We start from the raw sequence: 56771 nt of genomic DNA on the forward strand, positions 1-56771 counted from the left end.
CTTGGTGCCGACATGGGTCGCCTGCTTCTCCATCTGCTCCATCAGCCAAGGACCCTGGATCACGTCGGCGAAGCCCGGGTAGTTTTCCACGTCGGTGGTGATGGTGAGCTGGCCGCCCGGCTGAATGCCCTGGATCAGCACCGGCTCGAGCATTGCGCGCGCCGCGTAGATCGCTGCGGTGTAGCCGGCAGGGCCGGACCCGATAATGACGATCTTGGCATGGACAGGCGCAGGCATTAGCTGATCCCTCTCGTTTGGGGACTTTGATGAGGACTTGTGCGGGAAGCGCCCGGAAACGCGTCGCGCCGGCGCCAAAAGTGTCAAATCCAAGTCTAGGATATCTGGCGAGCTATGCAAGAATTGCAATCCATGACCGCGATTTTTCCCCGGAACTGAAGTCACATTCGCGAAATCTTGCGCTGCACGCGCAATAAAATTGCGCAATGGCGGCGGTGTGCGCTATGAGAGTTGCCGGCAGGTCTGCCGAGCCTTGCAAAGCTTTAGGGAACCCCAGTCGCGTGTCGAAGAACCTTGACGAGATCGACCTCAAAATCCTCGCCGAGATCCAGGCCGATGGCCGAATCACCAATGTGGAACTGGCCAAACGTGTCGGCATCTCGCCGCCGCCCTGCCTGCGCAGGGTGAGGGCGCTGGAGGAGGAAGGCTACATCCAGGGCTACCGCGGCCTGCTCGACCCGCGCCGTCTCGGCTTCGACGTCACGGTGTTCGCAGCGGTGCATCTGTCGAGCCAGGCCGACGCCGACCTGCGTGCCTTCGAGAATTTCGTTCGCGCCGAGCCGCTGGTGCGGGAATGCTGGATGCTGTCGGGCGAGGTCGACTTCATCCTCAAATGCGTCGCCCCCGACATGGCGACGTTCCAGGATTTCGTCACCCACCTGACCGCGGCGCCGCATGTCCGCAACGTCAGGACGTCGCTGGTGCTGCACAATTCGAAATACGAGGCGGCGGTGCCGCTGGGGCTGAAGGCCGCGGGCTGACATCTTCTCCCTCCCCCTGAAAGGGAGAGGGCGGGGTGGGGGGTATGCCGCGGGCGAGCGCGCCCGTGTTGAGAGAGAGCCCCACCCGCTTTGCTCTGCCGAGCAAAGCGACCTCCCCTTTTCAAGGGGAGGTGGAATACCGAGCGCTATTTCTTCCGCATCATCTCGTCGACGCTGTAGGGGCCGGGGCCCGAGGTCGCGAGATAGAGACAGGTGAAGCAGAACGCGATCGCCAGAGTGCCGCCGTTGAGCAGCGGATAAAAGCCCTTGGGGAAGTGGTAGAGGAAATAAGCGAAAGCCATTTCTCCCGACAGGACGAAGGCCACGATCCGCGAACACAGGCCGATCATCAGCAGCGCGCCGAGGACCAATTCAAGCGCGCCGGCCGTTCCGACCAACGAGAACAATTCGACTTTGTCGAACATTGTGCCGGCCGGGAATTTGAGCAGCTTGGCGACGCCGAACTGAAACAGCAGCAGTCCGGTGATGAACCGCAACAGGCTGAGCGCCACCGGCTGGAATTTCGAGAACGTCTGGTCCATTGTCATTTACCCCCTGTTTGACATGTGGAACGCGGCATGACGCCGGATGCACGGTGTTCGCCACCAGCGTGTGATGTCAACACCTTGCGTCCGGAATCATTCCTCGGTGCACTTTGGTAGAAGCGGCGAGAGAACGCGACAGTGTGCTGTCGCGGTCCCGGCCCAATATGGTTATGATGCATAATCATATTGATGTCTCCCCATAGTATGGGCCGCAGCGCCTCTCCACTCACATTGCTGTCAGGCGAGGGGAAAACTGCGGGCACAAAAAAACCGCGTGCGAGACGCGGCTTTTCTGCATCAGTCACATCGAGGTAACTAGCGCCACTCGACCTTGGTGATCTCGTAGGCCTTGGCGCCGCCCGGCGCCATCACCTCGACGGTGGCGCCCTTGGTCTTGCCGATCAACGCGCGCGCGAGCGGCGAGGTGATCGAGATGCGGCCTTTCTTGGCGTCGGCCTCGACCTCGCCGACCAGTTGCCACACCGTCTTCTTCTCGGTGTCCTCGTCGACCAGCGTCACAGTGGCGCCGAACTTGATGGTGTCGCCGGAGAGTTTCGAGATGTCGATGATGTCGGCGCGCGCGAGCTTGTCCTCGAGCTCGGCGATGCGGCCCTCATTGTGCGACTGCTCTTCCTTGGCGGCGTGATACTCGGCATTCTCGGAGAGGTCGCCGTGCGAGCGCGCCTCCGCGATATGTTCGATGATGCGCGGACGATCCTCCGACTGCCGCTTCTTCAGCTCGTTCGTCAGCGCGGCGTATCCACCCGCAGTCATCGGAACCTTATCCATCATCTTCGTCCTTCAATCGTGCACGCCTCGGCGTGCACGAGCATTTGGTTCAGCTAACGCAGGAATCAGGGCCTGAAGAGTGCCCGGAAGCCCAGTGATTTTCGGCCCCGTTAAGGGCCGTGACAACATCCAATCGCGCGGTGAGTTCCAGCCATTCGGCTAATTGCCGACCGTTTCGGGATTTTGGCCCAGGCAGCGGTCAGCTCTCGGAAAAGTAACTCTGAAGCGTGCGGACCTCAAGGTCCCCGTCCCGGTAGGCGCGGATCCCCTGTGCGGCCGCCACCGCACCGGAAAGAGTGGTGTAATACGGCACTTTATGCAAGAGGGCAGCCCGCCGCAGCGAGCGGCTGTCGGCCAGCGCCTGCGGGCCTTCGGTGGTATTGAAGACCAGCTGGACGTCGCCATTGGTGATGGCGTCGACGATATGCGGACGACCCTCCAGCACCTTGTTTACCTTTTCCGTCGGCACGCCATGGTCGCTGAGATAGCGCTGCGTGCCTGAGGTCGCCATCACCTTGAAGTCGAGCGAGTGCAAGAGCCGCACCGCGTCCGCGATCCGCATCTTGTCGTCACCGCGCACCGAGACGAACACCGTGCCCTGGCGCGGCACCCGCGTGCCGCCGCCGAGCTGGCTCTTGGCGAACGCGACTTCGAATGAACGGTCGAGGCCCATCACCTCGCCGGTGGAGCGCATCTCCGGGCCGAGCACGGTGTCAACGCCGGGGAAGCGCGCGAACGGGAATACCGATTCCTTCACGCCGACATGGCCGAGCTTCTTCTTCTTCAGCTTGAAATCGGCGAGCTTCTCGCCGGCCATGATCCGTGCCGCGATCTTGGCGACCGGCGTCCCGACCACCTTGGCGACGAACGGCACCGTACGCGAGGCGCGCGGGTTGACTTCGAGCACGTAGATGTCGCCGTCCTTGATGGCGTATTGCACGTTCATCAGGCCGACCACGTCGAGACCGAGCGCCAGCTCGCGGGTCTGCCGCTCCAGCTCTTCGATCATGCTCTGGTCGAGCGAATGCGGCGGCAGCGAGCAGGCACTGTCGCCGGAGTGGATGCCGGCTTCCTCGATGTGCTCCATGATGCCGACGATGAAGGTATCCTTGCCGTCGGAGAGGCAGTCGACGTCGATCTCGGTCGCGTCGGACAGATAGCGGTCGAACAGCAGCGGGTTCTTGCCGAGCACGGTGTTGATCTGCCCGGTCTTGTCGTTCGGGTAGCGCGCCTTGACGTCGGCGGGCACCAGCTCAGGCAGCGTGCCGAGCAGGTAATCGTTGAGCTGGTTCTCCTCGCGGATGATCTGCATCGCGCGGCCGCCGAGCACGTAGGACGGGCGCACCACCAGCGGCAGGCCGAGGTCGCCGGCCACCAAGCGGGCCTGCTCGACCGAATAGGCGATGCCGTTCTTCGGCTGCTTGAGGCGGAGCTTGTCGAGCACGCGCTTGAAGCGGTCGCGGTCCTCGGCGAGGTCGATCGCGTCGGGCGAGGTGCCGAGGATCGGCACTTCGGCGGCTTCCAGCGCGCGCGCGAGCTTCAGCGGCGTCTGGCCGCCGAACTGCACGATCACGCCATGCAGCGTGCCGTTCTTGCGCTCGGTCGCGATGATCTCCAGCACGTCCTCGGCGGTGAGCGGTTCGAAATACAGCCGGTCGGCGGTGTCGTAGTCGGTCGACACCGTCTCCGGATTGCAGTTGACCATGATGGTCTCGTAGCCGGCATCGGCGAGCGCGAAGCAGGCGTGGCAGCAGCAATAGTCGAATTCGATGCCCTGGCCGATGCGGTTCGGTCCGCCGCCGAGGATGATCACCTTTTTGCGGTCGGACGGGTCGCTTTCGTCGGCGAAACTGCCGGCGAACGGCGCTTCATAGCTCGAATACATGTAGGCCGTGGGCGAAGCGAATTCCGCCGCGCAGGTATCGATCCGCTTGTACACCGGCCGCACATCGAGTGCGTGACGTTTCGCGGTGATCTCGGCCTCGGTGGCATTGGCGAGCACGGCGAGCCGGGCATCGGAGAAGCCCATCGCCTTCAGCGTCCGCATCCCGAACGCGTTCTGCGGCAGGCCGTTGTTGCGGACCTTGTCCTCCATCTCGACGATGCCGCGCAGTTCGGCGAGGAACCAGGGATCGATCTTGCAGGAGTTGAAGATCTCCTCGTTGGTCCAGCCGAGCCGCATCGCCTGCGCGACCTGCAACAGGCGGTTCGGCGTCGGCGTGCCGAGCGCGGCGCGGATCGCGTTCTTGTCGTCGCCGCGGCCGAGCCCTTCGATGTCGATCTCGTCGAGGCCGGTCAGCCCGGTCTCGAGCCCGCGCAGCGCCTTCTGCAGGCTCTCCTGGAAGGTGCGGCCGATCGCCATCACCTCGCCGACCGACTTCATAGAGGTCGTCAGCGTGGTCGAGGCGCCGGGGAATTTCTCGAACGCGAAGCGCGGCACCTTGGTGACGACGTAGTCGATCGTCGGCTCGAACGAGGCCGGCGTGGCGCCGCCGGTAATGTCGTTGGCGATCTCGTCCAGCGTGTAGCCGATCGCGAGCTTGGCGGCGACCTTGGCGATAGGGAAGCCGGTGGCCTTCGAGGCCAGTGCCGAAGAACGAGAGACCCGCGGGTTCATCTCGATCACCACCATCCGGCCGTCTTCCGGATTGACGCCGAACTGCACGTTGGAGCCGCCGGTCTCGACGCCGATCTCGCGCAGCACCGCCAGCGAGGCGTCGCGCATGATCTGGTATTCCTTGTCGGTCAGGGTCAGCGCCGGCGCCACCGTGATGGAATCGCCGGTGTGCACGCCCATCGGATCGAGGTTCTCGATCGAGCAGACGATGATGCAATTGTCCTTCTTGTCGCGCACCACCTCCATCTCGAACTCTTTCCAGCCGAGCACGGATTCTTCGATCAGCACTTCGTTGGTCGGCGAGGCGTCGAGGCCGCGCTCGATGATGTCGAGGAATTCTTCCTTGTTGTAGGCGATGCCGCCGCCGGTGCCACCCATCGTGAAGGAGGGGCGGATGATCGCGGGCAGGCCGATCTCCGACAGCGCCATCAAGGCCTGGCCGAGTGCATATTCCTGATAGCGTTTGCGGCGGTCGCTCTCGCCGAGCGTCCACTGCCGATCGAGCTCCTCCAGCGCAGCACCGGACAGCTTCGCGCGCTCGGCGTGGTGCTTGTCGCGAAATGACTTCTTCAGGGCCGACGCGTTCGCCAGCCGCGACTTCGGCGTTTCCAGCCCGATCTTGGTCATGGCCTCGCGGAACAGCTGCCGGTCCTCGGCCTTGTCGATGGCGTCGGCGGTCGCGCCGATCATCTCGACGTTGAATTTTTCCAGCGTGCCCTCGCGGCGCAGGCTCAGCGCGCAGTTCAGCGCGGTCTGGCCGCCCATGGTCGGCAGCAGCGCAAAGCCGCCTGATATGACGTGGCGTTCCTTTTTGATGATCTTGGCGACGATTTCGGGCGTGATCGGCTCGATATAGGTGGCGTCCGCCAGCTCCGGGTCGGTCATGATGGTCGCCGGATTGGAATTGACCAGGACGATCCGGTAGCCCTCTTCCTTCAACGTCTTCACCGCCTGCGTGCCGGAATAGTCGAATTCGCAGGCCTGGCCGATCACGATGGGACCGGCGCCGATGATCAGGATGGTGGAGATGTCGGTTCTTTTGGGCATCAGCTCTCGCGGACTGGAATCTGGGCACAAAAAAAGGGCGCGCTGGTCGCGCGTCCCTCGGGCCATGCGCTACAGCTTGTAGCGCCGGAAGCGCGATCCCTCGCGCGCGGGTGGTCTTTAGACCAGTTTCCGCACCCGCGAAACCCCCAAAAAGGCCGAATCAGCCCTGAATTCTGGGGGAAATTCCGGATGGGGTGCGTGCTCGGGAGCAAAGGGAACGGGAGGGTCGGCTTCGCCCTGCGGGCTACGCCGAGGCAGCCTTCGCCACGAGAGGGCTTGCCAAGCCGAAGCTGCGTCAGCAGCGAAGGCTGGAGGCCCGGCCTGGATTTGAACCAGGATAAACAGTGATGCACCACTGCCGCGTCGACGCTTCCGCCACCGGGCCAAAGCGATCATTGCTGGTTATTTCAGCGGCGGCCATGTTTACCGTTCATTAACCTTAACGTCCCGGCGAGCGATCAGTGCTGCGCGACAAAGGTCATCCGCCACGGATTGTGCCCGATGTTGCGCGGCGCGCGGGCGGCGCGGAAGCCGGCGGCGCCGAGCTTTGCGATCATCTCATCCTCGCGGTAGCGCTGCAGGCCGATCCTGGTGCGCAGCTCGCGGTAATCGGACAGCGCCGTCGAGACCAGCCCGATGGCGGCGTGGCGCAGGAAGCCGTGGGTTGCGGCGAAGCGCAACAGCGCCGTTACGTCCCTGATCATCCCGACCTCGGGGCGCAGGATGTCGCCAAGCACGAAGCGACCCGCTGGCTTCAGCAGGCGGTGGATCACCTCGAACGCGGAATCGAGCTCCTGCGGTGTCATGTATTGCGCGACCGAGTTCATCACGACGAGGTCGATGGACGCGGCGTCCATCTGTTTCAGCTCGTCGAGCGAGCGCACGCCAATCTTGCTGTTCGATGCAAAGCGCGCCGCCAGCCTGCCGCGCACGCCGGGCGCGGGCTCGGCCAGATAGAGCCGCGCGCAGGCGTCCGTTACCTTCGCCGCCGACAGCGCCTCGCCGCAGGCATAGTCCAGCACGACTGCGTCGGGTGAATCGATGTAGCCGATGATGTCCCGCGCGATGACGTCAAAATGCAGGTCGCGGTGCAACCGGCTTGCATAGATCGTATGCGTGGAATCGTAATAATCGATCCATTCATCCATTGCAGGGAATTCCAGTAAGAATCGGGGTTCCTGACACAGGAACAGGCAGGTGCGTGATGCGTTAGCGGTCCGGCGGCCAATGTTCAATGGGCCGAAAGTCCCGGGTTCCTAACAGGAAGGTTTATCGTGAGCAAAGCCAAGAGTGACAAAATCTCGCCCAATCTCGACACGCCGAGCGACCTGCCGCAGGCTGCGGTCGACAAGATTTCGGCCTCGCTCAATACGCTGCTGGCGGATGCCTTTGCACTGTATCTGAAGACCAAGAATTTCCATTGGCATGTCAGCGGCCGTCACTTCCACGATTACCACCTGATGCTGGATGAGCAGTCGGACGCGATCTTCGCCACTACCGATCAGCTTGCCGAACGGGTTCGCAAGCTCGGCGGCGCGACGCTGAAATCGATCGGCCAGATCGCCAAGCATCAGACCATCCAGGACAATGACGAGGACTATGTCCCGCCCGTCGAAATGCTGCGCGAATTGATGGAAGACAACAAGCAGATGGCTGCCGCGATGCGCAAGGCGCACAAGCTCGCCGACGATCACGAAGATTCCGGCACCGCGGGCTTGCTGGAAACCTTCATTGACGAAACCGAGCGCCGCACCTGGTTCCTGTTCGAAGCCAGCCGCCAGGAAGGCAGCAACGCGGCATAGCTACGCGCCGCTCTCGTAGGGTGGGCAAAGGCGCGCATGCGCCGTGCCCACCTTTCTTGCACTGTGCGTGTGAAGGTGGGCACGCTTCGCTTTGCCCACCCTACGATCTCTTCGTTCGCGCCACCTTCTCCCAGAAGGGGAGAAGGGGAGAAGGGGAGAAGGGGAGATGGAGCGCTTGCAGCGGCTACTTCCTCCACAGCCGCACCAGCGGGCCGTCCTTGCCCATCACCGGATCGGTCGCCGGCTTCGCAACCAGCGGAATCGTCTTCAGCGCCTTCGCATGGTTTTCCGGCGTCGGCCGTTGCAGATCCATCGGCGGACCCGGCGGGTAGGCGCCGACCACGGAGAAATCGTCGCTTGCCGACAGGCATTGATGCCCGGTGCCCGCGGGCAGGATCGCGACGTCGCCGGCCGCAACCTCCAGCGCACGTCCATGCGCGCCGCCGAATTGCACGCGCGCGCTGCCGCGGGCGATGCCGAGCACTTCGTGCAGGGTGGCGTGGTAATGCGCAAAGTCGTAGACGCCGTTGCGCCACATCGCACCCCAGCCGTTGCCGCCGAACAATTGCTCGATCGCGGCTTCAGGGTCCTTGCCGACATCGACGGCGCCCTTGTAGACCAGGAACGGCATCGGGTTGTTCGGGATCAGGCCGTCATCCTCGAAGACGATCGCCAGCGGTTCGGCTCCGGCTTTCACTACGGACATGGCAATCCTCCGAAATTGCTGCGCTTTGCCCACCCTACGGTCTCTGGGCAAACCGCTTCCCTGAAGACCGTTCCTACGAAATCCTGAACTTCAGCACCTCGTCCTTGAATCTGAGCCCGTGCCCCGGTTGCTCCGGTGCCGTGATCATGCCGTCAGCGATCTCGGGCGGATCGACCCAGAGATCGTCGATCAGCGCCATGTTCTCGCACCAGATGCCGTTCGGGATCGAGGCCAGCAGATGCACATTCAGCTCGGGAAACAGATGCGGCGCGATGGTCACGCCCCAGGTGTCCGCAAGCGCTGCGATCTTGCGCAGGTCGGTCATGCCGCCGCGCATCGGATCGGGCTGCAGGATCGGCAGGCAGGGATTGAGGAAGAACGGCCGCAGATCGTAACGCGTGAAATGGGTCTCGCCGTCGACCACGCGCATGTCGAGCGCGGCCGCGATGCGCTGATAGCCGGCGAAATCATCGGCCGGCACCGGCTCCTCCAGCCAGTAGATGTCGTATTTCTCGAACTTGCGTCCCATCTCGATCGCGATATCGGCGCTCCATCCCATGTTGACGTCGATCATGATGTCGATGTCGGGACCGAGCGCCTCGCGCATGCGGCGCACATTATCGAGGTCCTGCGCCGGCGTGTGGACGTGAGCGACCTGCATTTTGATCGCCTTGTAGCCCTGCTTCACGAAATGCAGCGCCTTCTCGATCATTCCGTCGCCGCCGGCGCCGCGAAAGCAGCCGGAGCCGTAGACCGGGATCTGCGGGCGATAATGCCCCCACAGCCGGTGCAGCGGCAGGCCGGCGCGCTTGCCGACTGCGTCCCACAGCGCGATGTCGAGCGCCGACATCGCCATCGCGGCGATGCCGCCGCGGCCGTAGGTCATCGTCGCGGTCCACAGATCGCGCCAGATCGCCTCGATCGCGGTGGCGTCCTTGCCCTTGACGAGCGGGATGATGCACTCCTCGAGACAGGCCGCGATCGATTTCATCGCCGGGCGGAACACGAACAGATAGCCCATGCCGGTGATGCCGCTTGCGGTCTCGACATCGCAGATCAGGATGTCGCGGGTCTCGCCCAGCGCCGCGCCTTTCAACCAGGGATCGTCGGCCCAGGGCAGCCGCAGCATCGTCACGCGGATGTCGCGGATCGCCATGTCCGGGGCAGCTGATGTCATCGGGCGTTTCCTTGCTCGTTGCCGGATCATGTTGGCCTGATCTCGGACAGGCAAAGTCAATCACAGAACGGCGGCGCTGATCCAGCGTGCTCCGTCATGGCTCCAATGCGTGGACTTGTCGTCAGGTCGCGTTGGAAAGCCGCGTAGGGTGGGCAAAGCGTAGGCGTGCCCACCATCACGAGCACGCCGAGAATGGTGGGCACGTCGCTTCGCTTCTTTGCCCACCCTACTTTTTTTCAGGCGGTTTTAGGCAACTCGAACACCAGGCAGGTCGTGGTCGCGTGTGCGATCAGCTTGCCTTTGTCGTCGGTGATGCGCGCCTCCGCGGTCGCCACGCGCCGGCCGGCATTGAGCACTTTTCCCTCGGTGCGGATCGTGCCGGTGTCCTCGCTCATGCCGCGGACGAAGGAGATCTTGAACTCTAGCGTGGTGTAGCCGGAGCCTTTTGGTAGCGTGGTCTGCACCGCGAGCCCCATCGCGGAATCCAAGAGGATCGCGGCATAGCCGCCATGCACCGAGCCGATCGGGTTGTAATGGCGCCGGCCCGGCACGCTGTGGATCACGACATGGCCGGGGTCGGCGCTGCAATCGAACGGCTCGACCGTCTGCATGATCGGCGGCTCGGGCAGCGTGCGCGCGAAGATGCCGCGCACGAAATCGAGCCCCGGCATTGACGCCATCACCTCCATCGAGGAGACGCCGTATTCCGGTTGCGGGGTGGGGCTGTCGGTCACGTCGGTAATTCCGAGATTTAGCGGCGAACACATCGCGTCATGCCCGGACTTGATCCGGCATCCATCTTTCTTCAAGAGGATGGATTGCCGGGTCAAGCCCGGCAATGACAGGTCGCGTGTTTACGCCGCGCTCTTCTTCTGCCGCATCAGGTCGGCAAAGCGCTGGAACAGATAATGCGAGTCGCGCGGGCCGGGCGAGGCTTCGGGGTGGTACTGCACCGAGAACACCGGCTTGCCGTCGAGCGCGATACCGCAATTGGAGCCGTCGAACAGCGAGATGTGCGTCTGTGTGGCGCCATCGGGCAGCGTCGCCTGGTCGACCGCAAAGCCGTGGTTCATCGAGGTGATCTCGACCTTGCCGGTGGTCTCGTCCTTGACCGGATGATTGGCGCCGTGGTGGCCCTGATGCATCTTCATGGTCCTGGCGCCGACGGCGAGGCCCAGCATTTGGTGGCCGAGGCAGATGCCGAAGGTCGGCGTGCCCGAAGAGATCACCTTCTGGATCACCGGCACGGCGTATTTGCCGGTCGCGGCCGGATCGCCGGGTCCGTTCGACAGGAAGATGCCGTCCGGCTTCATCGCCAGGATGTCCTCGGCCGAGGTCGTCGCCGGCACCACGGTGACCTTGGCGCCGACGCCGGCGAGCAGGCGCAGGATGTTGCGCTTGATACCGTAGTCGATCGCGACGACGTTGAATTCGGGTGCGGTCTGCCGGCCAAAGCCTTCGCCCCACGCCCAGGGTGTCTCGTCCCAGGTGAAGCGCTGGCCGGAGGTGACCATCGGCACCAGGTCCATGCCCTCGAGGCCGGGCCATTCGCGGGCTTCTTCCTTCAGCCCGTGCAGGTCGAACTCGCTGTTCCTGGCGTGCGCGATCACGGCATTCGGCATGCCCTTGGAGCGGATCAGCGCGGTCAGCGCGCGGGTGTCGATGCCGGAGAGGCCGATGATGCCGCGCGCCTTCAGCCATTGGTCGAGATGGCGGGTGGCGCGATAGTTCGAGGGATCGGTGATTGCGGTGCGCAGGATCACGCCGCGCGCGCCGGGTGTCGCGGCCATGTTCACCGTCTCGATGTCTTCCTCGTTGGTGCCGACATTGCCGATATGCGGGAAGGTGAAGGTGATGAGCTGGCCGGCATAGGAGGGATCGGTGAGGATCTCCTCATAGCCGGTCATCGCGGTGTTGAAGCAGACCTCGCCGACGGCGTGGCCTTCGGCGCCGAGGCCAAAACCTTCCAGCACCGTGCCATCGGCGAGCACGAGGAGCGCGGTCGGTTTGTGGTCCGGCCAGGCGGGAGCGTTTTCGGATGTTGTCATGAGCCCTTTAAATAGACGCCGCACCTTGCGGCGTCAAAGCGAAAGGGCGCGGATTCACACCGCCGTACCGGCCGAATTGACAGGCCCAAGGGGCCTTTTAATCTAAAAGTTCCCGCAAGCGGCCGTTTGCTTGCCGAAAATGACCGAGGCCGGAGCCCCGCATGGACAACACAATGCCGATCCTGCTCGTCCCGGGCGTCATCTGCTCGCCGCGGATCTTCGCGCCGGTGATCCCGGCGCTGTGGCGGTTCGGGCCGGTCACCGTCGCCAACCACGTCAGGGACGACAATATGGGCGCGATTGCCCGCCGGATCCTGGCCGAGGCGCCACCGCGCTTTGCGCTGGCCGGCCACTCGATGGGGGGCTACATCGCCTTCGAGATCATGCGCCAGGCGCCGGAGCGGGTGGCAAGGCTGGCGCTGATGAGCACCCAGGCGCGCGCCGACACGCCGGAGGCATCGGTACGCCGCCGCGGCATGATCGAGCGCGCGAAGGGCGGGCAGTATCGGAGCGTTGTCGACGAACTCTATCCCGGCTTCGTGCATCCGTCGCGGCAGGGCGATGCAAGCCTGCGCCGGATCGTCGACGACATGAGCGCGGATGTCGGCGCGGAGGCCTTCGTCCGCCAGCAGAGCGCGGTCATGAGCCGACCGGATTCGCGGCCGACCATGGCCTGGATCAAGTGCCCGACCTTGGTGCTGACATCGGATACCGACAACACCGTGCCGAACGCGCTGTCGGACGAGATGGCCAACGGTATTCCCGGCGCCAAGCTCGTGGTGCTCGCCGATTGCGGGCATCTGCCCCAGCTCGAACGGCCGCAGGCCTGCGCCGATGCGCTGGTCGAATGGCTGCGGAACTAGGTTGTTCTGCCGCTGCGGAACACTTACATGAAGGGATTGCTGGCTTTAGGGACATCACGATGCTGCGCGACGACATCAATACTGCGGTCAAGGAGGCGATGAAGGCGAAGGATGAGCGCAAGCTCTCCACGCTGCGCATGGTCAATTCGACCATCAAGAACGCCGACATCGACGCGCGCGGGCAGGGCAAGCCGCCGCTCTCGGATGCCGATCTGCTCGGCCTGCTGCAGAAGATGATCAAGCAGCGCCAGGAATCCGTCGAGCTCTACGACAAGGGCGGCCGCGCCGAACTCGCCAACCAGGAGCGCGAGGAGATCGCTGTCATCACGGCCTATCTGCCGAAGCAGATGTCCGACGACGAGGTCAACGCCGCGATCGCTGCCGCCGTCGTCGAGACCGGCGCCGCCGGCATGAAGGACATGGGCAAGGTCATCGGCGTGCTGCGCGCGAAATACGCCGGCCAGATGGATTTCGGCAAGGCCAGCGGTTTGGTGAAGGCGGCGCTGTCTGGATAGTTGCCGGAGGCCTGCCGATGTTTCGTGTCACCGCGGACAGTCTGGAGGCCTATCTCGCTTTCGACCCCGCACGCACCGCCGATCTCGAGCAGCTGCATGCCGTGATGCGCAAGGCGGCGCCGTCGCTGAAGCGGCATTTCCATGCCGGAACACCGGCGGGCGACGCCGGCATGCGGATGAAGTTGATCGGTTACGGCCAGTTTCGCTACGCGATCAAGTCCGGCAAGACAACGCCATGGCCGGTGATCGGCGTGGCCCTGCAGAAGAACTACATCAGCGTCTATGTCGCGGTGACGCGCGCCGGCAAGCCGCTGGTCTCCTGCCATGCCGGCAAGCTCGGCGCGTTGCGGTCCGGCGCCAACAATTTCAGCTTCGAGACGTTCGACGACCTGAACGCTCAGACCGTGTCGGCGCTGTTTGCCGAAGCCGCCGACATCTTCAAAGCCGACAAGGAAAATCCGGTCCGCTACATGCAGGGTAGTTGATCGGCAGGTAGCCCCCTCCACCGTCGTCCCGGGCAAGCGAAGCGCGACCCGGGACCCATAACCACCGCTGTGCGCGGTGAAAGCTCGCTGGGGCCAACGGCGTCGCGCCGCAACTCTTTCCTGTGGTTATGGATCCCTGCTTTCGCAGGGACGACGGCGGAGTGCGTTCACGCAGGGAAGCTCGGTCTACAGCTCCAGCAAGTCGTGGCCGACGACGAGATTTCCCGAGTAATACGGCCGCACCGCATCGAACCAGACCTCATCCTTGAGGAACGGATAACCGCCAGGGACGAAATGCGACAGCACCAGCGTCTTGACCCCGGCTTCGGTGGCGATGCGGCCGACCTGCTCGGTCGTGGTGTGGCTCGCCAGCAAATGCTCGCGCAACGTCTTGGCATTCGGCTCGGTCGCGATCAATTGCTCGAGCGACGGCAAATGCATGACCTCGTGGACCAGGACGTCGGCGCCTTGCGCGAGCTTGACCAGGTTCTGCGAGGGCCGGGTATCGCCCGAGATCACGATCGAGCGGTCTGGGCAATCGAAACGGTAGGCGAACGCCGGCTCGACCGGCGGATGCTCGACCAGCGCCGCGGTGACCTTGACATTGTCGTCCTGCATCACGAGGGCACCGGCGCTGATCTCATGCGGAACGATCAGGTCCTTCAACGGCGGCCGCCCTTCGTCGGCGATGCGGGTGCGGATGTCGTAGTCGTTCAGCGCGAGGAACTGCCGGGTCATCTCCGCGAGCGGCGGCGGCCCGTAGGTATCGACGCGCTTGGCGAGATCGGTCGCCCAGGCCAGCAGCAGCAGATTGCCGTAGTCGGCGTTGTGATCGGAATGGTGGTGGGTCAGGAACACGCTGCGGATCGAGGCCAGCTTGAGCTTGGCCAGGATCATCTGGCGCGCGACCCCGTTGCCGCAGTCGATCACATAGGACGTATTGTTGACGACGATGACCTGGGCGGGCGCCGCCCGGTTGGGTTTCGGGGTAGGCCCGCCAGCGGTGCCGAGCAGGATCAGGCGCGATTTCGGCTTGCCATCGGCGGCCGGTTTGGCGGCTTCCTCGGCCGACACGCGCAAAAACGGCGCGGCCGCGGCCAGTGCGACACCGCCGCGAAGCATGTTGCGGCGCGTCATTCGCGGCGTCGGACGATCGATCCCCATCATGTCTTGTTTCCCCCGCATTCGTGCAGCGATTGGCTTGCTCTGGGATAGCTGAAGCCGAGACGCGCGCAAAGCCTCTCGAAAAATCCTCCGTTCGGGTAAGCTCGCAGTCCCCACGTCCAACCTCGCGGGTCACCATGCTGACTGAAGCCGCCACCTACGACGAGCTCTATCGCAACTTTCGCTGGGACATCCCCGCGCGCTTCAATATCGCGACCGCCTGCTGCGATCGCCATGCCGACGGCACCGGGCGGCTCGCGTTGGTCTATGTCGACGAGGACGGCGGCACCACGCGCACCTCGTTCGATGCGGTCGCGGACGCGTCGCGGCGCTTCGCCAACGTGCTCGTGGCCGACGGCATTGCCCGCGGCGATCGCGTCGCGGTGTTCCTGTCGCAGTCGCTCGAATTGCCGGTCGCCCATCTCGCGGCGTATCGCGCGGCCATGATCTCACTCCCGCTGTTTGCGCTGTTCGGCGAGGACGCGCTCGAATTCCGCCTCTCGAACTCCGCCGCCAGGGCGATCGTCACCGACGAGGCCGGCTGGGAGAAGATCGCAAAGATCCGCGATCGGCTTCCCGATCTCAAGACCATCTATGCCGTCGGCGAGCGCGCACCGTCCGGAACGACATCCTTCTGGGATGCGATCGGGTCGGCGTCACCGGAATTCGCAACGGTCGACACCGCGGCCGACGATCCCGCTCTGATCATCTACACCTCAGGCACCACGGGCAATCCGAAAGGCGCGCTGCATGCGCATCGCGTCGTGCTCGGCCATCTGCCCAATGTCGAGATGTGCCACAATTTCCTGCCCCGGCCCGGCGACCTGATGTGGACGCCGGCCGACTGGGCCTGGATCGGCGGGCTGATCAACGGCCTGTTCGCGTTCTGGTACCACGGCATCCCGATGGTCGGTCACCGCGCCCGCAAATTCGAGCCGCAGGCGGCGATGCAGATGATGGCCGAGCTCGGCATCCGCAACGTATTCCTGCCGCCGACCGCGCTGAAGCTGATGCGGCAGGCGGACGTCAGGAATTCCGGCGTCAGGCTGCGCAGCATCTTCACCGGCGGCGAATCGCTCGGCGGCGAATTGCTGAGCTGGGTGCGCGACACGTTCGGCGTCGATGCCCACGAGGTGTTCGGCCAGACCGAATGCAATCTCGTGATCGGCTCCAACGCCAATCTGTTTTCGATCCGCCCGGGCTCGATGGGCCGCGCCACGCCGGGCTTCGACGTCCGCATCGTCAACGACCAGGGCGAGGAGTTGCCGCGTGGCCAGCGCGGCATCATCGGCGTGCGCCAGCCATGTCCCTGCACCATGATCGAGTATTGGCGCAATCCGGACGCGACCGCGAAGAAATACGCCGGCGAGTTCCTGCTGACCGGCGATCTCGGCGTCCAGGATGACGACGGCTATTTCTGGTACGTCAGCCGCGAGGACGACGTCATCACCACGGCCGGCTATCGGGTCGGCCCGTCCGAGATCGAGCACACGCTGATGAAGCACCCGGCAGTGGCGATGTCCGCCGTGGTCGGCATCCCCGATCCGATCCGCACCGAGTCGATCAAGGCCTGGATCGTGCTGCGTCCGGGCCACACGCCGAGCGACGCCTTGGCGCGCGAGATCCAGGAATTCGTCAAGGTGCAACTCGCCGCCCACGAATATCCACGCTTCGTGCAGTTCGCCGAAAGCCTGCCGATGACGGCGACCGGCAAGGTGCTGCGGCGGGAGCTAAGGGCGCTGGGGTAGCTCTCTCCACCGTCGTCCCGGCGAAGGCCGGGACCCATAACCGCAGGGTTTAATTGTTGCGCGACGCTGTGGCTCCAGCGAGCTCCACCACATAAAGCGGTGGTAATGGGTCCCGGCCTTCGCCGGGACGACGGCGGAGTTTGTTCACGGCATCGGAATCCCCAATTCCTTCAGTGCGGCCAGCATGCGCGCCGGGGGCTGCATCGGGATCACCATGGCCTGGCCGGTTTCCAGGAGGCTCTTCAGGCTGGAGAGGATCGCCGGCCAGCCGGTGCGACCGCCGGACAGGATGTCGTCGCTGATCGGGCGGTCGTGCGACTGCAACAGCGTCAGCTTGACACCGTCGCCGGCGGCTTCGATCTCCCAGGTGACGAGCGTGGGCCCGAGTTTTTCGACCAGCTGCGGCCAGTTGACGTTGAAGGTGACGGTCAACCGTTTCGAGGGATCGCATTCGATCACCTCGCCCGAGATGTGCACCGCGCCGTCGGGCGTGCGCACGATGTAGGCGCCGCCGATCCGAAGATCGACCTCGACCGCATTGCCGGAAAAATACTTCCGGCTGAACTCGGTATTGGTCAGCGCCTGCCACACCTCTTGCGGCGTGGATGCGATGTAGATGGTGTAGACGATCGCCGGCTTGAACTTGTCGATATTCATGTCCGCGTGCACCCTTCGATAGATCTTCATGGTTATTCGACGCCCTCGATCCCGAGCGCAGCGAGCGGAATCGCCGCGACCTTGCCGGTTTCGAGCAGGCTCTTGAGCCCGGACAGGATCGCGGGCCATCCCCTGGAGATGCCGTCGAGCAGCTTGCTGCCGACGCGGAAGCCCTCATGCGTGACGGTCAGCTTGACGATCTTGCCAAAGGGCTCGGTCGTGAAGCCGACCTTGGTCGCCCCTTCCTCGCGCATTTCATCGTCGAGCTCGTGCCTGAAGGTGTAGGCGAGGCGCCGCGGCCGGTCTGCCTCGAGGATCTCGCCGGTATCGGTTGTCTTGCCGCTCATCACGAGCGCGATCGGTGCGCCGACCTTCCAGTCGGACCTGAGCTCGGTGTCGAACCAGTATTGCCGCGTGAACTCGCTTGAGGTCAGCGCCTCCCAAAGCTTCTCGGGCGTGGTCTCGATGTAGGTGACATAGACGAATTCAGGCTTACTCATCACGCTTCTCCAATTGTCGTTTCAATTCGCTGAGCGCGGCGAGCTTTCCGCGCTCGAATTTCCTGATCCAGCGCTCGCCGATCTGATGGATCGGAACCGGGTTGAGGTAGTGCAGCTTCTCGCGGCCGTGCCTGATCGTGGTGACGAGGTTGGCCTCCTCGAGAATCACAACGTGCTTGGTGACGGCCTGACGCGTCATGTCGAGACCGTCGCAGAGCTCGCCGAGCGTCTGCCCGTTCTGATCGTGAAGCCGGTCCAGCAACGTCCGCCGTGAGGCATCCGCCAGCGCTTTGAAGACTTCATCCATGGGTCGGATAATAGGCAACCAAATAGTTGCATGTCAAGAGCGTGTGTTTGGGCACCGACATCAGCGTGCTATCGTGGTGAGCAGCCAACGCAGATTGGCGGGGAACTCGGGGTGAGGCGCATGGGCGGTCGCGTTACGGCAGGTTGCTGCACGTTGTTCGTTATCCTGCTCGCAAGCGGCGCGAGCGCCCAGCAGCCGAAGATCGGAGACCCTCCGGAAGCTTCGAACATGAAGCTGGCCGGATATAACGATTTGCAGGCGCGCAGCGCCTATCAGCCGACCATCCATCATCAGGGTAACCGGTGGATCGCCTATATCGGCCACCACGGCGGCACCGACGACGTTCCCGACCCCGTCAATCCGATGACCGGCAAGCCTGAACCGAACGGCACCTCGATCGTCGACGTCACCGATCCCGCGCACCCGAAATATCTGCGGCACATTCCGGGCCAGGAAGGCAAATATGAATCCGGCGGCGCGCAGATGGTTCGGATCTGCGACGGCAAGGATTTGCCGAAGGGCGATCGCAACGCGGTCTATATGCTGCGCACCTTCGGCAGCGAGGCGCATGAGATCTGGAACGTGGCCGATCCCGCCAATCCCGTGCTGGTCACCCGGATTGGCGAGGGGCTGAAGGACACGCACAAGAATTTCTGGGAATGCGACACCGGCATCGCCTATCTGGTGTCGGGCGCGCCGGACTGGCGCACGCGGCGCATGACGCAGGTCTATGATCTTTCCGATCCCGCGCATCCCATCAAGATCAGGGACTTTGGCTTGCCCGGACAGGAGCCGGGCGCGACCGGTGCGGTGCCGACCGAACTGCACGGGCCGATCTCGACCGGGCCGAAGGGCAACCGCGTCTATTTCGGTTACGGCACCGACAAGGGCGGCTTCCTGCAGATCGTCGATCGCGACAAACTGCTGAACGGACCGAAGGAGCCGACGCCGGACAATCTGAAACTCCCTGAGATCGCGCGGATGCCGATGTCGGCGATGAACGGCGCGCACACGGTGTTTCCGATGCCCGGCATGCCGATCGCGGAGTTCGCCCATGACAAGGACGGCAGCACCCGCGACATCGTGATGATCGTCGACGAGGCGATCCAGAACGAATGCGGCGAGGGCAGGCAGATGGTCTGGTTCGCCGACGTCACCACCGAGGCGCGGCCGATGATGATCTCGAGCTATACCGTGCCGGAGGCGAGTGGAAACTTCTGCCAGCGCGGCGGCCGGTTCGGCTCGCATTCGTCGAACGAGAGCATGGCACCGGTCTATTACAAGAAGCTCGCCTTCATCGCCTTCTTCAATGCCGGCGTCCGCGCGCTCGACATCCGCGATCCCTATCACCCCAGGGAAGTCGGCTACTTCATCCCGTCGATCACGGAGGCGACCGACAAGCGCTGTGTGACGGTTGACGGCAAGCCGCGCTGCAAGGTCGCGATCCAGACCAACAATGTCGAGACCGACGATCGCGGCTACATCTACGCCGTCGATCGCGCCAACACCGGGTTGCACATTCTGCAATTGGCCGGCGAAGCACGCAGCATCGCAGGCCTGCCATGAGGGCGAGATGACGCGCCGATGGCCGACCCTCGCCGTGATGTTGCTGGCGCTCGGTGGCCTCTCGGCCGTCGCCGCTTACGAGTTGGCGCCGCCACGGACTTCCGGATGGCAAGAGATCGCCTGGCCGTTCCCGCGCGACGGCTGGCCCGCCGGCCGCGCCTTCCGCTGCGGCGCGGCGACGTGCGGCGCGGATGTCGAGGTTTATCTCCGGCCAAAGCTCGGCTTCTGCAACTGCGATAGCGGCGTCGCCGATGACGACGAGGTCGACCGCGTCGCCGACGTCGACATGATCAGCGAACGCTTCGTGCCGCTGAAGGCGGGAGATGTCGTCGATGTCGCCGATATGCGCGGCCGCATCCGGCCCTATGAGCTCGAGATGCCGGGCGGCAAGCACACCGCAATCGGCATCGCGGTCTCGCACCGCTGCGACCTCATGGTGGCTGCCGCGCAGGGCGGGGGCGATGCGGCGCAGGTGCAGCGGGCCGCGCTGGCGTTGCTGGGATCGCAACAGATCCGGACATGGATGATCGCGGCGATGGGAGGCGGGTGAGAAGCCTATCTCTCACCTATCAAACGGTGCCGTCACCCGCGAAAGCGGGTGACCCAGTATTCCAGTGACGCCGGTGCTTGACCGTAAAGCCGCGGCGTACTGGATACCCCGCATTCGCGGGGTATGACAGCCATCAGCAGGGACCCCTTTCTCTTCCGCGTTGAACGTGCATTAATTCCGGCTCACCTCAGTGAGTTTCGCCATGTCCCTGCAAGCCTATTTTGCCTTCGTCGCCGCCTGCATTGCGCTGGCGCTGCTGCCGGGTCCGATCGTCACCATGGTGATCGCCAACGGCTTGCGCTACGGCACCCGTGCCGCGCTGATCAATGTGCTGGGCGCGCAGGTCGGGCTCGCGATCGTGATCGGTATCGTCGCGGTCGGCCTGACCTCGCTGATGGCAACCATGGGTTACTGGTTCAACTGGGTCCGCTTCGCTGGCGCGGCCTATCTGGTCTGGCTCGGCATCAAGCTGATCCGCTCGCCGGTCGAGGGTGTCGGCACCGATGCTGCGCCACCGCCGCCGCGCGGCGGCTTCTTCCTGCAGGGTTTTCTGGTGCTGCTCTCGAACCCGAAGGTGCTGGTGTTCTTCGGCGCCTTCATTCCGCAGTTCATGGATATGGACAAGCCGCACGTCCCGCAGGTCGTGGTGCTTGGCCTCACCTTCATGGCAACCGCCGCCATGACGGACGGAATTTACGCGTTGGCGGCAGGCCGCGCCCGAAAATTCTTCTCCAAGCAGCGTACGCGACTGATGTCGCGCATCTCCGGCGGCTTCATGATCGGCGGCGGCATCTGGCTGGCGCTGACCCGGGCGCGCTGAGGCCGCCGCACCTATTCTACGATCCGCTCGACCGCGTCGCGCACGAGACCTTTGAGCAAGTCGAGCTTGTATCCGGTCATCGGCAGCGGCTTTGCGCCCGATATCGCAAGCTCGGCGGCGTGCGCGATCGTCGCCGGATCGGCGGTCTTGCCTTGCAGCGCCGCCGCAGATGCCGTGAGCCTTAACGGGACCGGGGCGATCCCGCCGGCCGCGATATGGACCTCGCGAAGAATGCCGGCGGACACCACTGCGCGCACGCAGATTTCCACCAGCGGCCATTCCGCATGGGTGCGGCTGATGGCGCGCTTGTAGAGCGCGCGCTCGCCGGCGAGCGGCGCGGGGAGCTCGATGCTTTCGATCCGTTCACCTGGCGCCAGCAGATTGTCGGCCGCACCATTGCTGCCGTCGCCGAGCAGATCGGTGATCGACAATCTGCTGCGCCGATCGGTCGTGACCGTCGCATCGTAGGCCAGCAGCGCCATCGCCATCGTCGAGGGATGCGGCGCAACGCAAGGACCGAGATCGAAAGCCGCGTGATAGAGATGGTTGCCGGATCGTGCCGGGCAGTCGGTCCCGCCCTTCTTCAGGCAGCCGATCTGCGGATTGCGGAAGTACCAGCAGCGCGAGCGCTGGGCGAGGTTGCCGCCGAGCGTCGCCAGGTGACGGATCTGCGGTGTGGCAAGGCCGTGCGCGGCGGCGGCGATGCCGGGATAGGCCGCCGCGATCCGCGCATCCGACGCAATCGTCGCGATTGCGGTCAGGGCGCCGATCCGGGCCGCACCCTCCGTGCCCCACGCGATACCGATCGTATCGGGACTGGCGGTGAGATCGACGATCGGCCCGCGCGAGACGCCGCTGCGGCGGCGTTCCGACAGATCGGTGCCGGCAGCGCGGAATTCCGGTGCGGTCATTGCGGCTGCGGTGTTCATGCGGCGGTCCTCCCTTTCAGCGCGGCGACGATGCGGTCGGGCCGGATCGGAAGCTCGGTCAGGCGGATGCCGATCGCGTCGTGGATCGCGTTGGCGACCGCGGGCGATGTCGGCACCGTCGCCACCTCGCCGATGCCGACGCTGTTGCCGAGCACGTGATCGAAGCCGGCCTCGTCGAAGTGTACGTCGATCGCGGGCGTGTCGGCGATTCCCGGAATGCGATAATCCTCCATGCCGGCGGTCAGGACGTCACCGTTGTTGGGGTCGAGCTCGCGCGCCTCGTAGAGCGCGTAGCCGAGGCCCTGGATCACGGCGCCGCAAGCCTGGCTATGCGCCAGCACCGGAGCCGCGACCTTGCCCACGGCAATGCCGGTGTGCACGTTGAGCACCCGCACATGGCCGAGCCAGGTGTCGACCTCGACCTCGATCACCTGCACCGAGCTCGGCACGCCGGCGCCGACCACGATGTTGGAGAGGCGGCGCATCATGAAGCCGAACACGATGCCCATGAAGCCGACGTCGCGCAGCGGCGAGCGGATGCTGGGCGCGGTGGTCTTGCCGTCCTCGCCGCGGGTCTCCGTGACGGCGATATCGGGCGAGCGCGCGATCAGCTCGCGCCATGGTGCGTTCGAGCCCGGCGCCGGCTTCCGCGTCGCCTGGTCGAGCATCGTGGCCTTCAGCTTCTGGATCGCCGACAGCGTCGGCGGCAAGATCGAGGCGGTGACGCGGCTGCCGCCGGAGCCGGGACCTTCGGGCAGCGACGAATCGCCGATCCGCACCTCGATCTCGTCCGGCTCGAGATCGAACTCGCGCGCGACGGTATCGGCGATCACGCTACGGGTACCGGTGCCGATATCCTGCGTCGCGGTGCTGGCGACGATGCGGCCGCCCCTGACCGCGACCTCGACCTTCACCTTGGGCTGCCAGAGATAGAGCCAATAGCCGGTCGCCACCCCGACGCCGCGGCGATAGCGGCCGCTCCCGGCCGGCTTGCGGTTGCGCCAGGTGTCGAGCCCGGACGCCCAGTCGTACAGCCGCTGGCGGTTCGGATCAGGATCCCAGCGCTTGCGGAGCGCGATCGGATCGACGCCAAGCCGCAGCGCGGCCTCGTCGATCGCCTGCTCCACCGCAAAGGCCATCGGCGGACCGCCGGGGCCGCGGAAGGCGGCGCCAGGCGGCAAATTGCTGATGACATCGAAATCCGACAACGCCTTTGCTTCGGCCGGATAGATCAGCCGCGCCAACGCCGCGATGGTCGAATTGGTCGCCGCACCCGTGTCGGCATGCGCGGTGACTTCGAGCGCCTTCAGGCCGCCCGCTTCGGAGGGCAGCAGCGCGACCTTCACCTCGGCGGCCGGCCGATAGCCGGCGACCGAGAGCTCCTCGTGCCGGTCGTAGGCGACCCTGACCGGCGCCTTGGCCGCACGTGCGAGCTCGATCGCGACGATCGTCTCGACGCCGAGGCTCGACTTGGAGCCGAAGCCGCCACCGACGTGATCGGCGATGACGCGGACCTTGTCGTGATCGAGCTTGAAGCGCTTTGCAATCTGCTCCCGCAGGTGAAACACCCATTGCGACGAGGCGTGCACCGTCAGCCGGTCGCCGTCGAAGCGCGCCACCGCGGCATGCGGCTCGAGGCAGGCATGCTGCTGCGTGCCGGTGCGAAAGGTGCCTTCGACGAGCAGCCGGCTGCCCGCCTGGCGCGCCTCGTTCACCCAGCTGCGCGCCTTGCCCGCGCGCTGCGAGAACACCGCGGTCGGCCCGCGGACGTTCTGCTTCCAGGGCGCGGGCCCGCCGCCCACTTCAGAGACGTTGCCGGCACGCTTGCGGCTCGCTCTGTCGAACACCACAGGCGCGTCGTCCTTGCGGCCGGCATCGAGCCCGATCACCGCGGGGAGGCGCTCGCTGGTCACCTGGATCGCGGCGAGCGCGGCCAGCGCGGTGTTGCGGTCCTTGGCCGCCACCGCGGCGATCGGCTCGCCGACATAGCGCACGATGCGATCGTCGCCGATCAGCGACACCGCGGCGACGCCGGCCAGTGCGCGCGCCGGCGCGAGATCGAGCGCGGTGATGCGTGCATGCGCCTCGCGCGAGCGCAGGATCACGCCCTCGAGCTGGCCATCGTGCCTGATATCGACGGTGTATTTTGCCGCGCCTGTCACCTTGTCGCGGGCCTCGATGCGCGGCGCGACGACATGGTCGCCGTCGAACCGGCCGGCGCAGGCATCCGCCACCGCGCGAAAAATCCCGTCATAGGCGCCGCAGCGGCAGAGATGGCCCGACAGCGCCGCGCCGATCTCCTCGCGCGAAGGCACCGCGGTTCCCCTGGTCGCACGCCAATGGTCACAGAACGCGACAGCCTCGACGATGAAACCCGGCGTGCAGAAGCCGCATTGCAGGGCGTCATGCGCCATGAACGCCTTCTGCACCGGATGCAGCTCTGCCGCGCCGATGCCCTCCACCGACGTCACCGACTTGCCGGCGGCAGCCTGCGCCGGCATCAGACAGCTCGCGACCGGCGCGCCGTCGACCAGCACGGTGCAGGCGCCGCAGACGCCGGCACCGCAGACCAGCTTGGTTCCGGTCAGGTGGAGCTGATCGCGCACGACGTCGATCAGCAGCGCGTCGGGATCGTCGGGGAGGGTCTCGACCCGCCCATTGATGGTCATCGTGCTCATGGACGTCCTCCAGTTTTGCTCGGTGATGGTCTTTTCCTCGCCGTCGCCTTACGGGCGCCCGGCTTCTGCTTGGGCACGGCGCCGGCGCAGAGCGCCCGCACCATCATGGTCATGTCCTTGAGGAACGCGTCCGCCGGCTGCATCGCCGGGTGCTGCGACTTCGACCCGTGCACCGCCATCTCGACCAGCCGCGCGAAATCGGCCGCCGACATGCCCTGCGGCAGCACGAGCTGCAACCTGCGCGCCGTCCGTACCACGACGGCGAACAGGCGCTCCGCATAGAGCACCGAATATTTCTGGTAGAGGTCGCGCGCCTGCGCGATGTGCTCGGAATACAGCTCCTCGATATGCGGCGAGCCGTCGAAGGAGGCGATCGCGGTTTTCATCCGCGCGTTCATGCCGGCGGCCAGGATGTCGCCGAGATCGCCGCCGGCCTGCTCCGCGGCGACGACGGCGGCGTCCTCGGCCGCCATGGCCTGCTCATGCACGCGTTCGACCACGGCGCGGAACAGCGCTTCCTTGGATTCGAAGTGATGATAGAGCGCCTGCCGGGTCAGCCCGGCGGCTTCCGCCACCTGCTCGATCGAGGAGCGACGGAAGCCGTGGCGGCGGAACACCAGCATGGTGGCGTCGAGAATGCGGGTCTTCGGTCCCATTTGTCGATTTTGACAAATGTAGAAGAAATGTCAAATCGCGGTTTGGTGAGAGCGGCGTGACCCGGCCCGCTGCGGCCGATCACGGTCGTGCGAGGTTTCCGGGGCGCGCGGCCTGTGTGAGCGGCATCACGAACGATCCTGTTGCGGCGTCGTATAGCTCCGTCATGCAGCGGCGAGCCTGCTCGCCCGGAGCTTGCGAGGATACGGACATGACCCAGGTCTATCTGCATTGCGCCAATACGCGGGGAGTGTTGATGGATCGCCGTGGCACCTCGGTGGCCAGCCTCGCCGAGGCGTGCGAGGCGGCGACCTGCGCGATGCGATCGCTGGTCGCAACGGTCAGCCTGGAAGACTGGCGCGACTGGACCATGCATGTCAGCGACGAGGCCGGCGACGAGATCGTCATCCTTCCCTTCGCATCCGTGCTCGGCAAGCCGCACTGAAGCGGCTTGGGTTCAGAACTGCTTCGCCAGCAGCGCAAAGCTCTGGCGGATGTAGGTGGCGAGCGGATGTGCCGCGTCGTTCTGCTTCCACTTCTCCAGCGCCAGGCGCAGCGTCCCCATCGCCACCATCGCGACCAGCCGCAGTCCGTCGCGCCGTGCCGGCGCCGGCCACAGCTCGCACATGGCCTCCAGCAGGATCTGCTCGGTCTCGACGAACACGGCTTCCTTGCGCGCGCGCAGCGCCTCGGTCGACTGCATCAGGCGGTCGAACACCACGGACTCCTTGGTCTCGTAGCGTGACGCGAGCTTGACCAGGCACTTCTGCACGGCCTCGAGCGGCGCCTAGCTCATCCCGGACCTCGCGGCAGCCAGTCGGGCCGCAAAGCGATGGTTCGGCGAACCATCCGCCGATTGATCCGTCCCGCGCCATCGCGACAGGCCGCGCCCGAAATCCATCGCGGGCCGCTCGATCCAGCGATAGGTCAGCGCAGCAAGCGGCACGACCAGGACCACTGACAAAACCAACGCCAGCACCAGCGCCGTGCCGGGCGATCCCAGTTGCAGCAGCTTGTCGTCATTGTACCAGACGATCAGGTCGGGGTTCAGCTTGTGGCTCAGATAGGAGCCGACCATCCGCATCACCTGGAACAGGAAGGTGTGGATCATGTAGATCGAGTAGGACCACAGGCCGAGCTTCTGCAGCGGCGACGTCCGCATCAGCGCCGAGACGATGCCCTGATCGAACGAGAACACGTAGATCACGATCGCCGCGAGCAGCGGAAAGGCGTATTCCAGGCCGCCCTTCGGCGTGGTCAGCAGGAACACCGCGAACAGCAGGACGCTCCACACCTCCAGCAGATGCGGCGTTGCCAGCCTGCCATTCGATTGCAGGCGCATGTCGTAGACGAGGCAGCCGGCGAAGAAGCTGAACATGGCGCGCAGTACGCCCCAATCGCTCGACACGAACAGGGAATCCGGCGATTCCCTGAAGAGCAGCGCGCCGGCCGCGAGGCAAAGCGCCAGAAAGATCTCACGCCGCCGGCGCGGGAACACGATCACGACGGCGGCGAACAGCAGCGAGACGTAGAACTCGAGCGCGGCGCTCCAGGCCGCGCCGTTCCAGGTCAGCCCGGGATGCAAATGGAAGGCCTGCAGGAACAGGATGTTGGTGACGGCTTCCCACAGCGTATGGCCCTCGCCGAAGGGAGCCGAGTCGAGCGCGAACGAGCCGCCGCCGCGCGTGAACACCAGCTTGGTGATCTCGATCCCGACGAACAGCACGAGCATGATGACGTGCAGCGGCCACAGCCTTGCGAAGCGGGCCGTCGCGAACCGGATGCCGTCGGTGCCTTGCCGGAGGCGGCTGCCATAGGCATGGCACAGCACGAAGCCGGACAGCGCGAAGAACATGTCGACGCAGAATTGCAGGTTTGCGAACGACTGCTCGCCCTTGAGCGCGTGGTAAAGCGGGATGTGGAACAGCACCACGAGCAGCGCGCTGATACCTCTGATCGCATCAAGCGCCTCAAATCGAACCACACCATTAACCGTGCTGTGCCCCGGCATGTAACACCTCAATTCCAGTTGCGCCTTGCGATGGCTGAACCAGCAAGTTGCGAGCCAGCAGGCGCGACGTGGCGATTAAGCTTGATGCTTCAGCTTAACGGCCTCGCTTCGTTGCGCTGCATGCGATGCCCGGTATGACGGGCGCGCTTGTAGCGCAGTTGAAGGGCAGACGAATGAGACTGGGAACCGCAATCATCCTCCTGGCATGCACGATTTCCGGCACGATAGGAGCCGCAACGTTCCTTCCCCCGAAGCATCGCGTCGCAACCGCAGTCCTGCCGAAGGTCGTTCAAGCTCCGATCGTCGAAGCCTCGGCATGCGCGTCGCAGACCTGGCCGAACCTCTCCGTGGACTGCCTCACGGGCACCGACCGCGATCAGAAGGTGCGGGTCGTCGCGCAATAGCCGCGCAGACCCCAAACGTCATTGGGAGACGACCGGCAGGTCGCGCCTGGATCCGTGCTATCGCTTTCGCTTGCGGTGGCGCAGGACAGCGGAACCGCCGCGTGAGGTGACGATGAGCAGCACGGTCTTCGGCAGACCCGATGGCGTATGGCTGAACGAGCCGGAGCGATGGTCGGCGAATGGTGACAGTCTCGAGCTCGTCACCGATGAGGCCACCGACTTCTGGCGCGAAACCCATTACGGCTTCATCAGGGACAGCGGACACTTTTTGGGTTTTCCCGCTGGCGAGGCCTTCACTGCCGAGCTGCGCGTGCAGGGCGATTTTCGCGAACTCTACGACCAGGCCGGCATCATGGTGCGCGCCGATGCCCAGCATTGGGTCAAGGCCGGGATCGAGTTCTCGGATGGCAATCCGATGCTCGGCAGCGTCCTGACCGACGGCCGGTCGGACTGGGCGACCGCGCGCTACAGCCACGACGCCGCCGACTTCCGGATCCGCGCGACCGTCGCCAACGGCGTGCTGCGCCTGCAGGTGTCCGCCGACGGCAGGCACTGGCCGCTGATGCGGCTGGCGCCGTTTCCGAAAGCGAACTCTTACCTGGTAGGCCCGATGGCCTGCACGCCGGAACGGGCCGGCCTGAAGGTCGTGTTCTCGGAATTTTACCTGACGCCGCCGCTCGGCAAGGATTTGCACGATCTCGGCTGAAGCATCGACGGCGGCTACAACAAAGGTGTCGTCCCGGCGAAAGGCGGGACCCAGAACCACAGGGGCGTGCCGTCCGGGCGAACTGCGGCCCCAGCCTTGCGCAACAATGATCTTCGGTGGCTATGGGTCCCGACTTTCGTCGGGACGACATCGAGTGTGCCGCGCGCGCAGCTTCATATCCGCGCCTCCTTGCGCAGCTCCGTCTCGATCTCGCCGAGAACCCGCGCCAGCCGCTCCGCCCACGCTGTCTCGCCGGCCTGGTCGGAGATCAGATCCTGGCGGATCTCGATGCCGGAGTTCATCAGGCCGCGCGTCTCGCCGTGCACGGGGATGGTGTAGTCGGTCTCGTCGCTGACGGCGTAGGGTTCGTTGTCGCCGACCACGAGATCAGCCTCATTGCGCAGATGCTTCAGCAGCAGCGGCGGCAGCATTGTGTCGCGGTGATAGAGCGTGCCGATGTGCCAGGGCCGCGCGATGCCGGCGTAGACGGGCGTAAAGCTGTGCAGCGACACCAGCACGGTCGGCAGGCCGCGTTGCGCCCGCGCATCGATCACCGCGTCGATGCGGGCGTGATAGGGATCGAAGATCTGCGCGCGGCGCAGCTCGGCGGCTTCGCGCGACAGGCCTTCATTGCCGGGAACGGTGGTGGCCTCGCTGATCAGCGGGATCGAGCTTGCGACATGCGGCGGCCGGTTGCAGTCGATCACCAGCCGCGAATAGCGCTGCGCGACCAGATGGGCGTCGAGCTGGTCGGCGAGCTTGACCGCCACGCCGGCGATGCCGATGTCCCAGGCGATGTGCCTGACGAGCTCGCTCTCGGGCAGGCCGAGGTCGCCGAGCGGGCTCGGGATCAGCCGGCCATAGTGATCGCAGGTGAAAAGGAACGGCGAGCGACCGTCGGGATTATGTTCAAGAACCGGTGAAACGTCGGTGTTTGCTAGCAGGACGGATGGACCATCGACGTGACTCACGACATTTTCCTCAACTTTGCCCATTCAAGCGGCACTCTGGTCTGGAATCGAGCATCATTCGCTATAGATTATGCGGCTTGGAATCACGATGATTGTGTGACGATGCCGCTGCTGAAGATTCATCACAAGACCGTTTATCGCTACACGCGCCCGGTGGCCTTTGGCGAGCACTGCATCATGCTGCGCCCGCGCGACGGTCACGATCTGCGCGTGCTCCGCTCCGAGCTTGTGATCGACCCGCAGCCGATGGCGCTGCGCTGGATCCACGACGTGTTCGGCAACAGCGTCGCGATCGCGACCTTCGACGAGCGCGCCGACGCGCTTACCTTTGTCGCGACGGCGACGGTCGAGCACAATCCGACCGACCCTTTCGCGCTGACGCCGGATGATGCCGCCTATTTCTATCCGTTCCTCTATGATGATGAGGAATTTCCCGATCTGCAGCAGTTCATCACGCCGCAATACGGTGACCCGAACGGCGAGCTGTCGGCCTGGGCGCGGCGCTTCCTCGATGTCGAGCCGCCGACGCCGACTTTCAAGATCCTGAGCGGCATGACCCACGGCATCCGCGAGGGCTTCCGCTACCGCAGGCGTCACGAGCATGGCACCCAGCATCCGCTCGATACGCTGCAGACCAGATCGGGCACCTGCCGCGATTATGCGCTGCTGATGATCGAGGCGCTCCGCCGGCTCGGCATTGCCGCGCGTTTCGTTTCCGGCTATCTGGCGATGCCGTCGAGCGGCGCGCATGGTTATGTCGGCGGCGGCTCGACCCATGCCTGGGTGCAGGTCTATCTGCCGAATGCAGGCTGGATCGAGTTCGACCCGACCAACGGCATCGTCGGCTCGCACGACCTGATCCGTGTCGCGGTCGCGCGCGATCCGCGCCAGGCGATCCCGCTGCACGGCGTCTATCTCGGCCCGGCGGACGCCTTCCTGCGCATGGATGTCGATATCAACGTCGTCACGCTCGGTGAGGACGCGGCACGGGAGACGGCCTGACGATGCAGATCAAGGTCGGCTTCGAGATCACCTACACGGCTCCGCAACCGACGCCGATGGTGATGATGTTGTCGATCCATCCCTCGCGCTACGCCGACATCGTCGGCACCGAGGAGATCGCAACCGAGCCGGCCACGCCGATCGGCTTCTATCGCGACAGTTTTGGCAATGCCTGCGGGCGGCTGGTCGCGCCGGCCGGCGGCGTCACTTTCCGCGGCAGCGCGCTGGTGCGCGATTCCGGATTGCCCGACATCGTCAATCCGGCGGCGCAGCAGGTCGCGATCGAGCAGCTTCCCGACGACATCCTGCTCTATCTGATGCCGAGCCGCTATTGCGAGACCGACAAGCTGACCGACATCGCCTGGTCGCTGTTCGGCAACACGCCGCAGGGATGGGCGCGGGTGCAGGCGATCGTCGAGTTCGTGCACAATCACGTCACCTTCGGCTACGAGCATGCCCATCACATGAAATCGGCGCATGACGTCTACGAAAGCCGCACCGGCGTCTGCCGCGACTTCGCCCATCTGGCGCTGACCCTGTGCCGCTGCATGGGCATCCCGGCGCGCTACTGCACCGGCTATCTCGGCGATATCGGCGTGCCAAAGGACCCCGCGCCGATGGATTTCTCCGGCTGGTTCGAGGTCTACCTGTCCGGCCAGTGGTACACATTCGACGCCCGCCACAACACGCCGCGGATCGGCCGCATCCTGATGGGCACCGGCCGTGACGCCGCCGACGTCGCGCTGACCACGAGCTTCGGGCGCATGACGCTGACGAAATTCGTCGTCATGACGGATGAGGTGGTGGCGACTTGATCCGTCGTCATTGCGAGGAGCGGCAGCGACGAAGCAATCCATCTCTCCGTGTGTGCGGACGGATGGATTGCTTCGCTTCGCTCGCAATGACATAGAGGGCCATGACCTCCGATCTCCTCTTCGTCTACGGCACGCTGATGCGCGGCTTCGACCATCCGATGGCGAAGCTGCTGTCGGGCAACGCCGAATTCCTCGGGCCCGCGCAATGCCGCGGCCGGCTCTATCTCGTGAAGCATTATCCGGGCCTCGTGATGTCGGCCGATGCTACCGACTTCGTGCACGGCGAGCTCTTCCGCCTGCGCGAGTGCGACGCCATGTTGCGTGAGTTCGACATGTACGAAGCCTGCGGCGAAGGCTTTCCGCCGCCGACCGAATATATCCGCGAGATGCTGAGCGTCACGCGCGCCGACGGCAGCGTCGGCGAGGCGTGGACCTATCTCTACAACTGGCCGGTCACGGACCTGCCGCTGATCGCGTCAGGAAAATTCCTCGAGCATTAGCGCTCGAGCTCCGGGCGCACTGCGTGCTGCGCAGCGTCCGGGGCACAACGCGTCACCCCTCCCGCACCACGCGGACGTCGACCTCGCGCTCGACATAACCCCATTCCTCCGTCGCGCGCAGCATGGCGACCAGCTCGTCGAACAGGCTGACATGCTCGGGGGCGAATTCGAACCAGGTCAGGAAGTCGAAGGCCATGTCGAGGTCGCGCGCATGGAACAATTGCCGCGCGATCGCCGGCAGATATTTCAAGGTCCCGGAGATGTGGTGCGACTTGTCCTCGATGATCTGGCGCCGCTCGTCCTGCGGCAGCTCCCACCAGGCGGCGGATTTCCTGATCGGGATCAGCGCCGCATGCGTCGCCTCGCTGCGGCCGAGGCCGGCCTGCGCGGCGGCGAGCTTCTCCTTCTCCGCCTTCTCGGTGTAGCGCAGATGGCTGGCGACGCCGGCGAGCCGCCACGAGGTCTGCGACGGCAACAGCGGCAGCGCGATGGTCTCGCTCGCGACCACCGACAGCGCCGCGACCTTGGGCAGCGTATCGCCCTTCACCCGCGTGATCGACGTCACCGTCCAGCCGCCGCTCTGTCCGCCTCGGAATGTCGTGAACATGGTGCTATCCAACCGCGGAACCGGGGAGGGGGCAAGCCGAGCGCGGCTTCTCTCCACTGTCATTCCGGGGCAGCCCGCAGGGCTGAGCCCGGAATCCACTCGTCCACGGGGGCAGCGGCCCGATGGATTCCGGGCTCTCGCTTCGCGAGCCCCGGAATGACGAGGGTGTGAATAGCCGGGAGAAGATAGATAAATTGGAAGCTTCGAGGATTGGCCCACTATATCGATGACCGATTCGCCTCCGACCCGAGCAACATGCGCTTCACGCCCGAATTCCTCGATGAGCTGCGCGCCCGGCTTCCGGTCTCGGAAGTCGTGGGCAGGCGCGTCAAGCTGAAGAAGGCGGGGCGCGAATATAAGGGGTTGTCGCCGTTCCAGCAGGAGAAGACGCCGTCGTTCTTCGTCAACGACCAGAAGCAGGCCTGGTTCGACTTTTCGTCCGGGTTGAATGGCAACATCTTCGACTTCGTGATGAAGACCGAGGGCGTGCCATTCCCCGAGGCGGTGGAACGCCTCGCCGCGATGGCCGGCGTTGCGCTGCCGGCTGCGACGCCCGATGCCGCGCGCCACGAGCAGCACCGCCGCACCCTGCATGACGTGATGGAACTCGCGACCAAATATTTCGCCGATACGCTGGCCTCGCGCCACGGCGCCAAGGCGCGCGGCTATCTCGCCGACCGCGGCATCACGCCCGCGACCCAGCTCCAGTTCCGCATGGGCTACGCAACGCCGGAGCGTTTCGGGCTGAAGGAGCATCTCGGCGCCCAAGGCATTTCCACCGAGGACATGGTGGAGGCGGGGCTCCTGGTGGCCGGCGAGGACAAGCCGGTGCCGTTCGATCGCTTCCGCGACCGCGTGATGTTTCCGATCTCCGATCCGCGCGGCCGCGTGATCGCGTTCGGCGGTCGCGCACTGGAGAAGGACGTTCCGGCGAAGTATCTGAACTCGCCGGAAACCACGCTGTTTCACAAGGGCGACAATCTCTACAACCTCTTCACCGCCCGCCAGGCCGCGCATAACGGCGCGCAGCTGATCGTGGTGGAGGGCTATGTCGACGTCATCGCGATGGTCACGGCCGGTTTTGCCGGCGCGGTGGCGCCGCTCGGCACCGCGCTGACCGAGAACCAGCTCGGTCTGCTCTGGAAGATGGCGGACGAGCCGATCCTCTGCTTCGACGGCGACCGCGCCGGGCAGAAGGCCGCCTATCGTGCTGCCGACCTCGCTCTGCCGAACCTCAAGCCGGGCAAGAGCCTGCGCATCGCGCTGCTGCCGGAAGGCCAGGACCCGGACGATCTCGCGCGCTCGGGCGGCCGTGCCGCGATCGAGGACGTGATTGCCGCGGCCAAGCCGCTCGCCGACCTGATCTGGTCGCGCGAGATCGAAGGCGGCAACTTTGCCACCCCCGAACGCCGCGCCGCGCTGGAGGCGCGCATCGGCGAGATGACCAACGGCATCCGTGACGAGGTGGTGCGCCGCTATTATCGCCAGGATTTGCAGCAGCGCCTGCAGCGCACCTTTGCGCCCGAGCGCGGAGGCGGCGGCTACGGGCGCGGCAATTTCGGCGGCCGCGGCGGCGAATCACCCCGTGCCTTCACCCCTCGCAGCGCGGCTCAGGGAGGCCAGGGCGGCCGATTCGCCCCCAAGGGTGGCGCTCCCGGAATTCCCCGCGGCCCCTACCAGGCGGCGAGCCCGCAGCTCGCCAACAGCCCGATCATGCGCGGCCAGCGCAGCGCGATCTCCCGCCGGGAGGCGTTGATCCTGCAGATCCTGATCAACCACCCCTGGCTGCTGCACGACCATCTCGAGGAGGTCGCGGCGCTGGAGCTCGCCCACCCGGAGGCCCACAAGCTGCGCGCGGCCGTCATCGCGGCCTTCGCCAACGACCATCACCACTCGCCGGACGAAGAGGAGCAGGCCGAGAAGATGCGCGCCGACCTCGATGCGGGTGGATTTTCACAGATTCTTCAAAGGGTTGAGCGCGCGATCACGACCCAGGCGGTGTGGGGCGTCCAGGTCGGCGCGGCGCGCGAGGACGTTTTATCGACGTGGCGCCAACTGGTTGCCTTGCATCAGAAAACCCACGCCTTACTTAGGGAAATGAAAGACGCCGAGGCGGCTCTGGCTGACGATTCCAGCGAGACCAATCTGGCATGGTTATTGGATATCCAGGCCCGAATGGCAGAAGCCGACGGGACCGAAGCCCTGATCGAGGGGTTCGGCGAATTATCGGGCCGGTTCCAGCGAAACGTCTGATAATAAAATGCTGCGGACGGCGTCGGCCAAACCCGCAAAAAGACTCGCCAAACCCATGGTTTGGCTGCAAAAACAGGGTTAAGCGAAACTTAATAGCCTCGCGGCTATTGCGAGAGTGGAAACCATCGAGACGGATGACAGGGGTGGCGACTGTTTGCGCCGCCCTTTGCGCGTCGAGAGAGTAGTCTGGATTTCATGCGGATGTGCGCGCGTGGCGCCACGTTCGCACGACCGCGTTTCGGGAGCTTAGTGAATGGCCACCAAGGCAAAGACGCTGCAGGTTAAGGACAAGGAAAAAGACGACAAGGCAGCGGACGCTCCTGAGAAGGATGCCGCTGACGCGCCGTCGCCGTTGCTCGACCTGTCGGATGCCGCGGTGAAGAAGATGATCAAGCAGGCCAAGAAGCGCGGCTTCGTGACCTTCGATCAGCTCAATGAAGTGCTGCCTTCCGACACCACCTCGCCCGAGCAGATCGAGGACATCATGTCGATGCTCTCGGACATGGGCATCAACGTCACCGAAGCCGACGATAGCGAGGGCGAGGACGAGAAGGACGACGGCGACGACGAGACCGACAACGAGCTCGTCGAAGTCACGCAGAAGGCCGTCACCGAGGTCAAGAAGAGCGAGCCGGGCGAACGCACCGACGATCCCGTGCGGATGTATCTGCGCGAGATGGGCACCGTCGAGCTGTTGTCTCGCGAAGGCGAAATCGCGATTGCGAAGCGCATCGAGGCCGGCCGCGAGGCGATGATCGCGGGGCTCTGCGAAAGCCCGCTGACCTTCCAGGCCATCATCATCTGGCGCGACGAGTTGAACGAAGGAAAGATCTTCCTTCGCGACATCATCGATCTCGAAGCCACCTATGCCGGCCCGGAATCCAAGGGCGGCATCAATCCGAACCTGATCGCCGGCCCCAATGGCGAAGGCGCCACTGCCGAGGCCGGCGCCAACGGCGCGGATGCCGCCGCGCCCGCCCATGTCGCGCCGCCGGCCGCGCCGCCGTCGCCGACCCCGTTCCGCGCCGCGCCTGCCGGTGGCGCCGAGGCCGAGACCGAGGAGAAGGATCCGGGCGAGGCCGCCGCCGAGTCCGACATGGACGACGACGAGTTCGAGAACCAGATGTCGCTCGCCGCGATCGAGGCCGAGCTGAAGCCGAAGGTGGTCGAGACCTTCGACAAGATCGCATCCGAGTACAAGAAGCTGCGCCGCCTCCAGGAGCAGGACATCGCCAACCAGCTGCAGAGCGAGTCGCTGTCGCCCTCGCAGGAGCGCAAGTACAAGAAGCTGAAGGACGAGATCATCGTCGAGGTGAAGTCGCTGCGCCTCAACCAGGCCCGCATCGATTCGCTGGTCGAGCAGCTCTACGACATCAACAAGAAGCTGGTCTCGTTCGAAGGCCGCCTGCTGCGCCTCGGCGACAGCCACGGCGTCGCGCGCGAGGACTTCCTGCGCAACTACCAGGGCTCGGAGCTCGATCCGCGCTGGCTCAACCGTGTCTCGAAGCTCTCCGCCAAGGGCTGGAAGAACTTCGTCCATCACGAGAAGGACCGCATCAAGGATCTGCGCCACGAGATCCAGTCGCTGGCTGCGCTCACCGGGCTCGAGATCGGCGAATTCCGCAAGATCGTGCACGGCGTGCAGAAGGGCGAGCGCGAGGCCCGTCAGGCCAAGAAGGAGATGGTGGAAGCCAACCTCCGTCTGGTGATCTCGATCGCCAAGAAGTACACCAACCGCGGCCTCCAGTTCCTCGACCTGATCCAGGAAGGCAACATCGGCCTGATGAAGGCGGTCGACAAGTTCGAGTACCGCCGCGGCTACAAGTTCTCGACCTACGCCACCTGGTGGATCCGGCAGGCGATCACCCGCAGCATTGCGGACCAGGCCCGCACCATCCGCATCCCCGTGCACATGATCGAGACGATCAACAAGATCGTCCGCACCTCGCGCCAGATGCTGAACGAGATCGGCCGCGAGCCGACGCCTGAGGAGCTCGCCGAGAAGCTCGGCATGCCGCTGGAGAAGGTCCGCAAGGTCCTCAAGATCGCCAAGGAGCCGCTGTCGCTGGAGACCCCGGTCGGCGACGAAGAGGATTCACACCTCGGCGATTTCATCGAGGACAAGAACGCGATCCTGCCGATCGACGCGGCGATCCAGTCCAACCTGCGCGAGACCACCACGCGCGTGCTGGCCTCCCTCACCCCGCGCGAAGAACGCGTGCTGCGCATGCGTTTCGGCATCGGCATGAACACCGACCACACGCTGGAAGAGGTCGGCCAGCAGTTCTCGGTGACGAGAGAGCGCATCCGCCAGATCGAAGCCAAGGCGCTGCGCAAGCTGAAGCACCCGTCGCGGTCGCGGAAGCTGCGGAGCTTCCTGGATAATTGATCGGGCGTCATGCCCGGGCTTGACCCGGGCATCCATCGAAACAACAGCGGCGGGCAATTGCCCGCCGTTTGTTTTGCACGGTCACCGCACTTCCCCGTCATTCCGGGGCGGCGCATAGCGCCAAGCCCGGAATCCATTCTTCAACGAAACCTGCGGCGCAATGGATTCCGGGCTCGCGCTTCGCGCGCCCCGGAATGACGAGGATAGAGTTGATGATCGCCGATAGACGAGCCAAACGGCTAGTCGTCCGCGCCTACTTCTTCTTCGCCCCGACCCGCTCCAGCCGCTTGATCTCCAGCGGCGGGCGGCCGCTCTTTTCGGCGATCTCGCGGTCCTGCTCCATGATGAAGCCGCGCGCGGGCTCGTCGCCGTCGAGGCCACCCAGCAGTTCCGACGGCACGCGGCGGTTGGAGCGCTGCGAGCCGTCTTCATAGAAGACGTTGAAGAAGGCGAATTCGCCTTTCGGATTGGTCCCGGGTTTTTTCGGCATGCGCGGCTTGTCCCCGATCACGGCGCCCAAGTCAAAGCAAATGCGCGCGGGGGCGCGCTGATCTGCCCTGCGGGCAGGCCTTTCCGGTGCTTCGTTACGGAAATCCGCTGCCTTTATCGGAAGCATCCGGCGCCGCCGAACGGCGTATCTCGGTGCCGCCTTGCTTTCTTGCCAAAGCCGTAAAATTCCGTCTGGACACAATCGTCTGCCGCGATCAAAATTGCGTCGCAACCGGAGGTGGTTTTCCATCATGCCCGACGACATGCCCCCAACCCTCGACGACAAGCTCGGCGAGCTCAAGACGGCCTGGGGACTTGACGGGCTGACCGTGCGACGATCCCTCAGCGGAAAGTCGGGTGCCGACGTGATGCTCGTGGATTCAAAGGGATCCTACGACGGCTCCGCGATCCTGAAGATCTTCCCGGAGGCGCAGATCGCGGAAATTTCCCGTCATCACGAGGCGATCGAAGAGGGCGGCGCGTTCGCCGAGAAGCGCTTCCCGAAGCTGGCCCGCCAGCACAAGGGTGGAGGCTGGTCGGCGGCGCTGATGACCATCGCCGGCGAAGGCCTGAAGTATGTCGATCCGCTCGCGGACGTCACGGAAGCGGAGCGGACCAGGGCGATCGGCGAGGTGCTGCAAGGGATCCTTGCCGGCTGGAACCACGATGCCGGGGCGGCGGATGATGTCTCCGCCTACGATCTGCTCCATCAATGGCTCGGCTCGAAGCTCAACTTCGGCGGGCGGCTCGATCAGGTGTTCGAGACGATGACCGGGCTCGACCGGTCGGCCAAGGGCTTTCGCGATGCCGACATGGACCTGCCGAACCCGCTGGCCTGTTCGGCGCCCAATTCGCCGCTGCGCAAAGTCAGGTTCTCGCCGATCGTCGGCCGCGGTCATGGCGATCTGCACGGCCGCAACATCCTCATTCATGCCCCTGGCAGCACCGAGACGAGCTTCTACCTGATCGATTTCGAGCACTATCGCAGGCCCGTCGCGCTGCTGTTCGATCTCGCTTACCTCGAAGTCTCCCAGTTCCTGTCGATCCGGTCCACCGCTTCCCGCGCGCGGTGGCTCGATCTCGTCGGTGTGACGGCGCAGTTATTGATGCGATCGGACGCCATCCGCGCCGCCAAGCATTCCGACGACGTCGGACTGATCCGCTTTTCGGGAATGATCCGGGACAATCTGTTCTCCTGGCGGGAAAAGAAATTTCCCGGCCGCAAGGAGGACGTGGAACGGCAGTATCGTGTGGCCTGCATCGCGGCGGGGCTCAACTACGCCAGCAAGAGATCGCTGGATGAAAGGCCGGCGCAGTCGACCAAGCTGAAGGAGTTCGCGTTCCTTTACGCCGCGCAGCATCTGAAGGAGCTCTATCAGTTCGAGCGGATCGCCCTGCCGCAAGGCGAGCAGATCAAGGCGCTGCAGGTCCGGGCGAGCGACAACGCCTGGCGCGAGGTCTGGCGGGCGGCCGACAGCTTCAACTCGGTACGGAACGCCTACGTCCTGGTCGCCGGAACCGCGCTTCGTCGCCTGGCGCCCGCGGAGCGGGAGACGATTACCCGCTTGCCATGGTCGCTGGTGATCGATTTCGACTCCGCCAGCGACGGCAGCAGTCTTTCCGAAGCGGCGCAGGCCGGAAGGGGCAACGTCAGGGCCTTTCACCGGATCCTGTCCTCGCAGTCTGACGTGGACGTGAATTTCAACGTCGGCATGGCCTGGTTCATGGCTGACGGCTGGCGGGCCGTCCCAACCAGCATCCCCGCCTCGACCGTCGAATGGCGCAGGATGATGCCGCGCGAACTGCGCAGCCTGGCGACCAAGGTTCGTTCGCAGACCACGCCTCGACCGCTCACGGTGGTGTTCCTTGCCGAGGCGATTGAGCCGAGCCGGTTGCGCGCGGTGTACTCGGCGCTGACCGAGCAGGTCGAGAACGTCAGGGTCGTCGTCGTGGAAAGCGGTCCGGACGACAAGACGTTCGAGATTCTGTCGGAGGAGGGCGCAGCGCCGGAACGGATTGCCTGCCGCTACGGCGATCTCGCCCTCGGCATCTCGGAGATGATCGGCGATCCCGAGATCGAGGCGGCCATTCGCATCCCCGCCCGTTCCGACGATGGCGCGAGGCTGACCAAGGTCGCGATCCAGCCCGACCTCTATGCCAAGTTCTCGGAATCCATCGAGCTCGTGCACGACGGGCTGGCACGTTCCGATACGGAGAAGGGCGTCGACGGGCCGAGCTTCCGCGACGGCGCGGAGGTCTCGTGGCAGGACCTCAACCGGAGCCTCGATGTGCCCCGGGACGTCACCAACGAGATCCGCGCCCAGCTCACCAAGCTCCTGGAGGATCTCCGCGTCGTCTCCGTCACCCTGCGCCACAAGCCCGGCGCAGGCGCGACGACCGTGGTGAGGCGGCTGGCGTGGGATCTGCGCAATCTCTATCCGACCATTCTGATCAAGTCGTTCAACAACCTGACGGCCGATCATGTCGACACGGTGTCCCAGCTTTCCGGATTGCCGATCTTCATCGTCGCCGAGCAGGCGAGACTGTTGGATACCGATCGCGACAGGCTGTTTGCCGAGCTGAGAAGCCGCAACCTGAACTTCGTGTTTCTGGACGTGGTGCGGTCGCGTCACCTTTCAAAGGGGTCACTGACCTACCTGCTGGAAGACCAGATGGTGGCCAGCGAAGCCCAGCGGTTCTACGAGCGCTATGCCCAATGGTGCGCCCCAAACCGCAAGGGCGAATTGCATCGGCTGACGACGGACAAAAATCTCGGCGATTTCCGCTCGCCGTTCTTCTACAGCCTGTATGCCTTCGAGAACAAGTTCAATAACGTCCAGGACTACGTCTCGACCTATTTCGATGAACTGTCGGACGAGCAGCGCGAGCTGCTGGCGTATGTCGCGCTGATCGGCGCCTATTCGCAGCAGGCATTACCGTTCTCGTCCCTGAAGATCATGTCACGATCGGACTGGCCGACCGAAGTTCGTCTCTCCGATGTGCTAGGTGAGGCCGCGAGCAAGCTCGTCCTGTTCGACGGCATCGAGCTCAAGATCGTCCATCCGCGGATCGCCCGGGAAATTCTGCAGCAGCACCTGCGGCCCGCGGACTCCACCCATGCCAGCGACTGGAAGGCGCTGCTGGCCGGATTCTGCGTCCAGTTCATCGAACGAATTGCCGACAAGGCCCATGTCGACAGCGAGACCATCGAGGGCATCCTGACCTATCTCTTCATCGTACGCACCGAGCTCGGCGAGGAGCGCGCCGAGTTCTCGGAGCTGATTCACGACATCCCGATCGACGAGAGCAGGCGAAGGGTGCTGACCGCGCTCTGCGACAGCTTCGAGAGCAATCCGCATTTCTGGGCCCATCTCGGTCGGCTGCTGTATATCCAACGCTCGGAATCGTATGAGTTCGCCGCCGAATGCTACAAGAAGGCGATCGCCCTCAGCGAGCTTGATGGCACGCATTACCACGGGCTCGGCATGGTCTATCGCAACGAGGTGCGGGCGCTGATGCGGCCGCATCTCGGACCGCATCAGAACTTGAACGAGCGGCTCGACGACATCAAGCCGATCTACCAGGCTGCCGCAAAAGCCTTCCAGCGCGCCCGCGAGCTCAGCGCAACGGATGCCTATCCGAGGGTCAGCCATATCCAGATGATCACCCGGATGATCGAGGAGTTGCTTTGGAAATCCGACCTCGACACATATCCTGAGCTGCTCGACAGGCGCGACGCCGTCGCCGAATGGTGTGTTCAGGAATTGTCGGTCGCGCAAACCCTGGTCGACGAAGTCCGGTTCATCAACGCCGAACGGCAGCCGAATCGGATCGAGGTCGAGGCCGCCGGGAAAGTCGATGAGTTCTTCGGCAATTTCGATTCGATCGTGAAGGGTCTAACCGCGCTGCTGGATCGGGGGATCGGGGGCGCGACCACGGTTCGCCGCTCGCTGGCCCGCTGCTATCTGCGGCAGGCGTCCGGCAACCTGTCGCAGATGGTGCAGGCGGATGCGCGCCGGGTCGTCGAGCTCGCGCAAAAGAACCTGGCCGCCAATCCAAGGTCCGGCGAGGACTTGCGCATCTGGATCCAGGCCTTCCGTCTGTTGCCGGATTTTTCCCTCACCGAAGCCATCGAACGGTTCAGCTACTGGGCGGAGGAGCCGGGCGCGATCGATGCCTGGTACTATCTCTATATCTTCCACTTCCTGAACTCGATGAAGGGCGCGCGGGCGAGCCTCGAGGAGGCGAAGCGATACATCGAGCGATGCAGGAAGAGCGCGCCGGAGCTGGTGTCGAAGCGCTCGTTCGAATGGATCGCCGCCGACAGGTTGAAGCGCCCGTGCCCGCTGTTGAACCACTCGGAGCTGGGGCCGTGGCGGGCGCAGGAGGACCTGTTTGCGCACAACGACCGGCTGCAGCCGCAGACCGGCATCATCGTCGACATCTCGAAGGGGACCAGCGGCAAGATCGACGTCAACGGGCTGAACGCCTTCTTCGCGCCGACGCGTGGGCGCCTCAACCGCGCCACCTTCCTGAATGCGCAGGTGACGTTCTATCTCGGCTTCAGCTACGAAGGGCTCCGCGCCTGGAACGTGCAGCCGTCGCGGGGCTGATCCGGAGGCCGCGTGCGCGGCGCGGGCGGCGCGCCGGGCGCGATGCTTGGTCGTGAGGCCGTGCGCGGCAGGCCGCCATTCGCGGCAATCGGCTTTCGGATCCAGCCGGAAACGCGCGGCGCTTGAAAGTCCAAAAGAAAGCTAGAGATTTCAACGCCTTTTCTGACCATCGTCACTTGCGTCCCGTCGGGCGATTCGCGTATGAGGCGCAGCTTTCCATGTCTGCAACCTGCCTGCCGAGAAGCCATTCCCGATGTCCAACGCCTCCCTCGACGCCAACAAGGCGCTTGTGCTCGCGCATTATGACGCCGTGACCAACAGCCACGACCCCGATAAGATCCGCAGCCAGCTGGCGCCCGACTTCTTCGACCACGCAGCGGGGCGGAAGCTGAGCGCGGACGAGGTGATCGCGCACTCGGCCGCCATGCACGAGACCTTCGCGGACCTCTCGGCGGTGGCCGAATGCCTGGTCGCCGAGCGCGACATCGTCGCCGGCCGCTTCGTCTGGCGCGGCCGCCACCGCAGCGCCTGGCGTGGCATCCCACCGACAGGCCGCCACGTCGAATTCCGCGGCATGACGTTCTGGCGGATCAGCGAGGGCAAGATCTCGGAGCGGTGGGCGGAGATCGATTTTGCGGGGTTGGAGCGGCAGCTGAGAGACTGAGGGGAATCTGCACAACTCCGCCTCGCTGCGACCGTGATCCGCCGCACTCTGCGTATGCCAACAGGAGTTAAGGAAATTCGGTTGACGTGCTCGAGGGCAAGAGTCCAACCATGTTTAGCTCGTCCGCCAAGCGTTGAAGCAGCTCACGAGAAAATGTATCCCGCTTGTTGGAGCTAACCCAGTGGCTAGTAGCCGCTGCAAGTCGACCCTGTTGGTTTGCTCCGCTCTCGATTTTGTGCAACTGTAGCCAAACATCTAGCCAAACTTTGTTCGGGCGGGTCGTATCAAGCCATCGAAATGCTTGCTGCGATAAGTCTTCCCATAGATTATGGCCTGCCGATCCTGCCACTTCTTGCCAGACCATCGGCCATAGTTGGTGACGCACGTTCTTTCCGATCCAAACCAATGCTTGATCTAAAAGATCTTCTTGAGAATACGAATCAGATCGCTGAAAAAGCGCCAACCAAACATATGGCCATCCTTTTGAGTTGGTTTCGCTTCTGAGCCAATGAAAAGCCAGCTCGGTTAAGTCCTGTACGTCCGAGTCACTGCTTGCGAGCAAGGTACTCCATGCTCTATGCCAACCTCTGTTGGAGAGTTTCCTGTTGAGCCAAGATAGCCCAATCTGTGAGAGCTCGTGGTGTTGCCTTGGATCGCCTTCCGTTTGATAAAGTGTCTGCCATACCAGAGGCCATGCCTCGTGATCTTCATGCTCTGGGAGCCAGTTGTATCCGTCACGAAATAAACTGCCGCCCCGCTCCACGGGCATCGCCTCATTGGTTCTAAGCCAGACAACGGGCCATGTATAATCATCTCTATTTTCATCAATCCATTGCAACGCGCGAGCAGTTAGGTCGACACTCCGACTGTGATCCAAGGCTAGGATTATTCTCGCGTAGACTGATGCCCAGCCTCGATGCGACATGTCCGCTTTCAGGAGCCAGCCAAAGGCATACTCTATGAGATTGAACTCGCTATCTCGCCCTGATTTGTCGTCCCATAACTCGCGCCAAACTGACGCCCAGCCAGCATGATCGAAATTTGTTGCCCCGAGCCAATCAGTTCCTTGGCGTTCAACCGCTAACCGTTGTGGGCTTGGCCTTGTTCTTACGAGTCGCCAAGTTTTTCGCCAACAAGCTGCCCAATACGGAAAACTAGGAGACAGACCTTGGAGCCACGAGCTCGTATTGACAATAAATAGAGTGCGGTCAGCAATGGATAACCCCTTTGCGTGCTTCGCTAGCTTTCTCCAAACTCCTAGCCAAACAGGAAATCTACTCTTCTCAATCCCGAGATTTGTCACGCCCAGTTTGAAGAGTATTTTTTGTTCCTCAGGTGTAGTTTCCGTAGAATTCCAGAGCGATTGCCAGATGGACGGCCATAGATCGTCGTCGGGATTTTCACGCTCGAGCCATGCAATTTCATCCTCGATGGACTGGCTGCGAAGCGCTGAAACAATTCCAATGGCGCGGGTGTCTGCTATGATGTCTAAGTCTTCGCGATCAATCTTACTGCCGCTTAGGGGCAAGGCTTCTGATGCCTCCTGATCCTCTAGATCGTCAACGAGTCCGGGATCGACGACTGTCAAATTATCCTTCTTGATGTTTGAATGCCTCCATCCTGTGAAGCGCATTCCACGAAGGTCTTGGCCTGAGATATCCCCTCCATCTAGACTGGTGCCCACATAAAAATTTCGTGGATTGCCTCCAGCAAGGCGAGCAAGTTCGCGCAAGTCGGCCGTATCCGCGTTCAAGAGACTAACTACTTTGTCTAACCAATGGTTCAAGACGGATATGCTCTCACTCTTCTAGATCGTGCCGGCAGTTACCGAACCAAGTGTGAGGTGCGCGAATATGTCGTCGATATTCTTCACCTCAAGCCCTTCTTCCATTAGCCGGTCGCGAATATAGGCCTCTGCAGCGATCAACTTGTTCTTGAAGCCAAACTTGCTTTTGGCACTTTCCCAAAGGCTTTGATCTTTGATCCCAAGATCCTCAATAACCAAATCTTCTCGACGGCACCGAACCTCCACGCGAACCGACGGAGGAATTCCCTTTGAGCGATCTTTCCTCTGGTCAATTAGTTTCAGCCGCGGCTCTTTGTTTGCGTCCCATGCGCGGCCTTCGAGCACTTTCGCAAGCTGTGATTCAACAGTCCACCGGTAATGCCCGTCAACAGTTTGGGATTGTGTAACCAGTAGGAGAGAAACGGTGCTGGATACCTCGATCTTTCTCGTGGCAACGACGTTCGCTTGAGCTCCAGTCTCTACGGTTGCTGATCCGGTGAATCCAGTAGCGCTGATTGAGCCTGTCGCGCCGCCCTTAATACTGGCTTGAGCAGATTGCTCCTTAGTTTCTGTGAGACGCGCTTGCAAATTTGGGGAATCGCGAGAAACCGAAGCTCTGTCAACAGCTACAGGTTCGGATTCAGGAATGATGACGACCACTTCGGCCCGCTTGATACTGAGTCGGAATCGTACCGGCGATTCGGGTTCGCCACCCACTCTGGCTCGCCCGAAGACAATATCAGCATGTAGGTCAACCTTTGAGTTGCTATCGCTAAACGCCTCGTGCCACGCATCGATTGTTACTACATCCGCAAACGCACGCTTTCTGTTGTCGAGATTATTGGTCATGCGATTTCTACCCCAAAAGTGCCATTAGAAATGCAGCTGCAGTCCTAATCCATCCAATCTTTAGTTGAATGGGGGTCGCACGGCACATCATTCCCGTTGCTTTGGAATTGCCGCTCTCATTTTGAATTCCGTTGGGTTTTGACGGCTGCACAGTATGTATGGCATTATCTGTAGGTGTGGTTTGGGAATTCAATATGTTAAAACTACCTTGGATTGTTGGTGTTTGTATTTTGGTGGCCACCTCTCCCTCCTACGCCGCCCGCTGCGGCGGCCCTTTCAACGGCTTCGTCCAATCCTTCTCCCAAGAAGCGGCCAGCGCCGGCATTTCGCAGGACGTGATCTCGTCCGCGCTCGGTGGCGTGACGGAGGATGGCGGGGTGCTCGCGTTCGACCGGCGGCAGCGCTACACCTTCAACAAGACCTTCGAGCAGTATGTCTCGACCCGGGTCGGGGCCGGGCGCATCAATGGCGGACGGGCGATGCTGCAGCGGCATGCGGCGCTGCTGGCGAAGATCGAGCAGCAGTATGGCGTGCCGCGCCAGATCCTGGTCGCGATCTGGGGGCTGGAGACCGATTTCGGCAAGGGCGACATGGGCAAGCTGCCGGTGATCCGCACGCTCGCGACCCTGGCGCATGATTGCCGCCGCACCGACCTGTTCCAGGGCGAGCTGCTCGCGGCGCTCAAGATCGTGCAGCGCGGCGATCTCCGCCTCAACGATCTGATCGGCGCCTATGCCGGCGAGATCGGGCAAACCCAGTTCCTGCCGTCGTCCTACATCAAATACGGCGTCGATTTCGACGGTGACGGCCGCGTCGATCTGCGCCATTCGGTCGCCGACGTGCTGGCCTCGACCGCGAACCTCTTGCACACCAACGGCTTCAAGATGGGCGCGCCCTATGGCGAGGGCAGTGCCAATTTCGAGGCGATGCGCGAGTGGAACAGGGCGGTGATCTATCGCAAGACGATCGGCTATTTTGCTGACCAGCTGGTGGGGCGTTGAGGGCGTCGGCTGTTCTGATGATCGTCATTCCGGGGCGCGCGAAGCGCGAACCCGGAATCCATCGGGCCGCATCACGCGTCGAGAAATGGATTCCGGGCTCTCGCTGCGCGAGCCCCGGAATGACGAGTTGAGAGATGTTCTCATGGAAACCATCGGCAGCCAAAAGATCTGGTCGTTCTTCGATCGCCGGGGCTGCCAGATCGCGAAGAATTCGGCGGTCCGGCAGGGGCCGGGGCATCGCGTCGGCTCCTATCTCGAGCTCGCGACCAAGATCGCCGAGCTGCAATTCCTCAACCGCGATCACGTGCTGCTGTTTCGCGGCCAGGGCAGCGACCACCGCAACGTCAAGGACAATTCGTCGCTGAAGCCGTCGCTGTTTCGCGGCGGCCGCGGCAATCCGGATCGCGCCACGCTGGTGTCGCGGTTCGACCTGCTCGCGCGGGCCGAGCGGATCCTGGTGGCGGCATATGCCAAGGAGAAGCTGCTCGGCATGGAGCGCTTGCGGCGGCATCGCATCCTGCGCTGGTCGATCCTGCAGCATTACGAGGTCTGCACCACGCCGCTGCTCGACGTCACCCATTCGATCCGCATCGCCGCTTCGTTTGCCTCGCTGGCGGAGACCGCGACCTGCTTCCTCTATGTGCTCGGCGTGCCGAATTTGAGCGGCGCGATCACCGCGAGTGCCGAGGCCGGCCTGCAGATCGTCCGCCTCTCCTCGGTCTGCCCGCCCTCGGCGGTGCGGCCGCATATCCAGGAGGGCTATCTGCTCGGCGAATACCCCGACATGGCCGGCACCGAGCAGAAGGAAAACTACTTTCCCTACGAGATGGATTTCGGCCGGCGGCTGGTCGCAAAGTTCTCGTTCACGCCGGCGTCGTTCTGGAAGAACGACAATTTTCCGCAGGTGGCGCGGAGCGCGCTCTATCCCTCGGAGAAGAGCGACCCGATCTACCGCCTGGCGCTCGGCGTGAAGCAGCAATTGGGCGGGTGACGCAGTACCTTCAAGCGTAAGGCGAGCACACCAGTTAGGCTCCCTCCCCCCTTGCGGGGGAGGGCTGGGGAGAGGGGGCCACACGGGTGGTCTCTCGTCTCCACGCAAGTAGCACGCAAGCGATTTTGCGCGACGGATGCGTGCGTCAACCATCTCGCCCGCGGCCACCCCTCTCCCCAACCCTCTCCCGCAAGGGGCCTGTTGCGTAATCTGGCGATTGTGATTCCTTAGGGCAAAGGCCGAGGGGAATGACGATGGCGGTGAAGCAGACGGGACAGCCGAGCTTTGTGGAAGCGCTGCTGCCGAAGGGGGCTGGCGCCAATGCGGCGCTGGAGCGGTTGTCGAGCTTGGTCAAATGGTATCGGTTCGAGAAGCTGCTGGCCCATTTGCGGGATGAGGCAAGCCCCGGTCGCCCGGGCTATCCTGTGCTGGTGCTGTTCCGCGCGCTGCTGTTGCAGTCGCTCTATGGTCTTTCGGATCGCGACCTCGAGGAGGCGCTGGGAGATCGGCTATCGTTCAAGCGCTTCGTCGGTCTGAGCCTTGAGGATGCGGTGCCTGATCACACGGTGCTCAGCCGCTTCCGGAACCAGTTGGTCGAACAGGAGCTTTTGGAGAAGCTGTTCAGTGAACTGGACCGTCAGCTCGAGAATGCCGGTGTTATCCTGAAGCGCGGCACAATGCTGGATGCGACCTTGATCCAGGCGGTATCTGCACCGCCGAAGGATGATCGGCCGTCAAACGATCCCGACGCCCGGTTCGTCAAGCGGCAAGGCAAGAGCGGCTGGACCTTCGGCTACAAGGCACATGTTGGCGTCGACGAAGGATCCGGCCTGATCCGCGCGGTTTTGACCACACCCGCCAATATCAACGACACGACACCGGCAGACGACTTGATCCGCGGAGATGAAGCCGCAGTGTGGGCCGACGCGGCCTACGACACCCATGCCAGACGGGCTCGGCTGAAAGCGGAAGGCAAGAAGCCTCGGATCGCGCGCCGCCCCAACAAGCATCATCCGGAGCTACCGGCCAGGCTCAAACGCTATAACCGCCTCATCGCACGGCGAAGGGCGCAGGTGGAGACCACCTTCGCCACTCTCAAATGCCGCATGCGGCTGACCTGTATCCGTTACGTTGGCCTGATCAAGGCAAGCGCACAGGTCAAACTCGCCGCCATCGCCTTCAATATGCGGCGGTGGGCGACAATCGCAGCCTGAGCCGCCCTCCGAGCACATCAATCAACACCGTTCCGGCTGCCACGCCTGCCTCTCCCGCCGCGCTTCAAAACGTCAATAACGCAACAGGCCCGCAAGGGGAGAGGGAGCCCGACCGGTGTGCTCGCCTCACTTATGGAAGATCGCAAGCGTGCGCTGATCGCACAATTTGCTACTCAGCCAACTGCCGCGCCGCGTCGCGCGCCATTCTTCGCGCCGTCGTCTTCTCGATCTGGCGTTGCATCACCTTCCAGTAGGTCGCGGGGCGGAAGCGTTGCAGCAGGTCCATGAGGCGGGCGTCCTTGCCGATCAGGATGCGCGGTGCGTTCTTCTCGATGCCGGCGATGATGCGCAGCGCGGCCGTGGCAGGCGTGGTTCGGGCCAGCGCGTCGAAGCGCTCGATCGATTGCGCGCGGCGGGCGTTGTCGGTGATGCCCGCGCCGGTGCGCGAGTTGCGCGCGATGCTGGTGGCGACGCCGCCGGGATGCACCACCGAGAGCCTGACCGGGCTGTTCGCCACGGCGAGCTCGTGGCGCAGGCTTTCGGAGAAACCGCGCACCGCGAACTTCGCCGCGCAATAGGCGCTCTGGCCGGGCGGCGCGACGATACCGAAGATCGAGGAGATGTTGACGATATGCGCCTCGCGCTGCCGGGCAAGCAGCGGCAGGAAGGCGCGCGTGCCGTGCACCACGCCCCAGAAATTGATGTTGAACAGCCACTCCATCTGGGCCTGCTCGATCTCGCCGAACTCGCCGAGCAGGGCGACGCCGGCATTGTTGACCACGATGTTGAGCTTGGGATGGGCGGCGCCGGCGGCCTCCGCGAAAGCGGTGATCTGGCTCGGCTCCGCCACGTCGACCCGGTGCACGCTGACCTTGCGCGGAGCAATTTTGGCAACCTCGGCGGCCACAGCCTGCAGGCCGGCCTCGTCGCGGTCGGCGAGCGCCAGATCGCAGCCGCGCCGGGCGAGCTCGAGCGCGAGCGCGCGGCCGATGCCGCTGGCGGCTCCGGTGATGGCAGCGGCGGCTCCGGGAATCGTGGTCATGTCAGGTGGGCTCCGTCTGAAACGAGGGTCGGCAGTATCAACGATGGGTCGGCAGTAACCGTGGAACGCGGCGGAATTTTCTCCTTTTCTCAAATTGGAACCGAACCATCCAGCGTTTTCATATTTGACATGGGATAGGTGGTTCAACCCAAGCACTCAATCCAAGGAAGGCACTCACATGGGACAGTCGAAGCCCTATCGTGCGAAGGCCCTGGTTGTCGAGGACGACCCAATGCAGCGCGAGATGATCGGCCTGCTGTTGGAGGAGAGCGATTTCGACGTCATCGCCTGCGAGAGCGCGGAGGCCGCCGAGCTGGTGCTGCGCAGGAGCGCCGACCACGTCGTGCTGATGATGACCGATGTCGAGCTGGCCGGCCACATGACCGGGGTCGAGCTCGCACACGCCGCGAAGCAATACAAGCCCGATCTCGAAGTCATCGTCACCTCGGGCAAGCCGTTGCGGCAGCGCCTGCCCGAGGGCGCCGTGTTCTGGGCCAAGCCCTGGGCGCCGCTGGACGTGATCCGCGTCGCCGAGATGAAGGCGACCGAGCTGTCAGGCGTGCGTAAGCTTTCGTAGCAGGAGTCCCCCTCGCAAGGCCGTCGGCGCAGGCGAGCGGCGGGCGTCTGCCGCGCGCTTCCGCTGGCGTGGGCGTCGTGATATTTCCGGTCCGTGGCCGATCTTGGGACTGTCGTTTGCCGGTCCGCCGACCTCGGCGCACGTCGCGAGGCATCCGCATGACGTTCTCCTTCCTCCTCACCACGCTGATCGTGGTCGCTTCCCCCGGCACCGGCGTGCTCTACACGCTCGCGGTGGCGCTGACGCGGGGCTCGCGCGCCAGCGTCGCCGCCGCGTTCGGCTGCACGCTCGGGATCGTGCCGCAGATGATCGCGGCGATGCTCGGGCTCGCCGCCATCCTGCACACCAGCGCGGTGGCGTTCGCGGCGCTGAAATGGGGCGGCGTGGTCTATCTGCTCTACATGGCCTGGCAGGCGCTGCGCGAGCATGGCGCGCTGGCCGTCGATACCGAGATCAAGCCGCGCTCGACCGGGCGGGTGATCGTGACGGCCGTCCTGATCAACATCCTCAATCCGAAGCTGTCGATCTTCTTCCTCGCCTTCCTGCCGCAGTTCATCGCCGTCGACGAGGTTCATCCGCTGGCGCGAATGGTCGAGCTGTCGGGCGTGTTCATGGCAATGACGTTCATCGTGTTCGCGCTCTACGGGCTGTTCGCGGCTTCGGTGCGCGACCGCGTCATCACGCGTCCGAAGGTGATGGCCTGGCTGCGCCGAAGTTTTGCCGCGGGCTTCGCGCTGCTCGGTGCCAAGCTCGCCTTCGCCGAGCGCTGAGCCGCAGGCAATAAAAAAGCAGGCCTTGCGCCTGCCGTGTCGAAACCGATTGGTGCGGGATGTATCCCCGGCTGGGTGCCCGGGCAGGGCTTGAGCCGCTACCCGGGCGAGAACGGGTTACTTCTTCTTGGCGGCCTTCTTCTTGGTGGCCTTCTTCGCCTTTTTCGCCTTCTTCGCTTTCTTAGCCATAGTATCCTCTCAGGGTTTCATGGAATTGAACGCGACTTCCGAGGCATGCTTGGCGGAGGGCCAGCCTCACAACATCCTCAATGATGAACTCAGCAGATTCGCAGCCGGCTGCCGCGTGCTGTCACGGCGCTGTCATCACGTTATCCACAGCTGTTGTGGGTTTTCGGCAGCTTTTCGCCGCGTTGCTGGTGTCGCCGCTGGGCCGCGTCGCTCGCGCGTCATGCTTAACATCGCGCAAACGCCGAGCGCGCGCTCTTCATCAAATCAAAACCACGGCGTGGATTGGCAGGCTGCGGGTGAGGAACCGTTAAGCGGCGCGGCGGCATGTTGTCCGTAAGACAACGGGGATTGTCGTCGGAGGACGCCCAAGGACGGGCGGTGGCGGGCGGTTCGATGAAACGGGGAGGCGAGGCCGAACACGGTCTCGGACAGGGTCGATGTTGAGCGTTCCGACGCTTTGGACGGTGTTCGTCATCAATTTTCTCGCGCTCGGCCTGATCTGGGCTTACGTGACGCAGAGCTATCCTGCATTCGGCGCGGCGCGGTTCTGGACGGCGTCGGCGTTTGCCGCGGCCGCCGGCGCCGCCTGCGCCATGCTCCGCGTGGTGATGGCGGACTCGCTGGTGCCGCTGCTGTTCGCCGGCACCATCCTGGTGTTCGCCGCCTGTCTCGCCGCGATGGGCATCAAGCGCTTCTACGGCAGGCCGGTGGACTGGCGCGCAGGCGTGCTGATCCCGGCGGCGACCTTCGTCGCGCTCTGCGTCTTCATCTTCGGCTATGACAGCATACAGCTGCGGATGCTGTGCTACACGACGGCCCAGGTGCTGCCGATGGCGCTGTCGATCAGATTGCTGCTGTCGTCCGAAAACGGTCGCGTCAGCCCGGGGGCCCGGCTTGCCGGCATCGTCGCCAGCATCATCGTCACGATCTACGCCATCCGCCTGGTCGGCGCGCTGCTGCATCCGGGCGGCGAGTATTCCTACTTGCAGTTCAATGCGGCCCAGGCGACGCTGATCCTGGTGCTGGTGTTCCTGTCGATGGCGCTCAATTTCGGCTTCCTGCTGATGGCGATGGACCGGCTGCGCAGCGAGGTCGCCGACCTTGCGCTGCTCGACGACCTCACCGGCGTCGGCAATCGCCGCCAACTCGTCGCGCGGCTGACCGAGGAATGCGCGCGCTCCGACCGCAACGGCGAGCCGTTCGCGCTGCTCGTGATCGATCTCGACGGCTTCAAGGCCATCAACGACACCCACGGCCATGCCGCCGGCGACGCCTGCCTGCAGCATTTCGCGCTGATGGCGCAGACCCGGCTGCGGCCCGGCGACATGCTGGCCCGCACCGGCGGCGATGAATTCTGCATCGTGCTGCCGACCTCGACCTTGCGTGAGGGCGCGATGATCGCCCGCCGCGTGGTGGAGGTGTGCCGCGCCGACGCCGAACAATGCAGCGGCAACGACATCCCGATCGCGGTCTCGATCGGCGTGGCGCAATGGAGCCGCGAGATCGGCATGCATCCGGACCGGCTGATCGCGGCCGCCGACCACGCGCTCTACGACGCCAAGAAGGGCGGCAAGAACGGCTACGCCACCTACGAGCCCGCGGCGCCGGCGCCTGCATCGGGCGCCGCCGGACTTGTGGAGGCGGCGTTGCGCCGCAGCGCCTGACCTTGCGAACGCTGCTCGCCGCGCTCCTCGTCATCGCGCAGTCGCCGTCCGTCTTGGCGGCGGGACCTGACCTCGCCACCATCGCGCGATCACAAGGCACGCCCGACATTCCCGGGCTGAAGATGGTCTGGCTGTCGCCCTGGGGGGACGTTGCAAAGGCCCATCCCTGGCGCAACATCATCGTGCACCAGACCGAAGGCCCGGCCGGCTCGGCGCGCTACGGCGCGCAGGAGCAGCACAAGAACCCGACGCGGCGCGGCGTCATGGTCTGGGTCGAGACCGACGGCACGGTCTACTGGGCGGTCGCCGACAACCTGGTTCCGACCCACACCGACGGCGCCGACCGCAACGACAACAAGTACATCGACAACAGCAAGACCTATCACCAGGTCAACAAGGACTCTTCGATCGGCGTCGAGTTCGCCGGCAATTATCCCGACGTCACCAAGGGCCCGACGGATGCACAGATCGCCGCCTGGCGCGTGCTCGTGAAAGTGCTGCGCGCGCGTTACGCGATCCCGCTCGACCACGTCTATGCCCACAACTGGATCGACTTCAAGGATGCCCGCTATTGCGAAGGCTGCGTGCTTGCGACCATGGCGCGCGAATGGGGCGAGTAGTCGTTAACGATGCCCGGCGATTTCCAACCTGAACGAAATCGCTTCGAACCCTGTTAAAGTTTGCTGACTACCTCTTCCAGGCACGGGATCAGGGGAAGAGAAGATATGGGTAAGCGGGCCAAACGTGGAAAGACGGAGGCGCTCGCGCTACCGGTGGTCGGAAGAGTCGCAATTGGCGCCGTGGCCGCGGCCGCATTGGGGTACGGCTTGCTGTCGCGCCCGGCGAGCGTTCAACCGGTACCGAAGCCGTCCACGCACCAGGTTCTGGCACCGCCGGCTCCAGCGCATGTATCGACGCCGGTTCATGCATCAGCGTCGCCTCCGGCTCCCATCCCGGTCCCGGCGCCGCGGGTCGAGCCGCCAAAAGCCGCTGACGTTCCGGGGAAATTTGTTCGGCAGGTGGTCGACTACGTCAGCCACCAGACGCCAGGCACCGTCGTCATCGATACCGGAAACACATTCCTCTATCTCGTGCTGAACGACCAGCAGGCGATGCGCTACGGCATCGGTGTCGGCCGCCAGGGCTTCGCATGGTCCGGTGAACAGACGGTGGCGCGCAAGACGGAATGGCCGGATTGGCGTCCGCCGGCGGATATGCTGTCGCGACAGCCTTATCTGCCGCGGTTTATGGCCGGCGGTCCCACCAATCCGCTCGGCGCCCGGGCAATGTATCTAGGCGACACCGAGTATCGAATTCACGGCACCAACAAGCCCGATACGATCGGCAAGCGGGTGTCGTCCGGCTGCATCCGGCTGACCAATGAGGACGTCGCGGACCTTTATGAGCGGGTGAAGGTCGGCGCGAAAGTCATCGTGCTTCCGGCAGCCACTGTCGATCGACCATCGCAGGGAGCGCCGCCCGACGCTGCCTCCCGATCACCGGACCCGGCACCGCAGTCGACCCGGCCCTCGGCCACCAACGCACAGATGCAATCATCCCGACCGAAGATGGCCGACGCCCAGTAGCTCGGTTCCAACACCTCGGTCCTTCCAGGCCTATTGCTGCGCGAACTCCGAGGATGCGGAGCCGAGTGGCGTCAAAGGCATACCGGCGGAGCTGTTGCCCGAAAGCCGATTGCCGCCGAACGAGCCGGTACTTCCCGAAATGGCAATGCCGTTGAACGAGATCGTGTTGTTGAAGAGCCGGACCGAGGACGCGCTCGCGACACCCGTACCGTTGTTGCTGATGGTGGAGCTGTCGACGACGATTTGTGAGCCGCCATCGCCCTGGATTCCGGTAGTCGAATTCTCTGAAATGGTAGAGCGCGTAACGGTGACGCTGTTCCCTGATCCGACAGCCAGGCCGTAGCTGTTTTCGATCGATGTCACGTTGTCGAGAATCGCAACGTTTCCGGCAGGGCCCGCCACGACGATACCTGGACCGGCATTCTTGTGAATGAGGGAATCCTTGATCACCAGCTTGCCGGCAGAACTTCTCTGATCGCTGACGCCTTGGCCGGTACCCTCTACGAGCGTGACATCCTCCAAGACCACACTTCTTGACGTATTGATCATGACGAGCGGCCCGACGCCACCGAGGCCGTCGACGGTCAAGTGTCGCAGGCGGACCACCTGCCTGGTGTCACCTGCGGGCACGTTGATTTGAATCTGCCCGTTCACGCTTGCTCTGCAATCGATCGTCACGGCAGTCAAAACGTACAATGAATTGCTCGCCTGGGGAGGGCTGAGGCAAAGGACCAAGCCGCCTGGGGAGACGTATCCCAGTGCACGCGATATTGTTGCACAGGGTTGATAGGCGAGGCCGCAGGAGTTGTTTTGGTCGTTACCGTTACTCGCGACGTAGACGGTTGTCGACTGAGCGGATGCCGGCGAATGCGCGAGCATGATGGCGAGTAAAGCCGCCAGAAATGCAAAACGCGAGAACATGATTTCTTTCTATACAATCGCACGATGCGGCCGAGCCAAAGCCGCGGCACTCGCACGTTAAGTTTCACCGGTCCAGCCTGCATCATCCGATCGGGTGACGCGTCGGGGCAGCCGGCGGCCGACACCGCCAGTGCCGGACGGCAATCAGGGGCAAGGTCGTCCCTGGTCGGGGAAGGCCTTGGGCAGGGCAGCCGAAGGCTTGCTGACGATCTGGTGCGCATCTCGCCAGATCATTTCGCGCTGACGCGAGATCGTGATCGCGTGCACCGGCAGGCCTCCCTCATCGAGCAACCATGCGCACGCGCAAAGGTCCTGCGACAGGCGTGACGACCTTTTGGGGGCGATCGACTGGAAAGCGGTCCTGCGCACCGCCTGCCGCGAAGTTGCAGTTTCAGGCAGTCGCCAAAACTGCTTCAGACGAAATGAGCGAGCTGGATGGACGGCGCCGCACAGCCTCCAGGTGATACCGCTCGAGAATATCGGTCTCCAGGACGACGCGCTCTTGCGTGTAATAGGCGAAGTGGGCGACGACCTCGTCACCGATGATTTGCCCCGGTCTTTTTGTCATCATGGGGAGGAAGGCGGAGATGTGTTCCTCGTCATCGACGTCGAGCGGGCAAAAGGCGTCACCAAGCGCGTTTCGATCCGCTCCGAACACGCCTAGGCAATTGATCGAGAACCGTCCAAGCGTCATCGTGGCATCCGGAATATGGAGCGACTCGACCCGATCGGTCTCGATCCTGTTCAGGAAAGCGCGATGGAGCAGCACGGCAAACTGGGGGTTTCTCCATCCGATCTCGCAGGCGGCCTGACACGACAATGCATCCGAGGATTTGATCTTGCCGTGGAACGATAGCAGCCAGGAGCAGATCGCATTGTTGATGACCAGCGGCGAGAACCAGATCGCATTTGTCTTGCTTGCCGCGGCTTTTGCCGCAAAGCGCCCAAAGAAACCCGGCGGCAGGTAACAGATGTCGTCATCCAGCTTGACGTAGAAGGCGTCCGGATCGGTCATCGTCCGATAGAACTTGTTGATCGATTTGTTGTCGCCCGTCGAGTTCGGCAGCGCGACGATCTTGATCTTGGGACTGGCCAACGATTGTATGTAGGCTCGATCGACCGGATCCCGACAATTATCCCACAGGTGCCATTCAGCGACGGCTTCGTCGCTGAGAATATGCTTGGCCAACACGTCGAGATATCTGCGTCGGCCGGCCGGCGTGACGGCGATCACTTTCATAACCAATTCCTCGTCTGCGGATTGATCCGATTCGGCCCCGCTCGCCTTTCCAGGGCAGCGCGGCGTGCTGGAAGGCTCAGTCCGGCGTGGACATCACGAACCCGACTTGTTGATGGCTTGGCACAAAGCCGAACGGTTGGGCTCGAATGCCGGTTTCGGCGAGCAACTCCTCGAACGCCTTGAACTCGTGATCGCGCCAACCCGGATAGTTCCAGTACTCGTCGAACACGATGAGAGTACCCGGTACGATCCGATCCTTCAAATTTGCGAAGATCGTTTTGGTCGACGAATAGAGATCGCAGTCGACATGAAGCAGCGAGAGCGGAATTTGCGGCCGGTCATGAAGGAAGGC

53 protein-coding genes and 1 tRNA gene (2 of these 54 cut by a window edge) are annotated in these 56771 nt (G+C 63.9%); 26 read left to right on the top strand and 28 right to left on the bottom strand.

Annotated elements, in window-relative coordinates:
* Nucleotides 1-237, bottom strand: partial view of a thioredoxin-disulfide reductase gene (gene trxB / locus IC762_RS06905; protein WP_195787976.1) — the start only. Its footprint begins 729 nt before the window's first position; only the first 237 of its 966 coding nucleotides appear in the window; the start codon lies at nt 235-237; its stop codon lies off the left edge, out of view.
* A 281-nt stretch (nt 238-518) separates the two neighbouring features.
* Here trxB and IC762_RS06910 point away from each other — a divergent pair, with 281 nt between their 5' ends.
* Nucleotides 519-998, top strand: a complete 480-nt coding sequence (locus IC762_RS06910; RefSeq protein ID WP_195787977.1) for an Lrp/AsnC family transcriptional regulator — start codon at nt 519-521, stop codon at nt 996-998.
* Between the two features lie 146 nt (nt 999-1144).
* Here IC762_RS06910 and IC762_RS06915 read toward each other — a convergent pair whose 3' ends face one another.
* The 5 genes from IC762_RS06915 to IC762_RS06935 form a co-directional block, all read right to left on the bottom strand.
* Nucleotides 1145-1540: a DoxX family protein gene (locus IC762_RS06915; protein ID WP_195787978.1), complete on the bottom strand. Its 396-nt coding sequence runs from the start codon at nt 1538-1540 to the stop codon at nt 1145-1147.
* A 318-nt stretch (nt 1541-1858) separates the two neighbouring features.
* Nucleotides 1859-2332 carry a transcription elongation factor GreA gene (gene greA / locus IC762_RS06920; RefSeq protein WP_195787979.1) on the bottom strand — a complete coding sequence of 158 codons (474 nt, stop codon included), beginning with the start codon at nt 2330-2332 and terminating at the stop codon, nt 1859-1861.
* A 199-nt stretch (nt 2333-2531) separates the two neighbouring features.
* Nucleotides 2532-5996: a carbamoyl-phosphate synthase large subunit gene (gene carB / locus IC762_RS06925; protein ID WP_195787981.1), complete on the bottom strand. Its 3465-nt coding sequence runs from the start codon at nt 5994-5996 to the stop codon at nt 2532-2534.
* A 309-nt stretch (nt 5997-6305) separates the two neighbouring features.
* Nucleotides 6306-6381 (bottom strand) — tRNA-OTHER (locus IC762_RS06930).
* Between the two features lie 73 nt (nt 6382-6454).
* Nucleotides 6455-7144 (bottom strand): class I SAM-dependent methyltransferase, encoded by a 690-nt coding sequence (locus IC762_RS06935; RefSeq protein WP_195787983.1) that lies wholly within the window; start codon nt 7142-7144, stop codon nt 6455-6457.
* A gap of 126 nt (nt 7145-7270) precedes the next feature.
* On the opposite strand from IC762_RS06935, the gene IC762_RS06940 reads away from it, so the two are divergent.
* Entirely contained in the window at nt 7271-7798 is a 528-nt protein-coding gene (locus IC762_RS06940) for a Dps family protein (RefSeq protein ID WP_195787985.1), read from the top strand.
* A gap of 184 nt (nt 7799-7982) precedes the next feature.
* On the opposite strand, the gene IC762_RS06945 is transcribed toward IC762_RS06940, so the two are convergent.
* The 4 genes from IC762_RS06945 to carA form a co-directional block, all read right to left on the bottom strand.
* Nucleotides 7983-8504, bottom strand: a complete 522-nt coding sequence (locus IC762_RS06945; RefSeq protein WP_195787986.1) for a hypothetical protein — start codon at nt 8502-8504, stop codon at nt 7983-7985.
* A gap of 73 nt (nt 8505-8577) precedes the next feature.
* Complete coding sequence (locus IC762_RS06950) at nt 8578-9681, bottom strand: mandelate racemase/muconate lactonizing enzyme family protein (protein ID WP_195787988.1); 1104 nt, start codon at nt 9679-9681, stop codon at nt 8578-8580.
* A 236-nt stretch (nt 9682-9917) separates the two neighbouring features.
* Complete coding sequence (locus IC762_RS06955; protein WP_433995898.1) at nt 9918-10370, bottom strand: PaaI family thioesterase; 453 nt, start codon at nt 10368-10370, stop codon at nt 9918-9920.
* Nucleotides 10371-10535: 165 nt separating this feature from the next.
* On the bottom strand, nt 10536-11729 hold the full coding sequence (gene carA, locus IC762_RS06960; protein ID WP_195787991.1) for a glutamine-hydrolyzing carbamoyl-phosphate synthase small subunit: 1194 nt from the start codon (nt 11727-11729) through the stop codon (nt 10536-10538).
* Between the two features lie 161 nt (nt 11730-11890).
* Between carA and IC762_RS06965 the strand changes: the two genes are divergently transcribed.
* From IC762_RS06965 to IC762_RS06975, 3 genes are read left to right on the top strand one after another with little or no spacing between them, the layout of a single operon-like run.
* Nucleotides 11891-12592, top strand: a complete 702-nt coding sequence (locus IC762_RS06965; RefSeq protein ID WP_195787992.1) for an alpha/beta fold hydrolase — start codon at nt 11891-11893, stop codon at nt 12590-12592.
* 59 nt (nt 12593-12651) lie between these two features.
* The gene (locus IC762_RS06970; protein WP_195787993.1) at nt 12652-13107 is read left to right on the top strand and encodes a GatB/YqeY domain-containing protein; all 456 of its coding nucleotides are present in this window, start codon (nt 12652-12654) and stop codon (nt 13105-13107) included.
* Nucleotides 13108-13124: 17 nt separating this feature from the next.
* On the top strand, nt 13125-13592 hold the full coding sequence (locus IC762_RS06975) for a DUF1801 domain-containing protein (protein WP_195787994.1): 468 nt from the start codon (nt 13125-13127) through the stop codon (nt 13590-13592).
* Nucleotides 13593-13778: 186 nt separating this feature from the next.
* Here the strand turns inward: IC762_RS06975 and IC762_RS06980 are convergent, their stop codons facing one another.
* Nucleotides 13779-14759 carry an MBL fold metallo-hydrolase gene (locus IC762_RS06980; protein WP_210338418.1) on the bottom strand — a complete coding sequence of 327 codons (981 nt, stop codon included), beginning with the start codon at nt 14757-14759 and terminating at the stop codon, nt 13779-13781.
* A 134-nt stretch (nt 14760-14893) separates the two neighbouring features.
* On the opposite strand from IC762_RS06980, the gene IC762_RS06985 reads away from it, so the two are divergent.
* Entirely contained in the window at nt 14894-16504 is a 1611-nt protein-coding gene (locus IC762_RS06985) for an acyl-CoA synthetase (protein ID WP_195787995.1), read from the top strand.
* 144 nt (nt 16505-16648) lie between these two features.
* Here the strand turns inward: IC762_RS06985 and IC762_RS06990 are convergent, their stop codons facing one another.
* Genes IC762_RS06990 through IC762_RS07000 form a run of 3 tightly spaced genes read right to left on the bottom strand, consistent with a single transcriptional unit; the run spans nt 16649 to nt 17968 of the window.
* The gene (locus IC762_RS06990) at nt 16649-17161 is read right to left on the bottom strand and encodes an SRPBCC family protein (protein ID WP_195787996.1); all 513 of its coding nucleotides are present in this window, start codon (nt 17159-17161) and stop codon (nt 16649-16651) included.
* Nucleotides 17162-17193: 32 nt separating this feature from the next.
* Entirely contained in the window at nt 17194-17661 is a 468-nt protein-coding gene (locus tag IC762_RS06995) for an SRPBCC family protein (RefSeq protein WP_195787998.1), read from the bottom strand.
* Entirely contained in the window at nt 17654-17968 is a 315-nt protein-coding gene (locus IC762_RS07000) for an ArsR/SmtB family transcription factor (protein WP_195788000.1), read from the bottom strand. Before IC762_RS07000 ends, IC762_RS06995 begins: the two co-directional genes overlap by 8 nt.
* A gap of 120 nt (nt 17969-18088) precedes the next feature.
* Between IC762_RS07000 and IC762_RS07005 the strand changes: the two genes are divergently transcribed.
* The 3 genes from IC762_RS07005 to IC762_RS07015 all read left to right on the top strand — a co-directional run bounded on the left by IC762_RS07005 (nt 18089) and on the right by IC762_RS07015 (nt 20904).
* On the top strand, nt 18089-19534 hold the full coding sequence (locus IC762_RS07005) for an LVIVD repeat-containing protein (protein WP_195788002.1): 1446 nt from the start codon (nt 18089-18091) through the stop codon (nt 19532-19534).
* 7 nt (nt 19535-19541) lie between these two features.
* Entirely contained in the window at nt 19542-20084 is a 543-nt protein-coding gene (locus IC762_RS07010) for a hypothetical protein (RefSeq protein WP_195788003.1), read from the top strand.
* 202 nt (nt 20085-20286) lie between these two features.
* Complete coding sequence (locus IC762_RS07015; protein WP_195788005.1) at nt 20287-20904, top strand: LysE family translocator; 618 nt, start codon at nt 20287-20289, stop codon at nt 20902-20904.
* Nucleotides 20905-20915: 11 nt separating this feature from the next.
* Here IC762_RS07015 and IC762_RS07020 read toward each other — a convergent pair whose 3' ends face one another.
* Genes IC762_RS07020 through IC762_RS07030 form a run of 3 tightly spaced genes read right to left on the bottom strand, consistent with a single transcriptional unit; the run spans nt 20916 to nt 25167 of the window.
* Nucleotides 20916-21833, bottom strand: coding sequence for an FAD binding domain-containing protein (locus IC762_RS07020; protein WP_195788006.1), 918 nt, complete (start codon nt 21831-21833; stop codon nt 20916-20918).
* Complete coding sequence (locus tag IC762_RS07025; RefSeq protein ID WP_195788007.1) at nt 21830-24511, bottom strand: molybdopterin-dependent oxidoreductase; 2682 nt, start codon at nt 24509-24511, stop codon at nt 21830-21832. Before IC762_RS07025 ends, IC762_RS07020 begins: the two co-directional genes overlap by 4 nt.
* Nucleotides 24508-25167, bottom strand: a complete 660-nt coding sequence (locus tag IC762_RS07030; RefSeq protein WP_195788008.1) for a TetR/AcrR family transcriptional regulator — start codon at nt 25165-25167, stop codon at nt 24508-24510. The genes IC762_RS07025 and IC762_RS07030 overlap by 4 nt, the downstream gene beginning before the upstream one ends.
* 209 nt (nt 25168-25376) lie before the next feature.
* On the opposite strand from IC762_RS07030, the gene IC762_RS07035 reads away from it, so the two are divergent.
* Nucleotides 25377-25610: a DUF6894 family protein gene (locus IC762_RS07035; RefSeq protein WP_195788009.1), complete on the top strand. Its 234-nt coding sequence runs from the start codon at nt 25377-25379 to the stop codon at nt 25608-25610.
* Between the two features lie 12 nt (nt 25611-25622).
* On the opposite strand, the gene IC762_RS07040 is transcribed toward IC762_RS07035, so the two are convergent.
* Together IC762_RS07040 and IC762_RS07045 are read right to left on the bottom strand one after the other, a co-directional pair.
* Nucleotides 25623-25937 (bottom strand): hypothetical protein, encoded by a 315-nt coding sequence (locus IC762_RS07040; protein ID WP_195788010.1) that lies wholly within the window; start codon nt 25935-25937, stop codon nt 25623-25625.
* A gap of 15 nt (nt 25938-25952) precedes the next feature.
* Nucleotides 25953-27176 (bottom strand): acyltransferase family protein, encoded by a 1224-nt coding sequence (locus IC762_RS07045; protein WP_210338419.1) that lies wholly within the window; start codon nt 27174-27176, stop codon nt 25953-25955.
* A 516-nt stretch (nt 27177-27692) separates the two neighbouring features.
* On the opposite strand from IC762_RS07045, the gene IC762_RS07050 reads away from it, so the two are divergent.
* Complete coding sequence (locus tag IC762_RS07050) at nt 27693-28286, top strand: DUF1349 domain-containing protein (protein WP_195788012.1); 594 nt, start codon at nt 27693-27695, stop codon at nt 28284-28286.
* A gap of 173 nt (nt 28287-28459) precedes the next feature.
* Here the strand turns inward: IC762_RS07050 and IC762_RS07055 are convergent, their stop codons facing one another.
* On the bottom strand, nt 28460-29257 hold the full coding sequence (locus tag IC762_RS07055) for an N-formylglutamate amidohydrolase (RefSeq protein WP_246801457.1): 798 nt from the start codon (nt 29255-29257) through the stop codon (nt 28460-28462).
* A 102-nt stretch (nt 29258-29359) separates the two neighbouring features.
* Between IC762_RS07055 and IC762_RS07060 the strand changes: the two genes are divergently transcribed.
* From IC762_RS07060 to IC762_RS07070, 3 genes are all read left to right on the top strand, one after another.
* Entirely contained in the window at nt 29360-30259 is a 900-nt protein-coding gene (locus tag IC762_RS07060) for a transglutaminase family protein (RefSeq protein WP_195790026.1), read from the top strand.
* Nucleotides 30260-30261: 2 nt separating this feature from the next.
* The gene (locus IC762_RS07065; protein ID WP_195788014.1) at nt 30262-31074 is read left to right on the top strand and encodes a transglutaminase-like domain-containing protein; all 813 of its coding nucleotides are present in this window, start codon (nt 30262-30264) and stop codon (nt 31072-31074) included.
* A 101-nt stretch (nt 31075-31175) separates the two neighbouring features.
* Nucleotides 31176-31574 carry a gamma-glutamylcyclotransferase family protein gene (locus IC762_RS07070; protein WP_195788016.1) on the top strand — a complete coding sequence of 133 codons (399 nt, stop codon included), beginning with the start codon at nt 31176-31178 and terminating at the stop codon, nt 31572-31574.
* Between the two features lie 52 nt (nt 31575-31626).
* Here IC762_RS07070 and IC762_RS07075 read toward each other — a convergent pair whose 3' ends face one another.
* Nucleotides 31627-32181, bottom strand: a complete 555-nt coding sequence (locus tag IC762_RS07075) for a chlorite dismutase family protein (RefSeq protein ID WP_195788017.1) — start codon at nt 32179-32181, stop codon at nt 31627-31629.
* Nucleotides 32182-32436: 255 nt separating this feature from the next.
* Here IC762_RS07075 and dnaG point away from each other — a divergent pair, with 255 nt between their 5' ends.
* Complete coding sequence (gene dnaG / locus IC762_RS07080) at nt 32437-34434, top strand: DNA primase (protein ID WP_195790027.1); 1998 nt, start codon at nt 32437-32439, stop codon at nt 34432-34434.
* Between the two features lie 253 nt (nt 34435-34687).
* Complete coding sequence (gene rpoD, locus IC762_RS07085; RefSeq protein WP_195788019.1) at nt 34688-36823, top strand: RNA polymerase sigma factor RpoD; 2136 nt, start codon at nt 34688-34690, stop codon at nt 36821-36823.
* 253 nt (nt 36824-37076) lie between these two features.
* On the opposite strand, the gene IC762_RS07090 is transcribed toward rpoD, so the two are convergent.
* Entirely contained in the window at nt 37077-37313 is a 237-nt protein-coding gene (locus IC762_RS07090; RefSeq protein ID WP_195788021.1) for a hypothetical protein, read from the bottom strand.
* Between the two features lie 250 nt (nt 37314-37563).
* Here IC762_RS07090 and IC762_RS07095 point away from each other — a divergent pair, with 250 nt between their 5' ends.
* Together IC762_RS07095 and IC762_RS07100 are read left to right on the top strand one after the other, a co-directional pair.
* Nucleotides 37564-41925: a hypothetical protein gene (locus IC762_RS07095; RefSeq protein ID WP_195788023.1), complete on the top strand. Its 4362-nt coding sequence runs from the start codon at nt 37564-37566 to the stop codon at nt 41923-41925.
* A 253-nt stretch (nt 41926-42178) separates the two neighbouring features.
* The gene (locus tag IC762_RS07100) at nt 42179-42589 is read left to right on the top strand and encodes an ester cyclase (RefSeq protein WP_195788025.1); all 411 of its coding nucleotides are present in this window, start codon (nt 42179-42181) and stop codon (nt 42587-42589) included.
* Nucleotides 42590-42656: 67 nt separating this feature from the next.
* Here the strand turns inward: IC762_RS07100 and IC762_RS07105 are convergent, their stop codons facing one another.
* Entirely contained in the window at nt 42657-44375 is a 1719-nt protein-coding gene (locus IC762_RS07105; protein ID WP_195788027.1) for a hypothetical protein, read from the bottom strand.
* 21 nt (nt 44376-44396) lie between these two features.
* On the bottom strand, nt 44397-45224 hold the full coding sequence (locus tag IC762_RS07110) for a hypothetical protein (RefSeq protein ID WP_195788029.1): 828 nt from the start codon (nt 45222-45224) through the stop codon (nt 44397-44399).
* A gap of 194 nt (nt 45225-45418) precedes the next feature.
* Between IC762_RS07110 and IC762_RS07115 the strand changes: the two genes are divergently transcribed.
* From IC762_RS07115 to IC762_RS07125, 3 genes are all read left to right on the top strand, one after another.
* Nucleotides 45419-46225, top strand: coding sequence for a lytic murein transglycosylase (locus IC762_RS07115; protein ID WP_195788030.1), 807 nt, complete (start codon nt 45419-45421; stop codon nt 46223-46225).
* Between the two features lie 142 nt (nt 46226-46367).
* Complete coding sequence (locus tag IC762_RS07120) at nt 46368-47216, top strand: FRG domain-containing protein (RefSeq protein WP_195788032.1); 849 nt, start codon at nt 46368-46370, stop codon at nt 47214-47216.
* 254 nt (nt 47217-47470) lie between these two features.
* On the top strand, nt 47471-48430 hold the full coding sequence (locus tag IC762_RS07125) for an IS5 family transposase (RefSeq protein ID WP_433995876.1): 960 nt from the start codon (nt 47471-47473) through the stop codon (nt 48428-48430).
* Between the two features lie 169 nt (nt 48431-48599).
* Here IC762_RS07125 and IC762_RS07130 read toward each other — a convergent pair whose 3' ends face one another.
* Nucleotides 48600-49472 (bottom strand): SDR family NAD(P)-dependent oxidoreductase, encoded by an 873-nt coding sequence (locus IC762_RS07130; protein ID WP_195788033.1) that lies wholly within the window; start codon nt 49470-49472, stop codon nt 48600-48602.
* Nucleotides 49473-49650: 178 nt separating this feature from the next.
* Between IC762_RS07130 and IC762_RS07135 the strand changes: the two genes are divergently transcribed.
* From IC762_RS07135 to IC762_RS07155, 5 genes are all read left to right on the top strand, one after another.
* Entirely contained in the window at nt 49651-50049 is a 399-nt protein-coding gene (locus IC762_RS07135) for a response regulator (RefSeq protein WP_195788035.1), read from the top strand.
* A 158-nt stretch (nt 50050-50207) separates the two neighbouring features.
* Complete coding sequence (locus tag IC762_RS07140; protein ID WP_195788037.1) at nt 50208-50819, top strand: LysE family translocator; 612 nt, start codon at nt 50208-50210, stop codon at nt 50817-50819.
* Nucleotides 50820-51445: 626 nt separating this feature from the next.
* Nucleotides 51446-52672: a GGDEF domain-containing protein gene (locus IC762_RS07145; RefSeq protein ID WP_195788039.1), complete on the top strand. Its 1227-nt coding sequence runs from the start codon at nt 51446-51448 to the stop codon at nt 52670-52672.
* Complete coding sequence (locus IC762_RS07150; RefSeq protein WP_195790028.1) at nt 52669-53292, top strand: peptidoglycan recognition protein family protein; 624 nt, start codon at nt 52669-52671, stop codon at nt 53290-53292. The genes IC762_RS07145 and IC762_RS07150 overlap by 4 nt, the downstream gene beginning before the upstream one ends.
* A gap of 105 nt (nt 53293-53397) precedes the next feature.
* The gene (locus tag IC762_RS07155; RefSeq protein WP_195788041.1) at nt 53398-54258 is read left to right on the top strand and encodes a L,D-transpeptidase; all 861 of its coding nucleotides are present in this window, start codon (nt 53398-53400) and stop codon (nt 54256-54258) included.
* 30 nt (nt 54259-54288) lie between these two features.
* Here IC762_RS07155 and IC762_RS07160 read toward each other — a convergent pair whose 3' ends face one another.
* From IC762_RS07160 to IC762_RS07170, 3 genes are all read right to left on the bottom strand, one after another.
* Entirely contained in the window at nt 54289-55179 is an 891-nt protein-coding gene (locus tag IC762_RS07160) for a right-handed parallel beta-helix repeat-containing protein (RefSeq protein WP_195788043.1), read from the bottom strand.
* Nucleotides 55180-55570: 391 nt separating this feature from the next.
* Entirely contained in the window at nt 55571-56419 is an 849-nt protein-coding gene (locus IC762_RS07165; RefSeq protein WP_195788045.1) for a hypothetical protein, read from the bottom strand.
* 76 nt (nt 56420-56495) lie between these two features.
* Nucleotides 56496-56771, bottom strand: partial view of a class I SAM-dependent methyltransferase gene (locus IC762_RS07170; RefSeq protein ID WP_195788047.1) — the final stretch only. The gene runs 816 nt beyond the window's last position; the window shows 276 of its 1092 coding nt (coding positions 817-1092); its start codon lies off the right edge, out of view; the stop codon is at nt 56496-56498.

This window comes from Bradyrhizobium genosp. L, from assembly GCF_015624485.1.
Lineage (GTDB): Bacteria > Pseudomonadota > Alphaproteobacteria > Rhizobiales > Xanthobacteraceae > Bradyrhizobium.

Excerpts from the sequence above, each read along its gene's own strand:
- IC762_RS06915 (WP_195787978.1), bottom strand. The coding sequence starts at position 1,540 with ATGGACCAGACGTTCTCGAAATTCCAGCCGGTGGCGCTCAGCCTGTTG.
- greA (WP_195787979.1), bottom strand. The coding sequence starts at position 2,332 with ATGGATAAGGTTCCGATGACTGCGGGTGGATACGCCGCGCTGACGAAC.
- carB (WP_195787981.1), bottom strand. The coding sequence starts at position 5,996 with ATGCCCAAAAGAACCGACATCTCCACCATCCTGATCATCGGCGCCGGT.
- IC762_RS06935 (WP_195787983.1), bottom strand. The coding sequence starts at position 7,144 with ATGGATGAATGGATCGATTATTACGATTCCACGCATACGATCTATGCA.
- IC762_RS06945 (WP_195787986.1), bottom strand. The coding sequence starts at position 8,504 with ATGTCCGTAGTGAAAGCCGGAGCCGAACCGCTGGCGATCGTCTTCGAG.
- IC762_RS06950 (WP_195787988.1), bottom strand. The coding sequence starts at position 9,681 with ATGACATCAGCTGCCCCGGACATGGCGATCCGCGACATCCGCGTGACG.
- IC762_RS06955 (WP_433995898.1), bottom strand. The coding sequence starts at position 10,370 with ATGGAGGTGATGGCGTCAATGCCGGGGCTCGATTTCGTGCGCGGCATC.
- carA (WP_195787991.1), bottom strand. The coding sequence starts at position 11,729 with ATGACAACATCCGAAAACGCTCCCGCCTGGCCGGACCACAAACCGACC.
- IC762_RS06965 (WP_195787992.1), top strand. The coding sequence starts at position 11,891 with ATGGACAACACAATGCCGATCCTGCTCGTCCCGGGCGTCATCTGCTCG.
- IC762_RS06970 (WP_195787993.1), top strand. The coding sequence starts at position 12,652 with ATGCTGCGCGACGACATCAATACTGCGGTCAAGGAGGCGATGAAGGCG.
- IC762_RS06975 (WP_195787994.1), top strand. The coding sequence starts at position 13,125 with ATGTTTCGTGTCACCGCGGACAGTCTGGAGGCCTATCTCGCTTTCGAC.
- IC762_RS06980 (WP_210338418.1), bottom strand. The coding sequence starts at position 14,759 with ATGATGGGGATCGATCGTCCGACGCCGCGAATGACGCGCCGCAACATG.
- IC762_RS06985 (WP_195787995.1), top strand. The coding sequence starts at position 14,894 with ATGCTGACTGAAGCCGCCACCTACGACGAGCTCTATCGCAACTTTCGC.
- IC762_RS06990 (WP_195787996.1), bottom strand. The coding sequence starts at position 17,161 with ATGAATATCGACAAGTTCAAGCCGGCGATCGTCTACACCATCTACATC.
- IC762_RS06995 (WP_195787998.1), bottom strand. The coding sequence starts at position 17,661 with ATGAGTAAGCCTGAATTCGTCTATGTCACCTACATCGAGACCACGCCC.
- IC762_RS07000 (WP_195788000.1), bottom strand. The coding sequence starts at position 17,968 with ATGGATGAAGTCTTCAAAGCGCTGGCGGATGCCTCACGGCGGACGTTG.
- IC762_RS07005 (WP_195788002.1), top strand. The coding sequence starts at position 18,089 with ATGGGCGGTCGCGTTACGGCAGGTTGCTGCACGTTGTTCGTTATCCTG.
- IC762_RS07010 (WP_195788003.1), top strand. The coding sequence starts at position 19,542 with ATGACGCGCCGATGGCCGACCCTCGCCGTGATGTTGCTGGCGCTCGGT.
- IC762_RS07015 (WP_195788005.1), top strand. The coding sequence starts at position 20,287 with ATGTCCCTGCAAGCCTATTTTGCCTTCGTCGCCGCCTGCATTGCGCTG.
- IC762_RS07020 (WP_195788006.1), bottom strand. The coding sequence starts at position 21,833 with ATGAACACCGCAGCCGCAATGACCGCACCGGAATTCCGCGCTGCCGGC.
- IC762_RS07025 (WP_195788007.1), bottom strand. The coding sequence starts at position 24,511 with ATGAGCACGATGACCATCAATGGGCGGGTCGAGACCCTCCCCGACGAT.
- IC762_RS07030 (WP_195788008.1), bottom strand. The coding sequence starts at position 25,167 with ATGGGACCGAAGACCCGCATTCTCGACGCCACCATGCTGGTGTTCCGC.
- IC762_RS07035 (WP_195788009.1), top strand. The coding sequence starts at position 25,377 with ATGACCCAGGTCTATCTGCATTGCGCCAATACGCGGGGAGTGTTGATG.
- IC762_RS07045 (WP_210338419.1), bottom strand. The coding sequence starts at position 27,176 with ATGCCGGGGCACAGCACGGTTAATGGTGTGGTTCGATTTGAGGCGCTT.
- IC762_RS07050 (WP_195788012.1), top strand. The coding sequence starts at position 27,693 with ATGAGCAGCACGGTCTTCGGCAGACCCGATGGCGTATGGCTGAACGAG.
- IC762_RS07060 (WP_195790026.1), top strand. The coding sequence starts at position 29,360 with ATGCCGCTGCTGAAGATTCATCACAAGACCGTTTATCGCTACACGCGC.
- IC762_RS07065 (WP_195788014.1), top strand. The coding sequence starts at position 30,262 with ATGCAGATCAAGGTCGGCTTCGAGATCACCTACACGGCTCCGCAACCG.
- IC762_RS07070 (WP_195788016.1), top strand. The coding sequence starts at position 31,176 with ATGACCTCCGATCTCCTCTTCGTCTACGGCACGCTGATGCGCGGCTTC.
- IC762_RS07075 (WP_195788017.1), bottom strand. The coding sequence starts at position 32,181 with ATGTTCACGACATTCCGAGGCGGACAGAGCGGCGGCTGGACGGTGACG.
- dnaG (WP_195790027.1), top strand. The coding sequence starts at position 32,437 with ATGCGCTTCACGCCCGAATTCCTCGATGAGCTGCGCGCCCGGCTTCCG.
- rpoD (WP_195788019.1), top strand. The coding sequence starts at position 34,688 with ATGGCCACCAAGGCAAAGACGCTGCAGGTTAAGGACAAGGAAAAAGAC.
- IC762_RS07090 (WP_195788021.1), bottom strand. The coding sequence starts at position 37,313 with ATGCCGAAAAAACCCGGGACCAATCCGAAAGGCGAATTCGCCTTCTTC.
- IC762_RS07095 (WP_195788023.1), top strand. The coding sequence starts at position 37,564 with ATGCCCGACGACATGCCCCCAACCCTCGACGACAAGCTCGGCGAGCTC.
- IC762_RS07100 (WP_195788025.1), top strand. The coding sequence starts at position 42,179 with ATGTCCAACGCCTCCCTCGACGCCAACAAGGCGCTTGTGCTCGCGCAT.
- IC762_RS07110 (WP_195788029.1), bottom strand. The coding sequence starts at position 45,224 with ATGACCAATAATCTCGACAACAGAAAGCGTGCGTTTGCGGATGTAGTA.
- IC762_RS07115 (WP_195788030.1), top strand. The coding sequence starts at position 45,419 with ATGTTAAAACTACCTTGGATTGTTGGTGTTTGTATTTTGGTGGCCACC.
- IC762_RS07120 (WP_195788032.1), top strand. The coding sequence starts at position 46,368 with ATGGAAACCATCGGCAGCCAAAAGATCTGGTCGTTCTTCGATCGCCGG.
- IC762_RS07125 (WP_433995876.1), top strand. The coding sequence starts at position 47,471 with ATGGCGGTGAAGCAGACGGGACAGCCGAGCTTTGTGGAAGCGCTGCTG.
- IC762_RS07130 (WP_195788033.1), bottom strand. The coding sequence starts at position 49,472 with ATGACCACGATTCCCGGAGCCGCCGCTGCCATCACCGGAGCCGCCAGC.
- IC762_RS07135 (WP_195788035.1), top strand. The coding sequence starts at position 49,651 with ATGGGACAGTCGAAGCCCTATCGTGCGAAGGCCCTGGTTGTCGAGGAC.
- IC762_RS07140 (WP_195788037.1), top strand. The coding sequence starts at position 50,208 with ATGACGTTCTCCTTCCTCCTCACCACGCTGATCGTGGTCGCTTCCCCC.
- IC762_RS07145 (WP_195788039.1), top strand. The coding sequence starts at position 51,446 with ATGTTGAGCGTTCCGACGCTTTGGACGGTGTTCGTCATCAATTTTCTC.
- IC762_RS07155 (WP_195788041.1), top strand. The coding sequence starts at position 53,398 with ATGGGTAAGCGGGCCAAACGTGGAAAGACGGAGGCGCTCGCGCTACCG.
- IC762_RS07160 (WP_195788043.1), bottom strand. The coding sequence starts at position 55,179 with ATGTTCTCGCGTTTTGCATTTCTGGCGGCTTTACTCGCCATCATGCTC.
- IC762_RS07165 (WP_195788045.1), bottom strand. The coding sequence starts at position 56,419 with ATGAAAGTGATCGCCGTCACGCCGGCCGGCCGACGCAGATATCTCGAC.